Here is a 57671-nt window from a genome sequence, read left to right on the forward strand (position 1 = left end):
CAGCAGCGTCGGCGCGTCCACGCCGAGCGCGTCCGCCGCCGTGGCGGCGGCCTCGCCGCTGCGCCACAGGATCGCCGCGCAGCCCTCCGGGCTGATCACCGAGAACGTGGCGTTCTCGCACACCAGCAGCCGGTCGGCCACCGCGAGCGCCAGGGCGCCGCCGCTGCCGCCCTCCCCGGTGACCACGCTGACCACGGGCACGTCGAGCGAGCCCATCACCCGCAGGCAGTCGGCGATCGCGTGCGCCTGGCCGTGCCGCTCGGCCTCCAGGCCGGGGTGCGCTCCAGGCGTGTCGATGAGCGTGACCACCGGCACCCGCAGCTTCGCGGCCAGCCGCATCAGGCGCACCGCCTTGCGGTAGCCGGCCGGCGACGGCATGCCGAAGTCACGGCGTACCAGTTCCTGGGTGGTGTGGCCCTTCTGGTGGCCGATCACCATCACCGGCAGGCCGTCCAGGTCGGTCAGGCCGCCCACCACGGCGGGGCAGTCGGCGCCCGCCCGGTCGCCGCGCAGCTCCACGAACTCGCCGCCCCAGGCGGCGACGTGGTCGAGCGTGGTCGGCCTGCCCAGGTCGCGGGCCAGCTTGACCACCTGCGCGGCGGGCCGCTCGGGCAGCAGGTCCGGGTAGCGGATCACCGGGTCCTCGACGGCCGCGCCCCAGCCGGGCTCGACCGGCGTGCCCAGGGCGAGCAGCGGCTGCAGCACCTGCGGCAGTTCGGCGCGCGGCACGACACCGTCGAGCAGGCCGTGCTCCAGCAGGAACTCGGCGGTCTGGAAGCCCTCGGGCAGCCGTTGCCTGATGGTCTGCTCGATCACCCGGGGTCCGGCGAAGCCCATCCTGGCGCCGGGCTCGGCGATGATCACGTCGGAGAGCGTCGCGTACGACGCCGCCACGCCGCCGTAGGTGGGGTCGGTCACCAGCGTGATCGTCAGCAGGCCCGCCTCGTCGAGCGCCGCCATCGCGTTGCTCGTCCGCGCCATCTGCAGGAGCGAGAACGCGCCCTCCTGCATGCGCGCGCCGCCCGACGCGGTGACGATCAGCAGCGGCAGCCGGTGCTTCAGCGCCTCCTCGGCGGCGGCCACGACCGCCTCGCCCTCGGCGGTGCCCATGCTGCCGCCGAGGAAGCGGAAGTCCATGACCGCCGCCACGACGCCGCGCCCGCGTACGGTGCCGCGCACCACCCGCACCGCGCAGTCCATCCCGGTGCGCGAGCGGGCGGTGTCCAGCCGGTCGGCGTACGGCAGCAGGTCCTCGAACCGGAGCGGGTCGTGCACCGACGGCGCGGGCTCCACCGTCGTGCCGGAGCGGGGGTCGAGCAGCCGCCCGAGCCGCTGCTCCGCGGTCAGCGGCGCGTGCCTGCCGCAGTCGGGGCACACCCCGCCCATGCGGTCGAACCGCTTGCGGTAGACGAGCATCCCGCAGCCCGCGCAGGACAGCCAGTCGGTCAGATCCATCGTGGTATGCGAAGTCCCATTCGGAACGAGTTTCACGGGCCGGTCTCCTGGCTAGTAGGACGCTGTTACTCGGTAGACGGCGAACGGCCGGCGCATCCTGCCGTCACGGAAGGGGCGTAGCGGCGCCGTCTGCCGCTTGTGGTCCGGCCCCTGCTCCCATTTCTCGAAGTCCTCCATGCTGCGCCACGTGCTCACCACCACGAAGTCGCCCTCGTCGGTGACCGACCGCAGCAGCTCGTTGCCGAGCAGGCCGGGCACCCCGGCCAGCCGGTTGCTCGCCTCGTGGTAGGCCGCCTCGATGCCGCCGGGGTCGTCCGTGGCGTGGTAGAGCAGCACCCGGACGCCGTGCCCGTCGGGCGCCTGAGCCGTCATCGCGCCGCCTCCTCCCACGCCTCGTGCGTGGCCGTCTCCTCCGAGGTGGAGCCGGGCAGGTGCGCGACGATGTGCGCCGTGCTCATCGACCCGCCCGAGCGGTACGGGTGCAGCTTCTTGCGGTGCTCCAGGTGCCGCTCGCTCAGCTCGAACTCGCGGAAGCGCGGCTCGTCCACCCAGTCGCTCATGATGTGGTAGACGCCCTGCTCCTCGCCGTCGCGGGCGAGCCACTGACCGAGGTTGGCCGGGTGCGTGGTGACCGAGTCGCCGACCTCCATCCACACCCGCTCGAACTCGCGCTCCATCCCGGGCTTGATCTGCAGGCGCAGCATGACGCGGAACCGGGCCTGGCTCATGAGATCCCCCCGTCCACCGCCACGACGGAGCCGGTGACGTACCGCGACAGGTCTCCCGCCAGCCACATCACCGCGCCCGCGACCTCGTCGGGGGTGCCGAGCCGGCCCAGGCAGGTCTTGCCGGAGTAGCGCTCGATCATCTGGTTCCGCTGCTCCTCCGGCATCGCGTCGAACGCCTCGGTGTGGATCATGCCGAGCGCCACCACGTTGAATCGGATGCCCTGCGGGCCGAACTCCCTGGCCAGGGTGCGGAACAAGCCGTGCAGCGCGGCCTTGGTCGCGGTGTAGTGGGCGCGCAGCGGGATGCCGACCTCGATCGACTTCGAGCTGACGCCGATGACCGAGGAGCCCGCGCCCAGCAGCGGCAGCGCGTGCTGGATCGTCAGGTGCACGGCGGTGAGGTTGGTGTCCACGATGCGCTGCCACTCGGCGAGGTCGAGCTTGGCGTAGGGGACGTGGCTGATCGCGGCGGCGTTGTTGACCACCAGGTCGAGCCGGCCGTCGAACCGCTCGCCGCACTGCTCCAGCAGGCCGGCGATCTGCCCGGGGTCGGTGAGGTCGGCGCGCAGCACGCCGTGGCGGCCGCCGATCTGCTTGAGCTCGTGCTCCAGCGAGACGACGTTCTCACCCTCCTGCCGGTAGTTGGTGATGACGTCCACGCCCGCCTTGGCGAGCGCGAGCACGATGCCGCGGCCCACGCCGCGGGTGCCGCCGGTGACGAGTGCCCGCTTACCGCTCAGGCCGAGATCCATGGTGTTCCCTTTCCCTTTCACTTCGTGAGCACGAGCGCGGCGGTGAATCCGCCGTGCCCGCGGGCCAGGACGAGCGCGGTCCGCAGCGCGCCGTCGCGCGGCCGGCCGAGGACCAGGTCGATGTCGCAGCCCGGCGCGAGCCGGGAGGTGCCGGCGGTGGCGGGGACGACGCCGTCGCGCAGCGCGAGCAGCGCCGTCGCCACGTCGAGTGCGGCGCCGCCGCCGTAGAGCCGGCCGGTCAGGGTCTTGGGCGCGGTGACCGGGACGCCGCGCGGGCCGAACACCTCGGTGATGGCCCGCGCCTCGGCCAGGTCGTCGTCCGGCGTGCCGCAGGCGTCGGCGAACACGACGTCGATGTCGGACGGAGACGTGCCGGCGTCGGCCAGCGCGCGTTCGATCGTGCGGCGCAGGGCCGGCGGCCGGTCCGAGCCCGGGGCGGGGTCGAAGCCCGCCGCGTAGCCCGCGACCGCGCCGTAGACGGTCGCGTCGCGCCGCGCCGCGCTCTCGGCGCTCTCCACGATGAGCATCGCGCCGCCCTCGCCCGGCAGATAGCCGGAGGCGTCCTCGTCGAACGGCAGATACGCCCGCTCGGGGTCGTCGACGGTGGACATCCTGCCGTTGGACAGCTGCGCGACCAGCCCGTACGGGCACAGCGAGGCGTCGGTGCCGCCGGTCACCACGATGCGCGAGCCCCGCCGGATCAGCCTGCGCGCCTGCCCGACCGCGTCCAGGCCGCCCGCCTGCTCGCAGCAGATCACCCCGCAGGGGCCGCGCATGCCGTGCCTGATCGACACCTGGCCGGTGGTGGCGGCGTAGAACCAGGCGATCGACTGGTACGCGCCCACCCAGGAGGGCCCGTTCTGGTAGAGCCGCTCCATCTCGTGCTGGCCGAACTCGGTGCCGCCCGACGAGCTCGCGGTCACCACCGCCATCTCGTACTCGGGCAGCTCGTCGGGCACCACGCGGGCGTCGGCCAGCGCCGACTCGGCCGCCGCGAGGCCCATGTGCGTCCAGTGGTCGGTCTGCGGGATGAGCCGGTTGGGCAGGCGTTCCGAGGCGACGAACCCGGGCACCTGCCCGGCCAGCCGCACGGGATAGCCGCCGGCGTCGAAGCGGGTGATCCTGCCGATGCCCGACTTGCCGGCCAGCGTGGCCTGCCAGTGCGTCTCGGTGTCCATGCCGGTGGGGGCGATGACGCCGATGCCCGTCACCACCGGCCGGTCGTTGCGTTCGCTCATCGGCTGCCCTCCGTGACGGCGTCGCTCGCCTGGCGCTCCGCCGGTGTCTCCAGGCCCGCCGCCAGCCCGTTGGCGAGGGCCCGCCGGCCGAGCGCGAACGCGAGCCCGACGACGCTCGCCACGCCCCCGAGGCCGAGGTAGTAGATCGGCTCGGGGACGACTTCCGCGAGCCTGACCACGCCGCTGCCCAGCCCGCCGCCGAGCCCGGCGAACAGCCACATCAGGCCGAGCGTGCGTCCCATGTAGCCGGCCGGCAGCACCTCGGCGGCGGCCGAGATGATCACCGCGGCGACGATGACCTCGCCGCAGGCGTGGGTGAGGTAGACGACGACCAGCCACAGCGGCGACACCTTCTCGCCCGACGCGGCGAACACCGTGGTCAGCGACATGATGAGGAAGCCGCCGCCGACGAGGACGAGCCCGATGGCCAGCTTGACCGGCACGTGGGTGCGGCCCGACAGCGCCGGCAGCGTCACCGCGATCAGCGGCGCGAGCATGAGGATGAACAGCGGCGTCGCCGCCTGCAGCCAGCTCGCCGGGATCTCCATGCCGAACACCATGCGGTCGACGTGGTCGCGGGCGAAGAGGTTCAGCAGCGACGCGGCGTGCGCGATGATCATCCAGAACAGCGTGGAGCCGAGGAACACGGCGAGGAACGCGCGCAGCCTGCGCCGGTCGTCCGCGCCGAGCCCGCGGTTGCGGTAGACGACGGTGTAGCCGACGATCGGCACGATCACGCTGAACACGCCGACCAGCCCGATCGCCAGCGACACGCTCAGCATCCCGGCCAGCCCCAGGCCGAGCACCACGGCGAGGACCACCCCGCCGGCCAGCCCGGTACGCCGTGCGGCGGCCGAGCGCTCGCCGGCCGTCAAAGGCCGCACCGGCCGCTGCCCCACGTCACCGAACTGGGCGGCGCTCACCCGGAGCTGCACCCCGGTGATCAGCATGACCAGCGCCGCGACCAGGAACGCCAGGCTCCAGCTGACCCGCTCGCCCAGATAGCCGACCAGCAGCGGCGCGGCCAGGGCGGAGACCTGGGTGGCGACGTACATCAGCGAGATGCCGGCCTCGCGGCCCCGGCTCCCGGCGAACATCATGTTGATCATGGCCTGGTGGTTCGGCTTGTAGACCGCGCCGCCGATCGCCACCAGCGGCAGGCCCACCGCCGCCGCCCAGCCAGCGGGCACCGCCAGGCACAGGTATCCGGCCATGCCCGTCAGGCAGCCCGCGACCAGCGCGCGCCGGTTGCCCAGCACCCGGTCGCCGAGCCAGCCGCCGGCGATGGACAGCATGAACATGAAGCCGATCCAGGCGCCGAACAACGTCGCCGCGTCGGTGACCGGCAGGCCGAGCCCGCCGCTCGCGGCGGGGGCCGAGGCGTACAGCACCAGGATGGCCTGCAGGCCGTAGAAGCCGAAGCGTTCGAGCGCGTCGCTGGTGAACAGGGTGAAGTACCAGCGAGGCATCGCGCGCAGGGTGATGGCTCTGTCGGCGGTGCTCATCGCGGCCCGCCGCCCCGGGGGAGGCCGCCCGCCCGCTCGCCGGCGCGCACCAGAACTGTCAGTCCGTACATGCAGGCCCTTCTTTCGGCTCGACCCAGCAACACCCCTCTTGGGTACGGCAGCCGACTCGAATCTCCCTTGCGGCGCGGGCAGCGGGCGCCGTCCCGTCGGCGTTCGCCGCAACTTATGGGCGCGGAGCGGCATCCAACCTGGCATGAGAACGATCAGCATCCTCGCCGCCCTCACCGCGGCCCCCATCGCCGCCGCGACCTTGACCGCGCTCCCCGCCCACGCCGCTCCCACCTGCCCCGCCCCGTCGAAGGCGGAGCTGAAGGGACGGACCGACAAGCCCGCGAAGGGCAAGCGAGCCCTCAAGGGGGTCCGCGTCGCCCACCTCCCGAAGGGCTTCACCTACGGGGAGCTGGAGGCGTCGAAGCACGACGGCGTCACCGAGTACGCCTACCGCTGGTCGGACGACCGCGACGCCACCGACCGCGCCCACCGGTCCCTGTGGGTGCGGGTGGTCTGCTGGCCGGAGGCGCGCGACCTGAAGGACCTGCGGAAGCTCCCCGTGGACCTCGGCACGTTCACGAGCGCCGGCAAGCCCGCGCGGCTGGGCGGCAGGAAGGTCCTCGGCAAGACCGGTGACGGGGCACTGGGCCACGGCCGGTACGTCGGCTGGGTGGCGCGCAGCGGCGTCGTCGTCACCGTGATGGCCGGCGAGCCCCTGGTCCGCGACCTCCCCGCCATCGTGAAGGGGATCAGGGTCTGATTTTCGTGCCGCTCGTAAAGGAGATATTGACGACGCAACGGAACCGGACCTGGCGGAGGCCGCGGGACGGTTGCTGGAGCGGCTGAGTGCCGCCGCCGCGCCGCTCGAGGCGGTGGCGGCGGCTCGGGACCTCGCGCGGGTGGCCGATCAGGCCATGCGGGCGGCGGTCGCCGGCGCGCGAACGGCCGGGCACACCTGGCAGGAGATCGGCGACGTGCTGGGCTCCAGCCGGCAGGCGGCGTTCCAGCGCTTCGGCCGGCCCCTCGACCCGCGAACAGGAGCTCCCATGACCGGCACGATCCTGCCCGGCGCGACCGACCGTACGACGGCGCTGGTCGCCGACCTGGTCGGCGGCCGGTGGGTGGAGGTGTGCCGCGACTTCGACGAGACGATGGCCGCCGGGCTCTCCCCCGACCAGCTCGCCACGATCTGGGCGCAGGTGGCCGGCGCGATCGGCGGTTACGAACGCATGGGGGAGCCGACGGCTCATCAGGCGGCCGACCACACCGTCGTGAACGCCCCGCTGTTCTTCGAGGCGGGCGAGCTGACCCTGCGCGTCAGCTACGACCACGACGGCAGGATCGCCGGGTTCTACCTCCTGCGCCCCGACGCTCTGTGACGTTCCCCGAGAGATGGAGTGACCCATGCTCGTCCGGCTGACCGGGGTCAGCCACGTGCTCAAGGAGGACCCGAGCAGGACCGCCGAGCACTACGGCGACCCGCTGCCGTACTCCCGGCAGCTCAGGAAGGCGCTCCAGGCGTTCGCCCGGTGACCGGCGCCTTCAGCCGAGTTCCTTACGGCCCTTGTCGGTCAGCGACGCCATGTGCACCGCCACCCCGAACGTGGTGAAGCCCGACCTGGCCGCCTTGGTGAACTCAGCGATCACCCGGTCGGACGGGTAGTCGTCGATGAGGAAGTCGTAGGCCGCGTCTCCGTGGTCGCGGATGGCGGCAAGCACGGTCTTGGTGGTCAGCTCGGGGTTTCCCACGTTCTCCTCCAGCGGGTCGCCATGCCTCTACATTCGCACCGTCCGCCCGAACCCGCCATCCTGGAATTCGCATGATCACGGTTCGGCGTCACGCGAGTCGCCGATCTTGACGCGCGAGCCTCCGTACGGCTTGATTAGAACATACGTTCCCATCGCCATGGAGGTTCTCGTGCGCCATTCCCTCGTCCGCCGATTAGCCGCTCACCTGAGCGCCGTCGGCCTGATCACGGGCCTGCTCACCATCGCCACTCCCGCCGCCGCGGCGGCTACCGCCCCCGCCGACCTCGGGGTGACCACCCAGGCCTACAGCGCCGACCTGGCCGTCGGCGGCGGCCGGGTGTTCGTCGGCGCCGACGACCGGGTCATCGTGGCCGACGCCACCGGTACCCCCACCGGCGACGTCATCACGGGGCTGTCCGGCGTCCGCCAGCTGGCCATGGCCCAGGACGGCGCCCGCCTGTACGCGGCGCTCAACGGCTCCAACGAGGTCGCCGAGATCGACACCGCGACCCTCGCCGTCACCCGCAGGCTCGACCTGTCCTCGCATCCGTGCCCCGTCAGCCTGGCGCTGCTGGGCGAGCGGCTGTGGGTGGGGCACGGCTGCGACACCGGCAAGGGCGGCGTCGTCGGCCTCGACCTGAGCGCGACCGCCCCCGTTCCGGTGGCGGTCGGCGGCGAGCAGATGCGCGCTCCGGTGCTCGCGGCCGCCGGCGACACGCTGGTGGCCGGCCAGCGCAGCGTGCACGAGGGCGACCTGCTGGTCTACGACGTCGGCGGCGACACCCCCGAGCTGCGCGGCACCATCGAAGGCGACGAGGTCTACCTGGACTACCTGCGCGACCTCGCGCTGAGCTCCGACGGCACCGCGCTGTTCGCCGTGGCCAGCGGCCCCGAGGACGTCACCCGGTTCGACACCCGCACGCTGACCGTGACCGGCGAATACGGCGACGGCTGGATCGGCTATGCGTCGGCCGTGGCGCTCAGCGGCGACGGCGCCTACGTCGCCTTGGCCGCCGAATACGGCAACAACGACCTCACCGTCTACGACGCCGCGAGCGGCACGGCGCTGTTCGGGGCCGACCAGTGGGACGCCGAGGCACTCCTGGACGGCGTCGCGTTCTCCGGCTCCGACGTCTTCATGCTGCTGCGCAGCACGACGGACCGGCTGCTGCTGTGGCGGATGACCGGCGCCGAGCTGCCGGCCTCCACGCTGACGGTGACGGCTCCGACGTACGCGTACGTCGGCTCGCCGGCCACCATCGAGGGCCGGCTCACCCGTGCCGACGGCAAGCCGCTCGCGCTCAGGCCGCTCACCGTGGTCCGGCGCTCGGCCTACGGGGGGAAGGAGCCGATCACCGGCGTGCGGACCGGCAAGGACGGCACGTTCAGCTTCGAGGACACCACGCAGGAGCGGGGCGAGTGGATCTACCTGGTGTACTGGGAGGGCGACGATCGCTACCGCCGCGCCGGCGCCTTCGCCGTCCTGAACGCCAGGGACAGGTCCACCCTCACCCTGGACGGCCCCGAGACGGGCACCGCCGGCACGACCGTGCAGCTGACCGGCACCTTGACGGCGAACGGCCGATCGCTCGGTTCGTGGACCACGTTCACCGTGCTGCGCAGCATCAAGGTCGACGGCGCCAGCGACAGCGTGACGCTCCCGCCGGTACGCCTGAACGCCGACGGCACGTTCACGCTCACCGACACCCTCACCACCGCCGGCCGCTACACCTACCTCGCGACATGGGAAGGTGACATCACGGCCGGCCCTGCCAAGGCCATTCACCGCATCACGGTCGAGTGACGTGCGCGAGCCCCGCCGCGCGACCGGCGGGGCTCGCCTCTACAGCATGTGCCTGATCGGCTGGGGCATGGCGGGGACGGGCTGCGCCAGCAGCTCGTCCACCTCCGAGCGGGTCAGCAGGCGGGCCTCCAGGAGCGCGGTGAAGCAGCGGCGCCAGTCCCTGCGCGCCAGGTCCGTCCTGCCCAGGGCGTGCAGGGTCTGGGCGGACCACCAGGCGGCGACGGCGTAGCCGATGCGGTAGCCGCCCTCGTGCAGGAGCGTCAGCGCCACCTGGAAGGTTTCTGCGGCCTCCTCCAGGCGGCCGGCGTGCATGTACGCGCGGGCCAGGGTCTCGCGGGACAGGCCCTCGCCGTACAGGCTGCCGGCCCACGCCGCGGTCGCCTCCTTCGCCTCGGCGACGGCCTCGTCGTAGCGGCCCTGCCGGTAGAGCACGTGCGCGCGGTTGTTGAGTATGGCCCCGCGCTGGTACTCCTCGCCCCCCGCCACGGCGATGGACAGCGCCTCCGACAGGTAGGTGTGGGCGAGGTCGAGCCGGTCCAGCTTGGTGTGGATGATCCCCAGATTGTTGATGGGCCCGGTGCGCCGGTGCCGCAGCCCGGCCTCGTCCCAGCACTCCGCCGCCCGTTTCAGGTACGCGATGGCCTGCTCGTCGCGTCCCTGGTCGCGGTGCACCCAGCCGAGGTACGCCGACGCCTGCGCCTCACCCGCCCGGTCGCCGCACCGCGCGGCCAGCTCGACCGCGCCGGCGTGAATGTCGCCCAGGTGCGTGACCCAGCCCCGGTAGTTGAACGGCATGTGCAGCCCCAGCGCCAGCCCGAGGGCGACGTGCGGGCTCGCGGACTCCATCGCCTGGTGGGTCACGGCGAGGAGGTTGTCCCGCTCCGCCTCGGTCCACCTGCCGGCCTCCTGCGCGTCGGCGAGCGGGACGCCGGGCAGCTCGGCCTCGTAGTACGGCTCCAGGGGCTGGGGGTGCACGAGCAGGGTGGCGGTGTTGAGCGTGGCCAGATAGTGGTGGTAGCCGCGGTCCAGCGCGGCCGCGCGCTCGTCCCCGGGCAGCTCGGCGGCCTGCTCCCTGGCGTACAGGCGGATGAGGTCGTGGAAGCGGTACCGGTCGCGGGCCGCCGGCTCCAGGAGCCGGGCGCCGCGCAGGTGTTCGAGCGCCGCCTGCGCCCGTGGCTCCGGCCAGCCGGCCAGGGCGGCCGTGGCGGCCGGGGTGTGGGTCGGCGTGTCGAGCAGGCCCAGGAGCGGCAGCACGTGCGCGGCGTCGAGGCCGTCCTGCTCCTCGTGGAGCTGCCGGTGGCTGACCGCGATGCCGGCGCGTACCGCGAGGTCGTCGTACTGCAGGGTGTCGAGGCGGCGGGTGGCGTCGGCCAGGCGGTCGGCGAGGTCGGCCACCCGCCGGTCGGGCCGCGCCACCAGGCGGGCGCCGGCGATGCGCACGGCCAGCGGCAGGCCGCCGCAGAGCCGGGCGACCGCCGCGGCGGCCTCGGGCTCGCGCTCGACGCGCTCGGGACCGGCGATCCTGGACAGCAGCGTGACGGCGTCCCGATGACCGAGCCCGGCCAGGTGCAGCCGGCGGACGTCCCCGAGCTCCGCGTCCAGCCTGCCGAGTGCGGTGCGGCTGGTGATGACGGCACGGCAGCGCGGCCCGGCCGGGATGAGCGGCCGCACCTGCCGGGCGTCGAGCGCGTTGTCCAGGATGACGAGCAGCTCGCTCCCCGCGGTGAGCGACCGGTAGCGGGCCACCGCTCCCTCCACGTCGGACGGCACGGCGGACCCGTCGAGGCCCAGCGACCGCAGCACGTGGCCGAGGCCGTCGGGCACGGGCAGGGGCGGCAGGCCGGGCGTGGAGCCGTTCATGTTGAGGTAGACGACGCCGTCGCGGAACCGCCCGGCCATCGTGTGCGCCACGTGGACGGCGAGCGCCGACTTGCCCACGCCGCCCGGCCCGTCGATGACGGCGACGTTCGCGTGCAGCAGCGCCTCGATGAGCCACGTCACCTCCTCCTGCCGGGCGGTGAAGGACCGGGTGTCGGCGGGCAGCTCGGCGGGGACGATCGTGCCCTGCCGCGCCGGCACGGCCAGGTCGAGCGCGGGATCCCTGGCGAGGATGGCGTCCCGCAGCCGGCGCAGCGGGGCGCCCGGCTCCAGGCCGAGCTCCTCGACCATGGCCGCGTGCCCCTCCTCGTAGACCGCGAGCGCCTCGCCCGGCTGCCCCGCCCGGTAGAGCGCCAGCATGAGCTGCGCGCGCGGCCCCTCACGCAGCGGGTACGCCTTGACGTGCGGCACGAGGTCGGCCATCACGGCGAGCTGGTCACCCGCGGCCAGCCGCAGCTCGGTGTGGTCCTCGAAGAGGGCGACGCGTTCCGCCTCCAGGCGCTTGGCCTCCTCCTGCGCCCACGGCTCCTCCAGCCAGGCCAGGGCCGGTCCCCGCCACAGGTCCAGCGCCTGACGGAACCACCTGTCCGCCGTGCCGGACTCGCCCCGGTCGCGGGCCGTGCGCGCCTGGCCGGCCAGCAGCGTGAACTGGTGCGCGTCGATGCGCTCACGGGGCACGTCGAGCAGGTAGCCGCCGGGCACGGTCACGATGGCGTCCGGGCCGATCGTGTCGCGCAGCTTCGACACCACGATGTTGATCTGTTTGCCGGCCGTGGTCGTGGAGGTCTGCCCCCACACGTCGGCGACGAGCCGGCGCGTGGTGACGGGCCGGCCGGCGTCCAGGGCCAGGCGGGTCAGCACGGCGACGCGGCGGCGGCCGGCCACCCGCAGCGGCCGTCCGTCCATCGTGATCTGCCAGGGCCCGAGTAGCCCGATCTCGAGTGTCATCAGGGCTGGACCCTACGCAAGCGCGGTATGCCGCCGGTATGGCAGGTTCTCAGAGCTGGTTCTTGATCGCCTCGGGCAGGTCGGGGACCGGCTGCGCGAGGTAGCGGGCCTCCTCCTCGGGCGTGAGCAGCCTGGCCTCGCGCAGGATCGCCAGCGACACCCGCCACGATTCCCTGGCCTCCTCGTGCCGGCCCAGGTCGTGCAGGGTGTGACCGAGCCACCAGTGGGACACGGCGAGGCCCATGGTGTAGCCGGCCTCGCGCTGGCACTCGATGGCCACGCGGTACTCGCCGACCGCCTCCTCGAGCGAGCCTCGCGCCCGCAGGCAGTCGCCCAGCGTGTCGTGCGCGGTGCCCACCGCGCCGGCGTTGCCCTGTCCCTTCACCGTCAGCACCAGGGCGAGCCGCGCCTCGTCCACGGCTTCGGCGTGCCTCCCCTGCCGGTGATAGACCTGCGCCCGGTTGGAGCGGACCATCCCCTCGTGCAGGGTCCGCCCCTCCTCCTGGGTGATGATGAGGGCGCTGCGCAGCGCGGTGAGCGCGTCGTCGTAGCGCTCCATCTGGGTGTAGGTGATGCCGAGGTCGTTGTAGAGCCCGGCCTTCCTGCGGGATGCCGTCCGGTCGGCGTGCTCCAGCGCCTCCTCCAGGTCGCGCACGGATTCGGGGAGATTCCCGAGCTGCTGGTGAATGCCGGCGAGCCCCTGCAGCAGGGGTGCCTGAGCCTCCCGGTCCGCCCTCTCCCCGGCCTGCCGCAGCACCTCCGCACCCGCCTCGAGTGCCTCGGCGAACCATCCCCGGCGGTCGAACAGCCACACCAGGTGGTCGGCGAGCCCGAGTGCCAAGCCGTCGGCCACCCGCGCCGCCTGGCGTACCGCGGCGACGAGGTCGTCCCGCTCCGCGACCAGCCAGGCGTTGGCGGCCTCAAGCGTCGGCAGCTCCTGACCTGCCTGGTCGATGGCGTACATGCTGGCCTCCGGGTGGTCGTTCAGCAGGGCGGAGGCCCGTTGCGCGGTGGCCAGGTAGTGGTGCAGCACGCGGTGGATCGCGCTCGCGCGTTCGTCGCCGGGGAGGTCCTGCTCGCGCGCGTACAGACCGACCAGGTCGTGGAGCTGGTAGCGGTCGGGCCCCGCGCGTTCGAGCAGGCGAGCGTCGAGGAGGTGTTCCAGGGCGGTCTCGGCGCGGTGCTCCGGCCAGCCGGCCAGCGCGGCCGTGGCGGTGGGCGTGTACGTGGGCAGGTCCGCCGCCCCGAGCAGGCAGAGCAGGTGCGCGGCGTCCTGGCCGGCGGGCTCCTCACGCAGCTGCTGATGGCTGACCGCGAGGCCGGCGCGTACCGCGAGGTCCGCGTACTCCAGCAGGTCGAGCCGCCTGGTGGCGTCGGCGAGACGGACCGCGAGGTGGGAGAGCGGACGGTCGGGACGTGCGGCCAGGCGCGCTCCCACGATGCGCAGCGCGAGCGGGAAACCGCCGCAGAGCCGGACGATCTCCTCCGCCGCCCCCGGCTCGGCTTCCAGGCGGCCGGATCCGACGATCCGGGCGAGCAGGGTGGCCGCATGGGCGTCGTCGAGCCCGCCCAGGTGCAGGTGCCGGGCGTTGCTCAGGGTGGCGAGCGGGTCGCGGCTGGTGATCAGCACCCGGCAGCCGGGCCCGGCCGGGATGAGCGGGCGTACCTGGCGGACGTTGCGGGCGTTGTCGAGAATGACCAGCAGGTCGCTCGCGGCGGTGAGCGATCGGTAGCGGGCGGCGGCCTCCTCGGTGTCGGAGGGGATGGCGGCGCCGTCGAGGCCGAGTGAGCGCAGCAGGTGGCGCAGCGCCTCGATGGGGGCGAGCGGGGCGAGCCTGGCGGTGGAGCCGTGCAGGTTGACGTAGATGACGCCGTCGGTGAAGCGGCCGGCGACGCCGTGCGCGACGTGGACGGCGAGCGCCGACTTCCCGACGCCGCCCGGCCCGTCGATCACGGTCACCGTGGCGTCGCTCAGCAGGTCGGCCCGCAGCCGCTCCACCTCGTCCGTCCGCGCCGTGAACGCCTGGACGTCGGCGGGCAGCTCCGCCGGAGGGACGTGCTCGAGCCGCCGCGTCCTGGGCAGGTCGAGTGCGGGATCCTTGGCGAGGACGGCCTGGTGCAGCCGGCGGAGCTCGGCGTCCGGCTCGATCCCCAGCTCGTCCACCATGGCCCGGCGCAGGCGCCGGTACGTCTCCAGCGCCTCGGGCGCCCGGCCGTCCCGATAGAGCGCGAGCATGAGCTGGCCGGCGAGACGTTCGCGCAGCGGGTGCGCCCGGACGAGCCCGGCGAGCTCGCCGGCCAGGGCCCGCTGGTCGCCGGCGGCCAGCCGCAGCTCGGCGTGGTCCTCGAGGACGCTGAGCCGCTCCGCCTCCAGCCGCTCGGCCTCGATGCCCGCCCAGGGCGCGTCCACCTCGGCCAGCGCCGGCCCCCGCCACAGCTCCAGCGCGCCGCGGAAGAGCGCGTCCGCGGTGGCCGTGGCGCCGTCCGCGCAGGCGGCGCGGGCCTGCCTGGACAGGTGGGCGAAGGCGTGCGCGTCCACGTGGTCGCGTTCGACGGCGAGCCGGTAGCCGCCGGGAACGGTCTCGATGGCGTCGGGGCCGAGCGCGTCGCGCAGCTTCGAGATCACGATGTGCAGCTGCTTGGTGGCGGTGGCGGCGGAGCTGCTCGCCCACACGTCGGCGAGCAGTGTCTCGGTGAGCACGACCTGCCCGGCGTTGAGGGCGAGCCGGATCAGCACGCCGATCCGCCGCCCCCCGCTGATCGTGACCACCCTGCCACCCGCCTCGACCTCCAGCGGACCCAGGAACTTGATCTCCAGGTTCACGCGAACGCTCCCGTCGTCGGCCAAGATCACAAATTCTAGTCACCGTGCCGGTCCGCCCGCTGGCGGCTTGTGACGATCCGTCCCTTACGGCCAGGCTCCGATGCCCCCAGGCCGCGTCCCATAGTCGCGGTCTCCGGCGGCACGCGGAGGCCACGCTGACGGGTGGTCAGACGCGGGTCAGGGCACGATCGGCGGTGCGGGCGAAGGACGGCAGCAGCTCGACGCCCCAGCCGGGTTCCCTCGGCACCGGGACTTCGCCGTCGCGCACCTCGGGCAGCGGCCCGGCCTCGGCCACCGGCGCATCGGCTTCCTCGGCCGGCCGCCCCGCGACCTGGAGTCGGGCCCGCTACGCTAGGAGGGCTACCGCTCCGCCCTGGCCGACGCCGGACTCCCGCTCGACCCCGTCCTCATCCGCGTCGCCGGCTACGACGAGACCGACGCCCGCAACACCACGTCCGCCTCCCCACCCGCCTCGTCCCCCGCTCCTCCTGCGCACCGCCGAAGTAGGGACCATGCCGCCTCAGGACGATCTCCGAAGCCTCGCGCACGCCAGGCTGGTGCGGCACCGCGTCCTCGCCGCACAAGCCGTCCCCTTACCAAGGGACGTCCTGGCCGTGCTGGTGAACGACCCCTCCCGATCCGTCCGGCGCGTGCTGGCGGCCCGTACCGACGTGGACGCCTGGGACCTGCTCCGCCCTTTGGCGAACGACCCCGATCTCAGAACCCGCCAGACCCTGGCCGCCAACCCCTCCTGCCCCGCCGACCTCCTGCTGACCCTGGTCGACGACCCGCACGGATCGGTGCGCTGGGACCTGCCCGCCCACCCGCGGGCCGACCGGCGCGTCCGGCGCAAGATCATCGAATCCCCCGACGAAGACCTCCGCCGCCTCCTCGCCGCGCAGGAGACCCTCGACCGCGACACCACCGAACAGCTGCTCCTCGACCCCTCGGAAGAGGTCCGCGAGTCACTGGCGGCCCACACCCCGTTCCCCGACGTCCTCGCCCGCCTGCTGACCTCGCAGAGCGCCCTCGTCCGCGCCGGCGTCGCCCAGAACCCCCGCACCACTCCCGACCAGCGCCACACCCTCACCCGCGACCGCTCGGCCCGCGTCCGCGCGACCCTGCTGAAATTCGTGGAACTGGACGATGAGGACCTCCGGCTGCTCGCCAAGGACCGGTCGCCGAACGTGCGCTGGTGGCTCGCCACCTGGCCCACCACCCCACGAGAGATCCTGGAGATTCTGCTCCAGGACCCGAACGAGGAAATCTTCAGGCAGGCGAACGCGACCCTGCGCCACCACCACTCGTAAGCGCCCGGCGTCTCCCGGGTGGAACAACGTACGGGCATGATTGCGCAAGGCGGGTTGTCGCCACGGACGGTCTGATCTTGCCGATCTACGCTTCCCGCATGGCTTTTGTGATCCCAGAGATCAAGGTCGGGCTGGCCGAGCTCGGTGGCGGGCCCGATGCCCGGTGCTCGCGGTGCGGCAAGCGGGCGACCCTGTACTTCGTGGAGCCGGTGACGGGAAGGCCCACGTACGTGTGCACGGCCGACGCCGGCGCCGAGGTGGAGGCCATGCTGCTGCGCTCGGCAGACTAGGAGGAACGCACCCAGGTTCGGGGCGGCCGGATCCCGGGTGAGGCGGGCAGAATGGAGCACGAACGCCGGCAAGGGCGCCGGTTCGAGGCCCATCAGTCCCGACGCGGGCGTACCCCGGGGAGCGCGTTCATGTCCACGCTGGTATTGGTTCACGGTTTCTGGCACGGCTCCTGGTGCTGGAGCGAGGTCATCCCCCACCTGGTCGCCGCGGGGCGGACGGCCGTCGCCGTGGACATGGCGGGGCACGGGCTCTATGCGCGCCGTCCCCGATGGTTCACCGAGCGGCCGTACGATCGCGCGGCGGTCGCCGCCGAGGTGTCGCCCGTCGCGGACGTGAGCCTGGACGGCGCGGCCGCGCTGCTGACGGAGCAGGTCAAGCGGATCGGACGGGGTGAGCCCGTCACGGTGGTCGCCCACAGCGCGGCGGGGCCGGTGCTGACGCGGGTGGCCGAGCAGGCGCCCGAGCTGGTGGCGCATGCCCTGTATCTCACGGCGTACATGCCGGCGTCGGACACGCCGGCGGCGGCCTACACGCGGATTCCGGAGGCCGCGGGCGATCAGGTCGCGCCCCTGCTGCGGGGGGACCCGGCCGGGATCGGCGCGCTGCGGCTGGATGTCGCCACCGACGACCCGGCCTACCGGCGGGGGCTGTGGGAGGCGTTCTACGGTGATGTGGATCCGGTGCTCGCCGACGCCGCCACCGGGCTGCTGACCCCGGACGGGCCGTTCGGGATCATGCTGGGCACCACCACGCTGACCCGGGCGGGCTGGGGGTCGGTGCCGCGGACGTACGTCCTCTGCGCCAACGACCAGGCGATCCAGCCGGCCGTGCAGAGGAGGTTCGTCGCCGAGGCGGACGCGGCCTTCCCCGGCAACCCGACGTCCGTGGTCTCGCTCGGCGCCTCCCACTCGCCGTTCCTGTCCATGCCCGGCCGGCTGGCCGAGGCGATCGTACAAAACGGTTGATAGCGGAATTCTGTTATCGTTGATACATGGCTGATCGGGAAGAGGTTCGCCAGCGCATCATCGACGCCACCACCCAGCTGCTGCGCGACAAGGGCCGCGAAGGGGTGACCACGCGTACGGTCAGCGCGGCGGCCGGTGTGCAGGCGCCCACGCTCTACCGCCTCTTCACCGACATGAACGGGCTCCTCGAAGCGGTCGCCGCCGACGGGTTCGCGCGCTACCTCGCCGGCAAGGACAGGCAGGAGCCCTCCGGCGACCCCGTGGACGACCTGCGCCGCGGCTGGGACAACCACGTCGGCTTCGGCCTGGAGAACCCCGAGCAGTACATGCTCATGTTCGGTCGCCAGACCCCCGACGCCCACCGGCGCAGCACCGAGCAGTCGATGGAGAAGCTGCGCCTGCTGGTCGAGCGCATCGCCGCCGCCGGCCGGCTCACCGTCGGCGTCCGCACGGCGATGGACATGATCCACGCTGCCAGCGTCGGCTGCACGCTCAACCTCATCCGCACCCCGTGGGAGCAGCGCGACCCGGCCCTGCCCGGCCGCCTGCGCGAGGCGGTGCTGGCGGCGATCACCACGGAGACGCCGACCGGCCCGCCGAGCGTGGCTCAGCGGGCCGTGGGGTTGATGGCCGTCCTCGGCGACGTGCCGGGTCTTTACACGCCGGGCGAGCGGGCCCTGCTGGACGAGCTGCTCGACAGGGCCGCTCAGAGCAGCTTGTCCTGAGAGAAGGGCACATCCCTGAGCCGCCGGCCGATGGCGTGGTAGATGGCGTTGCCGATGGCCGCGGGCACCCCCGTCCCCGGCGTCTCGCCGAAGCCGCGGATCCCGTTCAGCTCGGCGTCCGGTTCCTCAGGGTCCACGAAGAGCGCCTCCACCGACGGCACGTCCGCGCAGACGGGCACAAGGTACGTGGACAGGTTCGGGTTGACGACCCGGGCGGTGTTCGGGTCCACCATCGTGTGCTCCATCAGCGCGAACCCGAGCCCCCAGGTCACCCCGCCGATGACCTGCCCGCGCGCGGTCCTGCGGTTGAGCACCCGGCCCAGGTCGTACGCCGCCACCACCCGCGACACCCGCAGCCGCCCCAGCCGAGGATGGATGCGCACCTCCAGGAACACCGCGCCGAAGGCGTGCCCGCCGGTGTTCCTCCTGCTCCCCGTGGCCTCGACGGGCCGGCCGTGGCGGCGCATGACGTCGCGGTAGGTGTCCGTGCGCCCGCGTGCGGACAGGCGGCCGTCCCCGGCCACGACCTCGCCGGCGGGCACGCCGTGCAGCGGTGAGCGCGGGTCGGCGACGGCCAGCGCGATCACGGCCTGCCGCGCCTGCGCCGCCGCCTCGGCCGCCGGGCCCGCCACGCTGGGCATCGTGGCCGACCCGGCGGACAGGGAGGCGGCGGGGTAGGCGGTGTCGCCGAGCAGCGTCGTGACGTGCCCGAGCGGCAGGCCGAGCCCCTCTGCGGCGATCTGGGTGAGCACGGTGTAGGTGCCGGTGCCGATCTCCTGGGTCGCGGTGCGCAGGGTCGCCCGCCCGTCGGTGCCGACGGTGAGCCTGACCTGGGACGGGATGGCGGCGTGGGTGTGGGTCTCGGTGGCCATGCCCCAGCCGACGTACTCGTCGCCGTCCCTGGTGGTGCCCGGCTTGGGCCTGCGCCGGGACCAGCCGAACGCCTCGGCCGCCACCCGGTAGCACTCCAGCAGCCGCTTGCCCGGGTAGGGCGCGGGCGGGTCGGCCTGCTGGTCGACGTCGGTGTGGTTGCGTACGCGCAGCTCGACGGGGTCGATGCCGAGCTCGTAGCTCAGCTCGTCCATGGCGGTCTCCAGGCCGAAGTGCGCGGTCGTCTCCGGCGAGCGCATGTAGCTCGACGTCGGCAGGTCGAGGCGGACGCCGAGCTGGCGTACGTGCACGTTCGGGCAGGCGTACAGGCGCACCGCGGACTCGCTGCCGTTGTAGATCGCCTCGTCCACGCGGGTCACCTGGGCCGTCGAGGTGCTCTCGATGGCGGTCAGCCGGCCCTGCCGGTCGGCGCCCAGCCGCAGGTGGTGGCGGTGCTCGGCGCGGTGGCCGTTGGAGGTGTACATCTGCGCGCGCGACAGCACCAGCCGCACGGGCCGGCCGCAGAGCTCCGCCACCGCCGCGGTGAGCAGGGTGTGCGGGTAGGTGGGGCCCTTGGCGCCGAACCCGCCGCCCAGGTAGGGCGAGACGACTCTGACCTTCTCCGCCGGCTGGTCGAACCCGAAGGCGGTGGCCACGGCGTCCCGCGCGAACACCACGCCCTGGGTGCTCTCGTAGAGGGTCAGGGTGCCGTTCTCCCAGACGGCGGTGGTGGTGTGCGGCTCGATCGGGTTGTGGTGCTGCATCGGGCTGCTGTACGTCCGGTCGACGCGTACGGCGGCCTGCTCGAACGCGGCGGCGGCGGCACCCCGGCTGATCTCGTTGGGCCGGTCCCGGAACCGCTCGGGCAGGAACGCCTCGCCGAGCACGTCCGCCATCCGCACGACCGGCTCTTCCACCCGGTAACGCACCTTCACCAGCGCGGCGCCCTCCTGGGCCTGCTCCAGGGTCTCGGCCACCACGTACGCGACCGGCTGCCCCTGCTGGTGCACCCGCGTCTCCTGCATGGGGATGAACCGCCGGTTGAACGGAAAATTCGGCACATTGAGCCGCCGCAGGTCCGCGTGCGTGTAGACCGCGACGACACCTGGATGCGCCAGCGCCGCCCGGCGGTCGATCTCCAGCACCTCGCCACGCGCGATCGTGCTCATCACCAGGGCGCCGTGCAGCACACCGGGCACCTCCTGGTCAGCGGCGTAACGGGCGGCGCCGGTGACCTTCGCCCTGCCGTCCACCCGCGCCACGCCCTTGCCCACCAGCCCGCTCATCGCAGCCCTCCCAGCTCACCGAGGATGCTCACCAGCGCCCGCTGGACAAGCTCGACCTTGAACGCGTTCCCCTCGTACGGCTTGGCGTCCGCGACCAGGAGCCGGCCCGCCTCCTGGATCGCCTGCGGGGTGAGCGGGCGGCCCCGCAGCGCCGCCTCGGCCCGGGTGTCCCGCCACGGGCGGGTGCCCACGCCGCCGAACGCCAGCCGTACGTCCCGCACCACGCCGCCCCTCGTCCGCAGCGCGGCGGCCACCGACACCACCGCGAACTCGAACGTGGCCCGGTCGCGCAGCTTCAGGTAACGCGACCGCCCGGCCAGGTCCGTCCGGGGCACGTCGACCCGGGTGATCAGCTCGCCGGGACGCATCGCCGTCTCCTGGTCAGGGGTGGACCCGGGCAGGAGATAGAAGTCGGCGATGGGGACAGCGCGCTCGCCGCCGGGGCCGAGCAGGTGCACGGTCGCCTCCAGCGCGGTCAGCGCCACCGCCAGGTCGGAGGGGTGGGTGGCGATGCAGTGGTCGCTGCCCCCGAGGACGGCGTGCGACCTGTTCTGGCCGGTGATGGCGGGGCAGCCGCTGCCGGGCACCCGCTTGTTGCAGGCCGAGCCGGCGTCGCGGAAGTATCCGCACCTGGTGCGCTGCAACAGGTTCCCGCCGATCGAGGCCATGTTGCGCACCTGCGGGGACGCCGAGGCCAGCAGCGCCTCCGACAGCACGGGGAACTCTTCACGCACTCCGGCGTGCTCGGCGACCTGCCGCATCCTGGCCGCCGCTCCGATGCGGAGCGTGCCGGAGCAGGCGGTGATGGAGGCGAGGTTCAGCCGGTTGACGTCGATGAGGTGGTCGTGGGCCTCGGCGCCGTCGCGCATGAGGTTGAGCAGGTCCGTGCCGCCCGCCACGTACGTCGCGTTGGGGGTGTTCGTCGCGGTCCGCACCGCGCCGGCCGGATCGCGGGCGACGGTGTAGCCGAAGGCCCTCATCGCCGCACCTCCTTCGCGGCGTCGGCGACGGCGGCCACGATGTTCTGGTAGGCCGCGCACCGGCACAGGTTCCCGCTCATCCACTCGCGGATCTCCGCCTCGGAACCCGCGTGCCCCTCATCGATGCAGGCCACCGCCGACATGATCTGGCCGGGTGTGCAGGCGCCGCACTGGAAGGCGTCGTGCTTGATGAACGCCTCCTGCACCGGGTGCAGCTCGTCGCCCCGCGCCAGCCCCTCGACCGTGGTGATCTCGGCCCCCTGCCGCATCACCGCCAGCGTCAGGCACGACTTGACCCGCTCGCCGTCCACCAGCACCGTGCAGGCCCCGCACTCGCCGCGGTCGCAGCCCTTCTTGGTGCCGGTCAGGCCGAGCCGCTCGCGTAACGCGTCCAGCAACGTCACCCGCGGCTCCAGGACGACCGTGCGCGCCCGGCCGTTGACGGTCATCTCGACCTCCATCGTCGTGCCGGGCGCGGCGGCGGCGTGCGCCGGGGCGGGGAACGCGATGCCGCTCCCCGCCACCGCCGCGGCGGCCGCGGTTACGGCGGCGCCCTTGATCACCGTGCGGCGGGTGTGCAGGGACGGGTCGAGCAGGGCTTCCGTACGTTTCTCCGGTGGCTCGTGCGGGTCGAAGGTGGATCTGCTGCCGTGGTCGTTCATCGCGCTCCCTCCCCAGACATGTAAGCAATGAAAACGCTATTTCGTTATCGCTGCTTACGTCAAGAGGCGCTAACGGCAGCGTGTTAGCAGCGATTCACGTCATGTGGGCCCCGAACCACTCCAGCATCGGCTGCGGCCGCCGCTGGAACTCCAGGTAGCCGTCGAAGCGACGGTTCGTGCCGCGTACCCACTGGAGCTTCTTGTCGGCGACCGGGATGTTGTCGAACATCGCCTGCACGTCACTCGGCTCGGTCAGCGTGTCCTCGTGCACCTGGTACAGGAACGTCGGAACCCGCACCCCCTTCGCCCACTCCCGCGGCTGCCGCGCCGCGAACGGGATGCCGGTCCGCAGGACCACCAGCCGCTCCAGCTCATCGATGCGATCGGCCGGCACCCCCGCCATGACCAGCCGCCGCGCCATGATGACCTCCATGGTGACCGGCTGCGGCCCCACCAGGCAGCGCACGCCCTCGAACGCCCGCGGGTCCCTGCTCATCGCGTGGAACGTCGAACTGCAGCCCAGGCAGCGGCTGAACAGCCCGATCCGCATGCCCTTGGTGTCGCGGCGCTCGCGCGCGTACCGGAGCGAGCCGAGCACGTCACGCGACTCGAAGATCCCGCTGGAGGCGATGCCGCCGTTGGCGGCGCCGCTGAGGCCGGAGTTGCGCAGGTCGTAGGCGAGCACGTGGTAGCCGGCGTCGTGCAGGATCTTGTAGTCGGGTACGAGATCCACCTCGAAGTCGTTGCCACTGGAGCTCCAGATCGACCTCCACGGCTCCAGATGGCCGGGCAGCCCCGACCGGTTGAACCCCATCGGATGGTTGGCGATGATCAGCCGGTCGGAGCCACGGGCGGGGATGAACCAGCCCTCGACGGGCACGCCGTCGATCGCCTGGAAGGTGACGTCCTCGTAGTCGAGGCCCTGCTCCGCCGGCGTGTGCATGATCGGCGAGCGGAGCTGCCGGCCGAACGCGTCGGCCATCTGCCGCAGGATCTCGTCCTCGCCGGGCGCGGCCGCCGCGGTCGTTCCCGCGAGGAGGGGGACGGCCGACAGTCCGGCCGCCGTCCTGAGCACGGCGCGGCGCGTCGTCGGGGACGCGTGGTTCTCGCTTCTTCTCATGGCTCCCATGGTCGGGAGAGCCCGCCCGCGCGGTCCAAAGCCTGTGCGGCATCCTCATACGTCCGAGGCATCACCCGACGTCAGGTTCGGAGTTATGCTGCAGGCATGGCCGAGTCACAGCCGGATCTCGACCTGCGATCAGTGCGCTACTTCACCGTCGTCGCCGAGCACCGGCACTTCGGCCGGGCCGCCCAGGCCCTGCACATCACCCAGCCCTCGCTGAGCCGCCAGATCCGCGCGCTCGAACGCCGGCTCGGCACTCCCCTGCTCGACCGCACCCCGCACGGCACCCGGCTCACCGGGGCGGGCGAGGTGTTCCTGCCGCGTGCCAAGGCGTTGTTGCGGTCATCGGCGCAGGCGGTGTCCGCCACCCGTGCCGCCGCCCGTCCCCGCAGGATCGCGATCGGGCACACCCTGCACGTTCCCGTCCTGCCCGCCGTTGGCGAGCTGCGCCACCGGCACCCCGACGCCGACGTCCGCGTGGTGCGGCTGGCCTGGAACGAACCGCGGGCCGCGCTGCTGGAACGCCGGGTGGACGCGGCGGTGTGCCGCCTCCCGCTCCGCGACGCCGGCCTCCAGGTGACGCTCCTGTACGACGAGCCGCGCGTCGTCCTCGTCGCCCGCGACCACCGCCTGGCCGGCAAGGACCACGTGACGCTCGACGACCTCGACGGCGAACCGATCCCCCGCCTGCCCGACCCGCTGTGGAACGCGCACTGGCGCCTCGTCCCCCGCGCGGACGGCCCGCTCGTGGAGTCGCCCGAGGAGAAGTTCGAGATCGTCGCCGCCGGCCAGGCCGTGGCCATCGTCTCCGCCGGCCTGCGCGCGGACCACCCGGGCGTCACCAGCGTCCCCCTGCAGGACGTGCCGCCGAGCCAGGTGGCGCTCGCGACGCGAGCCGACGACGACAATCCCCTGCTCATCCCGTTCCGCGAGGCCGCCCTGCTCCGCCTCACCGGCTGACACGGTGGGCGGCGAGGAGTGCGGTGGCGCCTGGGCGCGGCGACCGCCCGGTCGCCGCGCCCAGGCGGGGTCAGCCGGCGGCCACGGCGGTCAGTTCGTCCAGGACCAGCGTGCCGGTGTAGCGGGCGTCGGGGTTGATCTCGTTGAAGAAGATGCGGCGCAGGCTCACCGGGTACGCCATGCCGTCCGGCACGTCGTACGTGATCTGCTGCCACCCGGGTTCGGTGATGAAGGCGGGTTCGATCGTGTGCAGGGTGCCGTTGCGGTCGACGACCTCCAGGCGGGTCCGCTGGTCGTGACCTTCCGACCGCACCCACAGCTTGAACGCCGTCGGCTGGCCGGCCACCGGGAGGAGGCTGGCGGACGGCCAGATGCCGACGCCGCGCGTCTGGGTGCTCTGGGTGAAGTCGTAGTCCAGCTTCAGCCCGTTCCCGGCATGACCGTCAGGGGTGGAGGAGGCGGTGCCGGTGGCGCGCAGGCTCCAGAAGTCCCAGTTCGAGGTGTCGTCGAAGGTGTCCACGACGTCCTGGGAGGTTCCGATGCCGACGACCAGCTCGGTCCGCACGCCGCCGGCGGTCACCGTGACGACGTGCTCGCCCTCGGCGGCCCTGGCGGTGACGGTGAACGCGCCGTCGCCGGTCGGGGTCACCTCCAGCGCCGCCTTGTCGTAGGTGAGGCGGACGTCGGCGGGGTCGATGGGGGCGGCGTACCCGGCAGCGTCCGCGCCGTTGACCTCGAAGGTCCCCTGGGCGCCCTTCGTCAGGAGGTTGATGCGGCGGGTGCCGGTCTCCAGGCGGGCCAGCGGGCCCAGCACGGTGAGGTCGATGGCGCCGGCGGCCTTGCCGTGCTTGGCCGTCACGGTCGTCTCACCGGACGCCAGCGCGCGGAAGACGCCGTCGCGGTCCACCCGGCCGACCCGGCCGTTCTCGGCCCGCCACTGCGGCTTGATCTTGCGGGGCATGCCGGCGGGACCGTACGTCTCGTCGTAGGCGGCCGCCGTCAGCCGGCGGGTGAGCCCGGGGAAGACCCGCTCGGTACGCCACGACGCGGCGGCCTCAGGACCGGGGAACCGGTCGCGCTCGGTCGCCGTGCTCACCCAGAAGCCCTTGGCCTTGCCGCTGCCCTTGGGCAGGAACATGGCCAGCCCGGTCGGCACGGGACGGGTGCCCGCCGCGTCCGACGGCCGGTTGACGAGGTCCACCTGCCGCTGGCCCGGTTCGCGGACGACGAGCGTGGTCGAGCCGCCGCCGTCGAGGTTGAGCGCGGTGTGCGCCCCCAGCTTCACCATCATCCCGGCCAGCTCGTCCAGCCCGATGCCGCGGGAGAACTCGGGCTGCCGGCCGTCCACCGCGACCAGCCACATCCTGGTCCCGTCGGCGGAGAACCCGACGGCGGTGCGGGGCTCCGGCGTGTTGTTCTCGGGCGGGAGCCGGAGCGGCTCGCCGTCGGCGACGATGAGCTGGCGTCCGCTCACGGCCGCCTTGACCTTCATGTCGCCGGGAGCGCGTACGGCGTAGTCCACGGAGACCGGGTCGCCGACCCGCAGCGAGGACAGCACGTCGGCGCCGGCCTCCCGTCCCACCAGCACGAACGCGCCTTCGGCGATCGCGCCCTCGCGGGGGACGTCCACCACCTCGGTCACGACGCCGTCGCGCACGACCACCTCGATGGTCCGCGCGACGCCTCTGACCGGATGGCAGCGGCAGTAGGTGCCCCAGACCGGGGTGAACATCCCGATCTGGTCCTTGAGCAGCTCGGCCTTGTTGAGCGCGTCCAGGGGGACGGTCCTGCCGGGCAGCTTGACGGTGCCCTCGAAGACGATCTCGCCGATGGCGCCGATCTGGTCCTCGGAGAACATCACCGCCGTCTGGTTCGTCTGCGTCGCCTTCGTGTTGGGCAGCGGCGACTGCAGCAGCTCGCCGTCCTGGATGGCCACGCCCCACGGCGCGCCGGAGGCGGCGATGTCGAAGTAGTCGGCGTTCGTCGCCGCGATGGCGCCCGCTTCGCGCGCCATGTCGAGCAGCGGCCGCCGCGCGGCGACCTGGCCGGGGAACAGCCGCCCGATCTGCACGCCGGCCTTGAGGTCGACGGACATCTGGTACGTCTGCAGCCAGCCGGGCTCCCCGGTGGCGCCGTCGGGCCCGTACAGCTCGACCGTGCTCAGCTCGACGCCGGGAGCGACCGGCTGGGTTTCGCGGTAGGTCTCGGTGCGGCCCTCGACGACGACCGCCGCGGCGGCGGGCGGCGGCGTCGCCGCCGTCGCCACGTACGCCGGGCCGGTCAGGACGAGAGCGAGAGCCGCAGATAACAGGCTCCAGCGCCGCAAACCACGACGGGACATGACCATCCTCCTCAAACAGCGATACCGGCCGCGCGCCGGAGCATGTACGCGGTCACCGGCGCGAACTCGGCGGGCGTGAAGTTGTCCTCGATCGGCAGGACGGGCTCGTGCCGTCCCCTGGCGTGCGCCAGGAACAGGGCGATGTCGTTGGCGTCGGCGATCGACAGCGTGTGCAGGCCGGCCGCGATCGCCGCGCCCGCCATGCCGTGGTCGGCGATGACGAGATCGATCCGCGCGCCGCCGCCGGCCACCGCGGCGATCATGGACTCCATGTAGTCGGGCCGGTGGGTGTGCAGGATCGCCTCGTCGTGGAAGGCGCACGCGACCCCGCCGAAGAACCGGATCCCGGTCTCGCCGGCGGCGTGGGCCCCGACGGCGCGGTCGAGCCGGTGGTCGTCGAGGACGCGGACGATCCTGTTGCCCGCGTCCCGCAGGGCGCGCGCCAGGTCGGCGTAGTGGTCGAGCAGCCCGGTCGGGTGCCCGGTCGCCAGCAGCACCGTGCCGCCGCCGTCCCGCAGGAAGGGGGCGAGGGCGTCGGCGTGCGCCCTGATGCCGGCCAGCGTGTGCTCGGGCGCGATGTACCCGAGCTCGGGGTCGCCGTCGGTGATGCGGTCGCCGATGCCGGCCTCGACGGCGGCCACGACCTCGTCGATGGAGGCGGTACGCCAGTCCTCCAGGCCGAAGGTGTTGTCCAGGTCTCCCTTGAGCATCTTGTGCGCGTACGCCAGCGACTGCCGGCGGACGGTCCTGATGCCGCCGGACAGGCTGCGCTCGACGAGCAGGTCGCGCAGGTCCGCCTCTTCGTGTGCGATGCCCATGCCGTCAGCTCGCCGCGGCTGCGACGACGGGCCGGGCGGCGGCTTGCGGTGGGCGCCACGCGCCCTCGACCCTGGGGAACGCCCGCGCCGCTCCCTCGCCGATGCTCAGCCGCACCTTCGCCCCCGGCGACCAGCCGCTCTGGGCCGAGTGCACGATCACGACCGAGCCGCCGGCCTCGACGTAGGTGCGGACGACCGGGCCGAGGAACTGCACGTCGCGGACGACGCCGCGCAGCGTCCCCGGGCCGGGGGCGTCCTCCTCGCTGAGCGACACGTCCTCGGGGCGTACCGACACGTCCACCGGCGAGCCGGGCGAGACGGAGGACGACGTGCTCGCGGGCGTCGCGGGGAGCACCGCTCCCGCGACGTTCACCTCCCACGACTCGTCCGAGCCGCCCGCGTACTCCCCCGCCAGCCAGTTCGTGATGCCGACGAAGTCGGCGACGAACCCGTTGGACGGGGCCAGGTAGATCTCGTGCCCGCTGCCGAGCTGTTCCAGCGAGCCGTCCTTCATGACGGCGATCCGGTCGCCCAGGGCCAGCGCCTCCTCCTGGTCGTGGGTGACGTAGACGATCGTCGTCCCGGTGTCGCGCTGGATCTCGCGCAGCTGGGTGCGCAGCTGGATGCGGGTCTTCGCGTCGAGGTTGGACAGCGGCTCGTCCATGAGCAGCACCGACGGCCTGATCGCCAGCGACCGCGCGACGGCGACGCGCTGCTGCTGGCCGCCCGAGAGCTCGTTCGGCCGCCGGCCGCCGAGACCCGTGAGGCCGACCAGCTCCAGCGCCTCCTCGGTACGGCGGGCCCGCTCGTCCTTGGCCAGCTTCTGCGCCTTCAGCCCGAACTCGATGTTCTCCGCGACGGTGAGGTGCGGGAAGATCGCGTAGTCCTGGAACACCATGGACGTCGGCCGCGCGTCGGGCCCGTACCCTGACACGTCCACGCCGTCGATGAGCACGCTCCCGCTGTCCGGCTGGATGAACCCGGCGATCATCCGCAACGTGGTGCTCTTGCCGCACCCGCTGGAGCCGAGGAGGCAGAGGAACTCGCCGCGGCCGACGACGAGGTCGAGGTCGCGTACGGCCGGCACCCCGTCGAACGACTTGCACAACGACTTCAGTTCGATCATGGAATCTCCATCAGCAGGTGTCACAGGTCGTAGAGCCGCAGCCGGGAGCCGAGGGCGAGCTTCGCGACGGCGAGCCCGGCGAAGCTGACCACCATCAGGCCGGCCGCGACACCGGTCGCGGCGCCCCACTGACCGAACTCGGCGAGGTTGACGATGGTGGGCGCGCCCAGGCCGATGCCCGGCGAGGTCAGGAAGATCACGGCACTCAGCGTGTTGATCGCGTGGAGGAACCCGAACACGAGCGACGTGGTGAACGCGCCGCCCAGCAGGGGGAACATGATCTGGACGATGACCCGGGCACGCGAGGCGCCGAGGTCGGTGGCGGCCTCGTCGATCGACGGGCTGATCTGGTTGATGGTGGTCACCGCGGTCCGGTAGCCGACCGGGATGGCCCGCACGACCATGACCAGCACCAGGATCAGCGCGGTGCCGGTCAGCGCGATGGGCGGCTCGTTGAACGTGAGCAGCCACGAGATGCCGATCATCGTCCCGGGGATCGCCGACGGCAGCACCGCGAGCCCGTCCATCACGCCCCGGCCGAAGACCCGCGTGCGGTGCACGACGTACGCGGCGACCAGCGTGCTGATCGTCGTGATGATCGCCGCCGTGGCGGAGAACAGCGCGGAGTTGCGGATGTCGTCACCGCGCAGGAGGGCCGTCTGCCAGTGGTCCAGCGTCAGGCTCCAGTCCGCGCCCCATGCCCGGGTGAACGAGCCGACCAGGATGCTCCCGTAGATGAGGATCATCAGGACGCTCACCAGGCCGAGGACGGTGAGCAGGCCGCGCCGCACGGCCGCGGGCAGCGGCGCGGGCGGCAGGCTGCCCGTCTTCCCCGACACGGTGACGGCGGAGCGCCGCGCGAGCACGCGCCGCTGGATCAGGAAGAGGATCAGCGTCGGTACGAACAGCAGCACGCACAGCACCGCCGCCATCCCGAAGTCCTGCCGGCCCACGGCCTGCACGTACGCCTCGACCGACAGCACCTGGTACCCGGCGCCGATGAGGACGGGGTTGCCGAAGTCGGTGATGACGAACATGCCGACGAGCAGCAGCGCGTTCAGGATCGTGGGGAACGCCAGCGGCAGCGTGACCCGGCGGAACGTCTGGAACCAGGTCCAGCCGAGGTCCCGGCTGGCCCACTCCAGGGTGGAGCCGATGTTCTTCAGCGTCGGCAGCAGGGTCAGCGTGGCCATGGGGAAGAAGGCGAGCGTCTGCACGAGCCAGAGCCCGCCGAGCCCCAGGAGGCTGATGTCCAGGCCGAACAGCTCGTGCGTGATCAGGCCGCGCCGCCCGAACAGCAGCAGCACCGCCAGGCCGACGACGAACGGCGGCGAGATCAGCGGGAGCAGGGCCATCACCCGCAGCACGGCCCGGCCCCTGATGTCGGGCCGGCTGAGGGCGTAGGCGAACAGGAAGCCGACCACGGTGGCGCTCAGCGTCGAGGCCACGCCGATGACGACGGTGTTCTTCGCGGCCGTCGCCACGCGCGGCTCGGCCAGCCTGCTCCACGCCTCGCCGTCGGGCTCGAACAGCATGGCGACCGTCGGCACGAGGACGAGGAGGAGGAGCAGGCCGGCGACGTAGGCGACGAGCGTGCCCACCGTGATCCGGTCGGCCAGCAGGCGCCGGCGACTGCGTCGTTGCCAGTCCGGCGGGGTCCCGGGGGCCCGCTCTGTCCGCTCTTCCGGCCGCTCTTCCGGCACGACGGTCTGCTGGGTCGTCGAAGGCACCTGCATCAGACCCCGTACCGCTTGGCGAACTCCTTGGACACCGCGTCGCGCATCTCACCCGCGCGTACCGGGTCGTAGTCCACCAGGTCGAGCTCGGCGAGACCCTGCGCGCCGTCGGGCAGGTCCACGTCGCCGCGCACGGGGTAGGAGTGGACGAGGTCGACGATCATCTGGGACGCCTTCCTGCCCTGCAGCCACTGGACGAACTTCTCGCCGCCCTGGGGGTTCGGCGAGCCCTGGACGAGCGCGTTGCCGGAGATGACGACGCCGGTGGGCTTGGGGTAGACGAGCTCGATGGGGAACCCGGCCCCGCGCACGTTGAGCAGGTCGTGGGCGAAGGAGACGCCGGCGGCGTACTCGCCGGTGGCGACGAGCTGCGACGGCGCTCCACCGCTGTCGGTGTACTGGCCGATCAGCTTGTGGAACTCGTCGAGGAACTTCCACGCGCCCGCCTCGTCGCCGTGGCGGAAGATCTGCGTCGCCACGAACGTGTACCCGGTGCCGGACAGCGTCGGGTTCGGCATGACGAGCTGGCCCTTCAGGTCGGGGCGCAGCAGCTCGTCCCACGTCGTCGGGAGCGGGGCTCCGCCGGTCTCCTCCTTCCACCGGTCGGCGTTGACGCCGACGGTCATCAGGATGAGCTCGTTGGCGTGCCAGTAGCCCTCGGGGTCGACGAACCGCTTGTCGATGCCCTCGGCCGCGGGCTTGACCGACCGGATCAGCTTCTCCTTGGCGAGCGGTCCGGCGTCCCCGCTGGCCAGGCCGATCACGTCGGCCGCCGGACGGCCCGCCTCGGCCTTCAGCCGCGCCAGGAGCTCGCCGGCGCTCTGCCGCAGCACCTCGACCTCGGTGCCGGTCTCGGCCGTGAACGCCTCGGCCAGGCGCCGGGCGGGCTCTTCCGGCATCGGCGTGTACCAGGTCACCGTGCCGCCGCCGGACGCGGACGCGGCGTCGTCGCCGCCGCCGGACCCGCAGGCCGACCCGAACATGAGGAGTGCGAGAGAGAGCGCGCCTGCGGCGACTCGTAACAGGGACTTGTGCATGAGTGACCGCCTTCGGATCGATGCGCCCACAGGAAGGGGACGCAAGGTCACGATGCACGAAATGGTGTTATCTGCGACGCGAGGTGTCAATACCTCTTGTAGACCACTTGGCCGGTCGTCAGCCCAGAGACGTCACCTTGTGGGTCACTCCGCGGGGGTGTCCGAGGTCCTCCTCAGGGGTCGCCGTCAGGTCCAGCTCCGATGTGATCATGTAGCGGTCGCCGCGGAACAACGTCTGGGTGAACTCGATGGGAACGCCGTCCGACGTGCGGGTCGCCGTCCTGAAGAGGAACGCGGGAGAGTACGGCGGCGCGTCCAGCACGCCCGACTCCTCCTGGCTGAGCACCGTCGGCTCGATGGTCTGCGTACCGGCCGCCACCTTCAGGCCGTACCTCTCCGACAGCAACCGGTAGAGGGACTTCTCCTCCAGCTCGCCGGCGGGCAGGCCGGGCACCAGCGCGTCGGGCAGCGTCGTGGTGGCCAGCGCGATCGGGTCGCCGTCGGCCAGCCGCAGCCGGCGGATCGTCACGACGGTGTCGGACGGCGCGATCTGCAGCCGCCAGCTCATGCGCACGCCCGCGTCGGAGCGCTCCACGCCGACGACGCGGGTCGAGGGCGTGATGCCCCGCCTGCGCAGCCCCATGGAGAACGACGACGCCGTCGGCGACTGCGTGATCGTGGGCCGCGCGACGTAGGTGCCGCTGCCCTGCTTGCGGATGAGATGGCCGTCCCTGACCAGGTCGTCGACGGCGCGCCGCACCGTGAGCCTGGAGACGCCGCAGTCCTCTTCGAGCACCCGCTCGGGCGGAATCGGATCTCCCACGTTGAGGTCTTCGAGCAGGCTCATGATCCGCTCGCGGACCATGTTGTGCTTGCGCCCGCGACGAGCGTCCGCGTCGCTCACGTCCACCCCCTCCTGCCCTCTGAATCCCCTTTACGGTGACACCCGCAGTTCCCCCGCATTTTACGTCACGGCCACGGATTGGTATTGACGACTTGTATACCAACTCTTACAGTCACCGAAGAATCATGACCTTCCGGTGAACCAGGGCGGGGCGTGATGACGCCACCGCCACTCCTCCGTCCCATGGCTGGCCGCGACCGTCAGGCCGGGTCCGATCATCGTCGCATCAGGGCCGACGCATGACCACCCTGCCCCGATCCGCGCCTTCCCCCGACCGGGCTCAGCCCTGAGCAGCATCGTTCCGACAAAGGAGCACCGATGGGCAACCACATGGTCAATCGACGTCATCTCTTCGGGCTCGCGGGCGCCGGCGGCGCCGCCCTCGCGATCCCCGGCCTGTTACCGACGCCGGCGAACGCCGCCGTCCCGCACCCGCCCGCCGCGTGGCCCACCGAGTTCGTCGAGGTGACGCCCCGCGTCGAGGGGGACATCGCCTGGTACGACGTCTCGCACTGGGGCGTCGAGGGCAAGGGCTGGTCCGACACGGTGGCCTTCTACGACCGGCTGCCGGCCAAGGCGGAAGGCGTCGTGACCCCCGAGGTCTGGGTGCGCAGCCGCAACTCCTCGGGGCTCCTGACCCGGTTCGTCACCGACTCGACCATCTTCCGGGCCCGCTACCGGCTCAGCCTGGCCACCGTCTCGATGTACCACATGCCCGCCATCGGCCACAGCGGCGTGGACCTGTACGCGCGCACCCCGGAAGGACACGACGCCTGGCTCGCCAACACGCACCCGGCGGCGCAGAACGTCGACCAGCAGATGGGCATCGCGGTCGACCCGGGTGAGCGCCTCTACACCGCGTACCTGCCGCTGTACAACAGCCCGCAGCGGCTGGAGATCGGCGTCCAGGCCGGCGCCAAGTTCCTCGGGGTCGCGCCGCGCACCACCCCGCCCGCCGTCTTCTACGGCAGCTCGATCATGCAGGGCGGCGTCGCGTCCAGGCCCGGCATGTCCATCACCGCGCTCCTGGGCCGCCGCTTCGACGTCCCGACCATCAACCTCGGCTTCTCCGGCAACGCGCGCATGGAGCCCGAGATCGCCCAGCTCCTCACCGAGCTAGACGCGTCCGTCTACGTGGTCGACAGCTCCCCCAACATGAACCCGCAGCAGATCACCGAGCGCGCCGAACCCTTCGTCCGCATTCTGCGCGCCGCCCGCCCCGACACGCCCATCGTGATGGTCGAGGACCGCCGGTACGGGGACGGCCAGTTCGTCGAGTTCCGCCGCACCCGCAACGCCCAGAACGCGGCCGCCCTGCGCACGGCCTACGAGAACCTGCGCGGCTCCGGCGTCAGAGGTCTGTCCTACCTCTCGGCCGACAAGCTCCCCGGGCCTGAGGAGCTGGTGGACGGCTCGCACCCGAGCGACCTCGGCATGGCGACGTACGCGAAGGCGTACGAGAAGGTGTTGCGCCCGATCCTGAACAGACGAGGCCACTGAGCTTCGCGGGAACCTCCTGCCAAGCTGGAGCGTGCCCCGGGGCTTGCGGCAAGGCCCGGGGCACGGCCCAGACTGGGGCGGGGCGGGAGCCCGACCTACTCGGCGGCGGGTTCGACGATCATGAAGGGGGCGGTGCCGACCGCCATGTTCCCCGCCTTGTCGGTGGCCCTGTAGGACAGGACGTGCGCGCCGGGCTGGTCGACCTTCAGCGGCTTCGTGTAGACCGCGAACGGCTGGCCGTCCAGCGAGTACTCCACCTTGTCCAGCCCTGAGCCGACGTCGCTCGCCGTCAGCGTCACCGTCGCCGAGCCCACGTAGTTCCAGGCCCAGTCCTGGGTGCCGGTGAGCGCGGCCGACACCTGCGGCAGCGTGGTGTCGTCCTCGGGAGAGACCACGGTGAACCGCAGCGTCGCCACCGGCGAGGTGTTGCCGGCCCTGTCGGTGGCCCGGTACGCGAAGGTGTGCGCGCCGGACTCGGTGACCGACACCGGGGACGGATATTCGGCGTAGGGCTCGCCGTCGAGCGAGTACTCCAGTGTGGCGACCCCCGACTCGGTGTCGCTCACCGAGAGCATCACGGTCGCCGAGCCGACGTAGTTGCCCGCCGAGTCCTGCCGGCCCGACAGCTGTGCCGAGACCTGCGGCGGGGTGGTGTCCCCGCCCTGCGAGGCCGCCACGGTGAACGTCACCGAGCCCACCTCCGAGGTGTTGCCCGCCTTGTCGGTCGCCCGGTACGACACCGTGTGCTCGCCGGGCTGATCCACCGGCAGCGGCTCCGTGTACGCCGCGAACGGCTGGCCGTCCAGCGAGTACTCCACGGTGTCCACGCCGGACCCGGTGTCGCTCGCCGTGAGCGTCACCGTCGCCGCGCCTACGTACTGGCCTTCCTCGTTCCTGTCGCCGGTCACCTCCCCGGTGACCTCGGGCGGCGTGGTGTCCTCGCCCTGCGGAGCCACCACGGTGAACGTCACCGAGCCCACCTCCGAGGTGTTGCCCGCCTTGTCGGTCGCCCGGAAGGTCACCGTGTGCTCGCCGGGCTGGCCGACCGAGAACGGGGCCGTGTAGGCGGCGAACTCGCCGCCGTCGAGCGCGTACTCGACGGTGTCCACGCCGGACTCGGTGTCGGCGGCCGAGATCGTGACCGTCGCCGCGCCGACGTAGGCGCCCTCCTCGTTCTGGTCGCCCGCCACCTGCGCGGCGACCTGCGGCGCGGTCGTGTCCTCGCCCCCGCCGTCGGTGACGACGAACTCGCCGACCATCTGGCCGTGTCCTGGGATCACGCAGGAGTAGCGGTACTTGCCCGGAGTGAGGTTCACCTGGGCGACGTGCCGGCCGCCGTCGGCGTCGAAGGGGCTGGCGATGATGTTGAGGTTGACGTCGTGGTTGTAGCCGGGGGTGGAGACGTCGAACGTCAGCGTGTGCGTCATGCCGGTCGTGTTGCCGGTGGCCGTGCTGTTCTCGAAGACGATGGTGGCGGGGCCCGCCGTCGCCGACTCGGGCGCCGTCTTGTACGCGGTCATGCTGTCGTCGGCGGTCCAGGTCAGCACCTGCTCCGCGGCCTTCACGGAGACGGCCTGCGTACGAGGCTGGACCTCGGCCTGGACGGAGGTGAGGAAGAGCGCGGGAAGCGCCACGGCGAGCAGCACCACGGCGAGCCGCGGCGCCGTCACCGCCGCGCGCACTCGACGTAAGAGGGAGACATGCATGGGTCGATGCACCTTTCCGAGCTGGTGGGGGTGCCGGGCGCAGGGGGGGACGGCGCCCGGCACCCGGCCTAGAGTTCGCGCACGCGGATGTTGCGGAAGTCGATCACGTCGCTGTCGCCGTGGTTCTGCAGCCCGATGAACCCGCTGATGAACTGGCGCAGGTCCGTGGGCGGGTCACCGGCGCGCGACGACGCCTTCCCCGGCGTGTTGTCGAACTCGCTGATCACCGTGCCGTTGCGGATGATCGTGTAGTGCTGGCCGACCACCCTGACCTCGTAGTCGTTCCACTGGCCCTTCGGGGTCGCCCCGGCCCGGCTCAGGCTGTTGGGCGAGAAGTTGTAGATGGAGCCGGTCTTCTGCGGCTCGCCCGTGTCGCCGTCGTAGATCTGGATCTCGTGGCCGCAGAAGATCGCGACCCACGCGGGTGACGTGCGCGCCGAGCCGGCCGTGCCGCAGCTTCCCGCGGGACGCTGCTCCAGCGGGGTCCTCAGGTCCGGGAACCGGACGAAGACGCCGCTGTTGGCGCGGGTCGTGCCGGGCGAGCTGTCACGGAACTGCAGCCGGACCGAGAAGTCCGCGTACGCCTTGTCCGCGTACCACAACATGCCCAGGCCGCCCGAGCTGCGGATCGTGCCGTCCGGCTGGAGGGTGAACCGCCCGGACGGCGCCTGGCTCCAGCCCAGCAGCGACGACGCCGTGCCGTCGAAGATGGACTCGTACCCGCTCACCTTGCCGACCTCCGACTGGCGGCCGGCCTCGCGCAGGGCGTCCGCCTCCTGGGCGGTGACGACGCCGTCCGCCAGGAGCTGGTCCACGACGGCTTGCACGTGCTTGACGAACTGGTTGTGGTTCTTCCACTGGCGCTCGTCGTCGATCAGGTCGTTGATCGTGCAGCCGCCCGCGACGACCTTGTTGCGCACGCCGGTGAGCGTGTCGAGGAACTGCACCGTCGGCCTGGCGTCGGGCGCGCCGCAGCCGACCGTGACGACGATCTTCCCGGTGGCCTGCTCGCCGTCGGCGTAGGTGACCTTCAGCGTCGCCTGGTAGACGCCGAAGCCGGGGTAGGTGTGCGTCGGGGCGGCCTGCGTGGAGGGCTCGCTGCCGTCGCCGAAGTTCCACTCCCACGCCACGCCGCCGGCCTGGGCGCTGGAGAACGTCATCGTCCTGGGGTCGGCGTTCTGCCGGGCCGGGCGCACCACGGCCGCGCTCGGGTCCGGCGTCGCGGGGCCGCCCTTGTAGGTGATGCGGATCAGCTTCTGGTTGGGGTGCAGGCTGAAGAAGCCGTTGCCGTAGTCGAGCATGTAGAGCGCGCCGTCGGGGCCGAACTTCGCGTCCATCCACGACTGGACTTGGTTCGCGCCGGTGCCGCCCGGGATGATGTGCCGCAGGTCCTCGGCGAACGCCGGCCGGCCCGCGTCCTTCGCGGTCTCCGGGTCCACGGTCACGGCGATGCGGTTGTTGCTGTTGCCCTCGTCGCCGATGAACCACTTGCCGTCCCAGTACTCCGGCCACGCGACCCCGCTGGCCGTGTCGACCAGGGAGCGGTGGTAGGTCGGGCCGGACATGACCGCCTGGTTGCCGCCCTTGAGGTACGGCATGGTGAAGGTCTCCTCGCCCTGCTGGTACGACGGGAGCCCGCTGCCGTCCTGCCGCTCCGGGTAGACGGGGCCGCCGCCCTGCGGCGAGTACCAGATCATGTTCTTGCGCGCCGGCGGGATGTCCACCAGGCCGGTGTTGCGCGGCGAGGTGTTCTTCAGGTCGTCGCAGTCGTACCAGTCGGCCGGCTGCGTGGCGTCGCTGTTGCTGCGGTCTCGGTAGGGCTGCTTGTCGCCCATGCAGTACGGCCAGCCCTGGTTGCCGGCGGAGGTGAGCACGGTCGCGGTCTCGTACTTCGCCGGGCCCCACGTCTCGCTCGGGCCGAAGGCGTCGGGGCCGACCCAGCCGGCGGTGATCCAGTCGTTCACCTTGTCCCACTGGAGCCGCGCGATGTTGCGCACGCCCATCACCCAGATCTCGGGGCGGGTCTTGCCGCCGCCCTCCTCCTTGCCGGTGAACAGGTTGCCCTCGGGGATCGTGTAGGTGCCGTCGGGCTCGGGGTGGATGCGCAGGACCTTGCCGTTGAGGTCGTTGGTGTTCCCCGCGGTACGCCGGGCGTCCTGGAACGAGGTGCCCTTGTAGTCCTGGGTCCAGTTGTTGCCGGAGTAGCCGCTGGATCCGCCGGAGGAGTTGCTGTCACCGGTGCCGATGTAGAGGTTGCCGTCGTCGTCGAAGGCCATGCCGCCGCCGGCGTGGCAGCAGCTGTGGATCTGGGTGTCCCACGCCAGCAGGTCCTTGCGGCTGTCCAGGTCGATCGTCTGGGTCCGCGACTCGTAGCTGAACCGGGAGACCGTGCGCTTGCCGATGCGCCGGTCGCGGTCGATCGAGGCGTGCGGCATCCAGTAGACGTAGATGTAGCCGTTCTCCGCGAAGTCCGGGTCGAGCGTGATGCCGACCAGGCCCTCCTCGTTCTTGACCAGCTCGTCCCCGCTGCCGCGGTTGCCCATGACGGGCAGCGTGGCGAGCAGTTTGACCTGCTTGGTGCGCGGGTCCCACTGGTGGATGGTGCCGCAGCCGAGGCCCACCTTCGGGTCGTTCCAGTCGGGGACCGCGCCGGTGGCGCAGGCCGCCTTGCCGATGTAGAAGACCTTGCCGTTCGGCGCGACGGTCAGGCCGTGCGGCTCGCCGATCTGGTCCATCTGGCCCTGCGCGTTCTGACCGGTCAGCCGTTCCACGGCGTAGTTGGAGGCGATGGTCGCCTGGCAGTCGCCCCTGACGATGCCGGCCGCCCACCGGATGGCGCCGGTGAGGTGGGTGCGGAAGTGCTTGTCGGCGTAGCTGTCCGCGGTGCCGCCCATGCCGGTGTAGAAGGACCGGCCGCCGTCGTAGTCACGGCACCAGGAGACCGGGTGGAACGCGCCGTTGCCGTCCATCTTCGGGTTGTACGTCCACTCCTCGACCTGCGCGATCGTGTGGACCTTGCCCACCGGGTTCGGGCTCCAGCTCAGCCACTTGTCGGTCCGCGACAGGGTGAGCGGCAGCCCCTCGTTCGCCGGGTGCCGCCGGTCGACGATGTCCACGGTGGCCTTCTGCGCCTTCGGCTCGGGGGGAGGCGCGGCGTCGGGCCCGTACAGCCGCAGCTCGGCGAGCTGGGTCAGCGGCTCGCCGCTGTTCGCGGTGATGTCGAGCCGGTAGTACTGGTACGCCGTGTCGTTCTCGAACTCGTACTCCTTGGTCTCGAATCGCTGGGGGAAGGTCTCCCCGCTGCGCTTGTCGAGATCCGTCCAGGTCGTCCCGTCCTGCGAGCCCTTGAGCGTCCAGTCCTTCGGGTCCCGGCCCGCGAAGTCGTTGGCCGAGGTCAGCGCGTAGTGCGCGATCGCGACGGGCTTCTCCAGCTTGCCCTGCACCCATGCGGTCGGCGTCCTGGCCAGCCACTTGGTGTCGTTGTCGCCGTCGAACACCTTGTCCTTGGTCTCGTTCGGCGGGTTCTCGCCGCTCGCCGCGCTCTCCGTCACCTTCTCGGCGATGGGCAGGGCGCCGACGGGGCGGGTGCCGATCAGCTCGGTGAACCAGGCCGAGTCGACCTGCGCCTTGGCGGCGTCGCGGATGCCGACGAACCCGCCGCCGTTCCTGATGAACGTCTGGAAGGCGGCGAGCTGCGCTTCGTCCAGGGTGACGCCGTTGGCGGACAGGAACACCACGCCGCGGTAGCGGGCCAGGTTGTCGGCGGTGAAGACCGCGGGATCCTGGGCCTCCTCGACGGTGAACCCGTTCTTCTTGCTCAGTTCCCTGATCGCGGTCACGGCCGTCCGCACCGGGTCGTCCTGCTGCGCGGCCAGGCCGCTGAAGACCAGCACGCGGACGGCGGCCTTCTTGGCGTCCGGGGCGGCGGGGGCCTGGGCCAGGGCCGGCGTGACGGCCGGTGGCGCCAGGCCGAGCACCAGGACGGCGATCGACAGCGTTGTCAACACGCGCCGCCAGAAAGATGATCGGGACGGTAAACGGTCTGTTCGACCCATCGTCGCTCCTCGGGATCGAGAGTGGCTCGGGACCTGTCGCGGATGTCGAGGGTTTTTCTAGTGGCCCGTGTGACCGTCGCCGGGCTGACCTGGCACGTTCCCGTTCTCGTCGGTCACCTTGAAGATGCCGGCCATCCCCATGTCGGAGTGGCTCTGGACGTGGCAGTGGTACATCCACGCCCCAGGCCCGACCCGCTCGCCCGCGATCAGCTGGAAGCCGAACGACTCGGCGGGCCCGCAGATCTTGGTGTCGATGATCCGGCTCGGGTCGTCGGGGCTCTCCAGCATGCCGGTGCGGTTGTCGGCCCAGCGGTGCCCGTGGATGTGGAAGGTGTGGTAGAACTCGCCGTGCGTGATCACGATCCACTCCACCCGCTCGCCGGCCTTGGCCACGAACTCGGGCGCGTCGTGCGCGGGGCGGTTGTTGATCATCATGTCGTTGAAGACGACGGTGAACGTCTTGTCCGGCCTGACGTCCTTCTTCCGCCGGACCACCAGCGGGCCGTAGAGCCCCTGCCGGATGCCAACCGTGCCGTGCGGGGTGCCCACCACGTGGTCGTGGTAGTGCCAGTAGCCGGCGCTGCCCGGCTCGATGCCGGCGCCGCCCCCGCGCTTGCCCTGCGCGTGGGTGCGCCAGATGTAGGTACGCCGGCCGCCCGGCTCGACGACGCCGTCGTTCAGCCGGGTGCCGTCGCTGGCCACGTCGTAGTCCACGCCGTGGACGTGCAGGCTGGCCGCGACGTCGAGGGTGTTGACCATCTCGATCTCCAGCGTGTCGCCTTCGACCATCTCGATGAGCGGCCCGGGGATCGTCGCCTTGCCGGGCTCCAGGCCGTAGCCGAGCTGGCCGTCCGCCAGCCGCTCGGCGTACAGGGTGATGCGACGGACCGCGCCCGCGGCCGGGCCGGCCTGGGACGACGCCGCGGTGGGTTGCGTGGTGACCAGGGGTGCGAGGGCGGCGGCCGCCGCCGAGGTGGTGAAGGCACGCCGGGAGAGCAGGTTTTTGGCCATGCCGCTAGGTACTTCGGTCATGGTTCCCCAATCGGTGACGCTTGCGAGGGTGTTGTGCGGGTGCTCGGGGCGGGGTAGTTAGACCGATCTTCGATCGAAGTACGCGCCATTTCCGGCGAAATGTCAAGAAGTAACACCGAAAGCGTCAGAACTTCAGCTCATATCCGGCTAAGGACCGGCAGGTCATCGGCGTTAGGCCGGCGCTCACTCCCCGTGGCCGTCGTACGAGCGAGCGACTCATCAGACAAGTGGCCGGATGCGGCCATCGTGCCCGGCCATGCCGCACCATCTCGGCTGATGACGGCCTCCCGATCGCCCTACGTGACGGATCGTGACGAGAATGGCGGCTGGACAACGAGTGAGCCCGGGTGTTATCGATGGGCACAACGCGATCCCTTTATACGGCCTTTATGTCCAGCACCTCCCCCCTCGCTCTTCTCCCCCTCCCCCAGCGCAAAGTCCTGAGCGCCCTTTGGAGTGGTGATTGTGTTGACGTCCTCCCCGCGCCTGAAGGCGGGGAGCGGGCTGCCACCCTGACGCCCGCTCTGTGTGAGACGGTGAGACCAGGCACGGCTCGTGTCGCCGCCCGTGTCCTGAGCCCCGTCCGACCTTTCAGAGAAACCCATGCACCTTCGACACGCCCTTTCCCTCCTGGACCTTCTCGAACGCACGTGGTCTTCCCTGCTGCGGCCACAAGGAGCTGACCGAGCGCTGGCCCGCCTGCGTGGTGATCGCCCTGTCCTCGGTGGCGGCGGAGGGCTACCGCTCGGGCTCGTTCTGGCCCGCCTGGTGGGCGGCGACAGGACGCAGGGGCCGTCCGGAAGACGCCCGGCAGTTCGGCGAGGCGTTCTCGGCGGCGCTCGACCGCCTGGGCCTGCCCGGGCAGGACGCGCCGAACCGACATCTCGCCCCGATTCTGCTGCACGCGGGCGTGCCGGACTCCTGCCTGGAGGGGTTCCTGCGTTACCTGCTGGAGGGCCGGGCCGACGAGTTGGACGAGCCTGTACGCCGGCTGGTCGAACACGACGACGACCTCGCGGGCGAACTGACCGAGCGATGCCTTGACCTGCTGGAGCGCCTGCGCTCTCCCGCCCAGGAGACCGGCGATCCCGGCCTGCCGCGCAGGATCGCAGACCAGACCATCGCCCTGGTCCGCGCGGATGTCATCGACCCGGTACCGCCCGCAGAACGTCCGGAGATCACTCTTGCGCCGTTCGGCGGCGGTGTGCGGCTGCGCCCTCCCGGTTCGTCGGTCGTCCTGCTCGACGGGGAGCAGGCGCCGGTCGGCCCCAACGGGCACATCCTGATCACCGCCCCGGACGTGTCCCTCTCCATGAACGGCCAACCGGTCAGCCTGATCGATGCGGCGGATCCCTTGCTGATCTTCGCGGAGGACGGTCACCGGCTGCCCGCCAACCGCGCACTGCCCTCTGATGCCTTCTGGGCCGTCTTTCCCGCCGGCCGCGAGCTGACCGGCGATCCTCCGCCGCGTGTGATCGCCGACTCCGTCTGCTGGCCCGGCTGGCGGCTGGCTCGGGCTCGCGCGGCAGATTGGTGGCGATCTCCGACGGCTGCCTGCGCACCCGGCGCAACGAGCCGCATCATGACGAGCTCAGCCGGGCCGCCGCCCTGACCGTTCTGCGCCGCCTGTCCGGGCTTTCGGATGAGAGCGGCCGGTGAGATACGGCATGCTGGGTGAGATGGACGAGAGCTCCGAGAGTGTGGCGTTCGGGATCGACGCATTCACACTCGACGATCGCATGCGGCTGTTCCACTTCGCCGCGGCCGAGAAACGGCACGAATACCTGTGGCTGCTGCGCGCCTTCGACCGTGGCCGCGCCAACTATCAGGTGCTGCTGCACGCCTCGCAGGCCCGCGAGCTGCTGCGGGCGTTGCGCGAGGAGCATCCGTCCTGCCCCCCGGTCGACGACGTGCAGCCGCTGCTCGACTCGCTGGCCGACTGGCGGCTGCTCGACCGCAGCTATGACGGCACCCGCGCGGCCAACCTGGCCGAATACCGCAACCGTCACTACGTCTACCAGTTCACCCAGGCGGGATACCGCGCTTACCGGGCGGTGGAAGAGGTGCTGGGCGCGGGGCTGGAGGACGCGCAGCTGTCCCGGCTCGTCTTCCCCGACATCCTGGCCGACCTCAAGGCCCTGGCCGAGGCGGGCCGCGCCGGCGACGGCGAGGAGGTCTACCGCAAGCTGAGCCGGCTCGACGCCGTCCTGTCCGACATGGCGATGCGGGCCGCCCGCTTCTACCTCATGCTCGGCGACCTGGCCCGCACCAATGACACCAGTCCTGAGGCGTTCCTGGCGCACAAGGACGCGCTGCTGACCCACATGCGCGAGTTCACCGCCGAGCTGGCCCGTTACCAGCCGCTCCTGGCCGCCGCCGTCGAAGAGGTGGCCGGCACCGGCGCGGAGCGGCTGATCGCTCTCGCGGCGGGCGCGGACGAGCGGCTCTTCCGCAGCCCGGCCGAGCGGGAGGAAGACTGGCGGCAGCGCTGGTCCGGCCTGGTTCACTGGTTCGCCGACGGGGCCGCGAGCGAGGCGGAGCGGTTGCAGGGGGCGACCGTGACCGCCATCGCCGGGGTTCTGGCGCTGCTGCGCCGGGTGACCGAGGCCCGACGGGGCGGGGTGAGCCGGGAGAGCCAGTTGCGCCATCTGGCCCAGTGGTTCGTCGCCTGCCCCAGTGACGACGACGCGCACGCGCTGTTCCAGGTCACCTTTGATCTGGGCTCCCCCCGCCATGTGGCGGTCCCCTATGACGAGCCTGAGCTGATCCCCAGCAGGCTGTCGTGGTGGGACGCCGAGCCGGTGCGGGTTGCGCGCACGCTCGTGCAGTCGGGCCGCACGCCGGGTCTGCACGGGGTGGGCCGGATCGAGCGCAACGAGGCGCAGCGCCAGCGGCTGCGGGCGGAGCAGCTCAAGGCGCAGGCGGAGCGCCGCTCCTCCGTCGCCGCGCTGGCCGGTGACGGCGTCTACGACCGGGTGCTCGACGAGCCGGAGACCCAGGCGTTGCTGAGCCTGCTCGACCTGGCGCTGTCGGCCCGGGTTCCGGCGAGCAGGAGCGTCACCGCCAGCGGGGCGGCGCACGGAGTCCGGCTCACCTTGCGCCCGTGTGCCGGCTCGACGACGGTCGCGACCGTACGCGGCCGCCTCCATCTCGACGGTCTGCGCTTGGAGGTGTCCGCGCTGTGAGAGTCGCCGCCGACGTGTCACCGCTGGAGCTGGCCGACTATCAACGGGCCGTGCGGCTGCTGCTGCGCCACCCGCTGATCACGCCCACCTACCCTGACAGGAACGCGCTCCCGCTCATCAGACGGTGGGCGGCGCAGTTGCGCGCGGATCTGTCCGAGGTGCTGGGATACCGACTCCTCACCACCGCCGACACCGCCAGGCTGCTGCGGGCGCATGACCGGCTCGACGCCACCACGCCTGCCCTGACCAGGACCGACCGGCCTTTCAACCGCAGACGCTACGCCTACCTGATGCTGACGCTGGCCGCACTCGGCCGCTCGGGCACGCAGATCGCGCTGAGCGAGCTGGCCGACGCGGTCGCGGCCGACGCCGCCAGGATCGACGGCCTCGGCATGGACACCGAGCGCAAGCCCGACCGCGACGCGTTCGTGGACGCGGTGGCCTGGCTGGAGCGGCGGGGCGCGCTCGCTCTGGCCGACGGCTCGGCGTCCGCCTGGGTCAACGACCCCGACAGGGCCGAGGCGCTCTACGACATCGACAGGGAGATCATCGGCGCCATCTACCGTCCCAGCAGGGTCCTGCAGCACGTCGGCTCGGTCACCGCGTTGCTCGACACCGATCAGAACCTGATGCGCGGGCAGGCCACGACGCGCAGGGCGGCGGCCAGGAAGGCGCGCCGGCTGGTTCTGGAGCAGCCGGTCGTCTACTACGCGGAGGCCGACGAGTCGCTGCACGGCCAGCTCCGCTCACCCAGCCTGATCGAGGACCTGGAGCGGCTGACCGGGCTGAGCGTGGAGCGCCGCGCGGAGGGCGTCGCCATCATCGACACCTCTGGACGGTTGTCGGACGTGCGTTTCCCGGGCGGCGGCACGATCGCGCAGGCGGCGCTGCTCCTGGCCGCGCGCATCGCCGCGTACTGCGGGCCCGGCAACCGGCGCAACCCTCCCGCGCTGCTGCCCGCGCCCAGCGCCGCAGAACGCCTGGCGGAGGCGGCGGCGCGGATCGACGCGGCGCTGCCCCGGGCCAACGTGCTGGCCGAGCTGGCCGTGCCGGACAAGCCCGAGACGGCCACGGCGGACGAGGCCGTCCATCCCTTCCTGCCCGAAACCTGGCTGCGGCGCGTCATGCGTGAGCTCGTCGGCCACTACGGAGCCGCCTTCGGCGCCGTCTGGCGGGCCGACCCCGACCGGCTGCTCGATAAGGCCGTCGCGCTCCTGGCCAAGCTGCGGCTGGTGGCGGTCGTCGAGGGCGGCGTGCTGGCGCTGCCCCTGCTGGCCCGCTATCGCGGCGTCACCGCCGAAGTGAAGCAGCGCGGCGTCACCGCCGAGGTGAAGCAGCGCCCCGAACAATCCGCTCTCTTCGAGGATGTGAAGTGACCAGGTTCGTCCCGACTCGTGCTGGGATCATCAATCTGTGGGACTACCGGGACGAGGAGTTCGTCTTCGCGGGCGGCTGGCTCATCCTGCGCGGCCCCAACGGGTCGGGCAAGACCAAGGCGCTTGAGGTGCTGTTCCCGTTCGTGCTCGACGGGCGGATCGATCCCAAGCGGCTCAACCCGTTCGCCTCAGAAGACCGGACGATGAAGTCCAACCTGCTCTTCCGCGGGCAGGACTCCGCGCTCGGCTACGTGTGGATGGAGTTCCGCGATCCCGGCACCGGCACGTCGGTCACGGCCGGCATCGGCCTGCACGCCCAGCGGCACCGCGACACCCCCGTACGCTGGCATTTCGTCCATGACGGCCGCGTGGGCGAGGACTTCTCCCTCCTCACGCCCGACGACAGGCCGATGACCCGCAAGCAGCTCGCGGCCGAACTGGGCGAGCAGGCGCTGATCGGCTCGGCCTCCGACTACCGGGCGGCCATCGACCGGCGCCTGTTCGGGCTGGGCAGAGAGCGCTACGAGCAGCTCATCACTCTGATCCTCACCTTGCGCAGGCCGCAGCTCGCCAAGAACCTCGATCCGGCCAAGCTGTCCGACACGCTGACCGACGGCCTGCGCCCGATCGACGACGAGCTGATCGCCGAAGCGGCGCGTTCCTTCGACGACATGGAGTCGGTGCAGCGCACCCTGGAGGGGCTGGTGGCCGCCGACGAGGCCACGGCCGCGTTCCTGTCGAGCTACAGCACCTACCTGCGGACCCACGCCCGCTGGGCCGCCGACGCGCTGACCCGCCGGCGCGAAGAGGTGGCCGGGGCCGTCGAGTCCCGCCGGGTGGCGCAGGAGAAACTGGCCGTCGCTGAGCAGGAGCGGTCGCTGGCGGAAGCCCGCACCGCCACCGCCGAGGACGTCCTGGCCGGGTTGCGCGCCCGGCTGGACCAGCTCAAGTCGAGCTCCGCCTACGAGGCTCTGCAGCAACTCGCCGACCTCGAACGCCTGGTGCGCACCTGCGCCGACGCCGCCTCCGGCGCCCAGGCCGAGCTGGAGCGGCGCACCGCGGCCAGGAACAGGGCCGTGGCCGGGCTGGAAGACGCGCGGCGCAATCTGGCCGAGCTGGAGTCGGCCGTCTCCAGGACCGCGGGTGAACTCGCCGACGAGGCCCGCGCCGCCGGCATCCCGTGGAGTTCCGAAGACGCCGGGGAGGACGGCTTCGCCGATCGCGCCGGCGCCCGGGTCGCGGCCCGCGCCGACGACGTACGCGCGGTCCGGTCCGCGCTGACCGTCCTGGGCAAGGCCGAGCAGGCCCGCGACCTGGCCCGAGCTGCGCTCGACCGGGCGCAGTCGGCCCTGGCGCAGGCCGAGGAGGCCGAGGCGGACGCCGAAGCCGAGGTCGAACGGACCAGGGGCGCGGCGCGCGAGGCGCTCGCGGCGTGGGCCGGCCGCCACGACGTCGCGGCGGCCGACGCCACCGCCCTGGCCGAGGCCCTGGACCAGGTGGGCGAGCCCGACGCGCCCACCCTGGACGCGGTCTTCGGCGAGCTGACGGCACGTGCCGTGCAGGACCTGCGCGACGAGCGGGCCCGGCTGCGCGAAACCCGGCGGCGAACCGAGCGCGACCGCCAGAACGTGCGGGATGAGCGGCAGCGCATCGCCGCCGAGCATGATGACGCACCGGCGCTCCACCCGGCACGCACGACGCCGCGCGAGGGGCGCGCGGGAGCGCCGCTGTGGCGGCTGGTCCGCTTCAGGGCCCACGTCGACGAACGGGAGGCGGCCGGAATCGAAGCGGCGCTGGAGGCCGCGGGCCTGCTGGACGCCTGGGTCACGCCCGAGCCAGAGCCGATCAGGGTCGGCGACTCCGACGCCTATCTGTTCGAGGGCGCTCGGGCCGGCGAACCGAACCTGCTCAGGGTCTTGGAACCCGAGGAGGACATCCCGGTCTCCGCCGCCCGGGTCGCGGGCATCCTCGCCGCCGTCGAACTGCAAGACGATGACGACGACGTCTACGACGGCGAGCAGTACGGGGTGTTCTCGGCGCGGCCCATCGTCGAGGACCCGCCGCGCCATCCTGTGATCACCCCGGACGGCCGGTTCTTCCAGGGCGTCCAGGTGGGCTCGCACCACAAGACGCACGCCGAGTACATCGGCGCCACCGCCAGGGCCCGGCGCCGCGCCGCCCGGCTGGCCGAGTGCGACGCCCGGCTGGCCGCACTCGACGACACTCTTGCGGACCTCGCCCGGCAGGACGCGGCGGCGGAGGCGAAGCTGGAATCCATGGCGGAGGCCAGGTCCGCGCTGCCCAAGACCGGTCCCATCGTGACGGCCCTGCGCGCCCGTGAGCAGGCGGCCGGACGGCTGCGCGGTGCCAGAGAGAGCGCCGACGAGGCTCAGCGAGGCTTCGACCAGGCTGTCGCCGAGCATGGCGCCGCCGAGCGGACGCTGCGGCGCACCGGCGCGGAACGCGCCCTGGCCCCGGACGCCGTCGATGAGGTGGCGGGTGCCGTACAACGGTTCGAGCGCGCCGCTGCGGCGCTCACCGGGCGACGGCGGGAGGCGGCCCGGCAGCTTTCGACCGTGCAGGCCGCGGCGGACCGGCTGACGGAGGCCGCCGAGGACGAGGCGAACGCGGCTGAGACCGAGCAGGCCGCGCGCCGGCGGCACACCGAGGAGGCCGCCAAGCTGGAGGCGTTGCGGCAGACGGTCGGCGCGGAGGCGCGGCAGGTGCTGGCGGAGGTCGAGCGGACCGAGCGGGACATCGCCGGCGCCGAGCGGGAGACGCAGGCGGCCAGATCCGCGGAACGCGACGCGCTGACCGCCGAGGTGAGCGCGCGTACCCGGGTGGAGACGTCGGCCGAGACGCTGGCGGTGGCGCGGCGTGAGGAGCGCGAGACCGCACGCGACCTGGCTCCCTTCGCTCGCCGCGAGCTGCTCGACGTGCTCAAATGCCCGCCTGGCCTGGCCTGGCCCGCTCAGGAGGCCGACTGGCAGGCCGAGGAGTTGCCCGCAGGGGTTCGTGAGGTGCACGAGGCCGTCCTCGCCGCCACCCGTGACCTGACCCCGACCGAGGTCTCGCTCAAGCAGTCCACCACCCGGCTGACCAAGGCCCTGGAGGAGCTGCAGGCGCAACTGACCGCCGCGGACCAGAGCTACCGCCCCGAGTGGGACAGCGCCGACGGCGTCATCGTGGTCCGGGTCACCGATGAGGAGGGACTGCTGCCGATCGGCGCCTTCGCCACGAAGATCGCCACCAGCAGGAACGATCAGCAGCAGTTGCTCAGCGACTCCGAGCAGCGCATCTTGGAGGACGCCCTGCTGACCAGGCTGGCCCAGCAGCTCCACGACCGCACGGTTGACGCCCGCGACCTGATCCGCAGGATGAACACCGAGATGCGCTCGCGCCGGATGTCCTCGGGCACCACCGTCGGAGTGGGCTGGCTGCTCGCCGACGCCCTCGACGACGAGCAGCGCGCGATCTGCGGCCTGCTCGACGGCGACGCCGCCCGGCTGCGTCCCGACGACCTGACGAGGATGCGCGGCCACTTCGCCACTCAGATCAAGAACGCGCGGGCTCGTCACCGCGACAGGCCCTACCGCGAGCTGCTGGCCGACGTGCTCGACTACCGCAAGTGGCGGCAGTTCGCCTTCCAGCTCGTACGTCCCGGCGGCGCGGAGGAGCGGCTGACCAGGGCCAGGCACAGCCGCCTGTCGGGCGGCGAGCAGTCGGTCTCCCTGCACCTGCCGCTGTTCGCCGCCGCCCACGCCATGCTCAACTCGGCCCGGCCGGACGCGCCCCGGCTGCTGGCGCTGGACGAGGCGTTCGCCGGAGTGGACGACACCGGGCGCGGCGAGCTCATGTCGCTGGCGGCGCAGTTCGACCTCGACCTGTTCATGACCGGCTACGACCTGTGGGCCACCCACGCTTCCGTGCCCGCCGCCGCGCACTACGACCTGGCGCACTCCCCTGTCGACCACACCGTCAGCCCGCTGCTGCTCGTGTGGGACGGCGGGCAACTCCTGGCAGACGACACCGGCGATCTGACCGCCACTCTCGGCTCGCCGGGCACACGCAAGGTGATCGCGAATCAGGAGGAGGTCATCACGCTTGAGCTTTCTGGATGAGCTGCGCTCGGAGGGCTGGGCCCGCCTGCTGGCCGCCGCCAGGCGCAAGCTCGAGCGCGACGGCGCTCTGTCCGGCTCGGTCAGCGTCGCCGCGCCCTCCGAGGCGGAGCGCCGGGTGATCATCGGACTGACCGGCCGCTACCGGCCGGAGGACGTCAAGCGGCTCACCGTGCCTCTGTCCGACCTGGACCTCTTCCTCACCAACCGGTACGCCCACGGTCTGCGCGAGGTGCTGACCGAGCTGGGCGGTCCGCTACGCGACAGGGCCGCGGAGCGCCGGACGCTCGACGAGGAACGCGATCGCCTTCTCGCCACCGCCTCCCGCGGCAGGCATGCCAGCGAGCACTGGCACTCCGCCTGGCTGGAGGCCATGGCCGCCGACGGCACGGTGACCAGGCTCATCAGACGCGGCGAAGGGCGGTTGCTCACCGCGGCCGCCCACGTTCTGGACCACCTGCCCGCCCAGTCCACGCCCCTTCCCGTGCTCGCCGAGCGGGCCACCGGCGACACCAAGGCCCTGTCTCCCGGCTCGCCGCTGGCGTCCTTGGTGCTGCGGGCGCTGGCGCTCCGCTCCGGCCTGGCCGCCGTCCCGGGCGACCGGGTGGGGCAGCGGACGCTGTGGGAGTCGGCCGGGGTGATCGTGGACGATCTGGCGAGCCAGGTCCTGGTGCTCAATCTGCCCGTACGTGGCCAGGGCCCCGTCGCCGACTGGCTGGTGGAGGCGGCCAGGCAGGGCATTCCCTACCGGTTGACGTTGCACCAGCTCACTCATTTCCCGATCGCCCTCCACGACGACCCCATCTTCGTCTGCGAGAACCCTGCCGTGCTCCGCGCGGCGGCCACCGAACTCGGCGCCCGGTCCGCGCCACTGGTCTGCACCGAAGGGATTCCCTCGGCGGCCTGTCACCGCCTCGTGGAAGCGGCAGGAGACGGGCTGCGGTGGCGGGCCGACTTCGACTGGACCGGCCTGCGGATCGTGGAACGCGCGATCTCCCGCCACCGGGCGGCTCCGTGGCGCATGTCTGCGGCCGACTACGCCGCGGGGCTGGCCGAGAGCGAGTCCACCCCGCTGACGGGAGCGTCCGCACCGAGCCCATGGGACGTGGAGCTCGCGCCTCTCATGGAGCTCCGCGGCCGTACGGTGATGGAGGAACGCCTCATCCCTGCCCTCCTGTCCGACTTGAACCGGCCCGGTCGCTAGCCGGACCGGCCGATCCCGGCGCTCACGCGCGGGTTCAACGCGCTGCTGGAGATGGCCCGTCGTTCAGAAGCGGAACATCTCGGCGAATCGGCCGAGGAGCGCGGGATCGCCTTCGACGCGCACGCCGCCGTCCCGGAGCACCTCATCGGGCGTCTTGGCGCCGCTCATCAGCTCGCGGATGGGCTGTCCGGCCTGCCGTTCAATGATGAGGTCGGGGGCCGGGTGCGGGCCGATGCCGACCGCGAGCTGTCCGTCGGTGATCTGCAGGCGGAGCGTGAAGTCGCCCATGCGGACCTCGTAGCCGGCGATGACGTCGCGGGCCGCTTCCGGCCGGTAGGTGGTGCGGAAGGACATGGCGATGGACTCGGCGGTGACGACCTCGCCGGGGCGGGGCTCGGCCAGGGTCTGCGCGCCCCAGCGGCCCAGCGCGATCAGCGCGGGCTCGAGGTCGCGTCCGTAGTCGGTGAGCTCGTAGACCACGGCGCGCTCGGGGTGCGGCAGCGCGCGGCGGGTGGCCAGGCCCGCCTCTTCCAGCTGTTTGAGACGGGTGGAGAGGATGTTGGTCGGGATGGACGGCAGACCTTCGTCGGCAGCTCGGGCAGCCATCGGGACGAGTCCGACCCGCTATGGCTGGACGGCAAGAACAACCGCCCCTGACGCGTTGGACACCCCACGGGGCGCCGGCCTCTACGCGCGGCGCCCTTGGCGTATGGGCGCGGGGCGGACCCTCGTCGTCGTGAGAGGGCGCGCGTGCGAGACCCGCAGTGATGATGAGCTTGAAGAGCCCGGGGCTCACCGCTGAGCAGGAGCGCCTCTACCGCTACCTGCTGCGCCATCCGCACGCGGACCTGAAGGCGGCCGGGGTCGAGCTGGTCATGCCCGGCGTGCGCCCTGTGCTGGCCGAGCTGCGGGCGCTGGGCCTGGTGAGCGGCACGCTGACCGCGCTTCCCCCGGCCGCCGCGGTCGATGTGCTGGTGCGGCGGCGCATCGAGCAGGGTCACCGTACGGCCCGCCGCACGCCACCGCCGGCCGAAGAGCGGCCGCCACCGACGGACGCTCAGGTTCGCGCCATGTCGGATGGGTCGGGGTCGTTCCGGTCCCAGGTCAGCGGAATATGCGGCAGTTCTTCTTTCCAGTACGCGGCACCGGCACGCAGCCTCAAACGGCAGTATGTCCCGCTCCAGACCCGACCGAATTCGTCCTGCTTGTGCATTTGAATGGTCCCGTAGCTGAGATCCGATGAATCTCGGCTGAAAAATATTCCGTAAAGAAGATTGCCCTGTATCTGCCCTTCGAACCGCCAGGATCTATGCGACTCATCGGCGGGAGAGCGCCGCCGGATGGTGGCCGTGACGGTCTTGCCGCTGTGGCGGCACAGCACTTCGTCGATCTTCGCCGGCTGATCTTCGTACGGTGGGACCACCTGGAACCACTTGCCTCGCAACGGGCCCCGGCTCCCCCTCCAGGAAGATCGAGCGACGTCATATCCCCACGTCACCAGGACACCGGCGATCCCACCTCCGATCCAGGAGCCGATCTGCTCGGCCAACGACATGGGAGGCGCTCCTTGCGCGCTTGAACCGCCCTGACCTGTCAAATCTAGCGCCCGCGCCGCCCTGTCACCACACCTAGGTTGTAGTGTTATCGAAGCGGTTGTGGCGATGACAATCCCAAAGGAGCCATCAGCGATGGACCGGCGCCGGCTGTTTTTGGTACGCCATGCGGAGACCGAGTATTTCTCGGACCCAGAAAAGGTGCACGACGAGCACACTCCTCTGACGGCAAAGGGACAGGCACAAGCTCAAGCCGTTGCGCACGCATTGGCGAATGTCAGATTCGATCGCGTGATCACCAGCGGAGCCACTCGTGCCGTTCAGACGGCTCGTATCATCGCAGAAGGCTCCGAGACGGACTTCGAAGTATGGGGCGACCTGCGTGAGATCGAGAGCGGCTCACCCGCCGACCTGTCCTCCGCCGCCGTGGACGCCACTTTCTCGGGGTTTCTGAAAGGCATCGAGACCGACGACTCCACACTTTTCGGCGGGGAGACCGTCGGACATCTGCTCGAACGTGTCTCTCGTGCGCTGGAACGGCTGCGATCGGACGACGGATGGGACGCGGCGCTCGTCGTTCTGCACGGAGTGGTCAACAGAGCCGTGCTGTCCTGGGCTCTGACCAATGGCGAACAGCGGGTGCTGTTCGGCAATCTGGAACAGGCGTTCGCCTGCGTCAACATCATCGATCTCGGCGCGGATGACGTAGTGGTGCGCATGATGAACTACACCCCCTACGATCCTCTGCACGGCGAGAACCGCAAAACCACGATGGAAGGTCTGCTCGAGCGGTTCTCCGCCCGTTGAAGAACCCGGCCGAAACGGCGCCGGTCACGCGTGATCGGCGCGCGCCCCGGCCTTCCGCACCCACGCCACCGCCCCCTCGCCGAATTCGCCACGGCCGTCGCTTCCGCTGCTTTCCGCGGGCTTGTAGCGTGCGCTTGTGAGCCCGGGACAGGGGAACGTCGCGTCCGCACCGCACCCGCTGGCCGACGGCGATCCCCGCTAAATGATCAGAACCTGGCACATCGACATGAATCTGTGGGCCTCGCCGCGTCCGCATGCCGACAAAGTAATCGCGTTCGTTCGGCTCATCGCACGCACCCGTGCACGGCTTACATGGGAGCGAACGGCAGGCACAGAGCCGGCGTCCGGCGGCTGAGCGTCACCCCGCCGAACCAGGCGGGCTGTCATCGGCGCACCATGACCCAATGCTGGTCACTGCCGGACCGGCCGCACGTCACCGCGGAGATCTCCCACGGACGCCGCACATTATGGTGCAGGCACAGGTTGCGCAGGTGCTTCCATTTGATCTGGATGACCGTGTCCCACACGCCCTCCTTGACCACGGGGAAGGTGAACTGCTGGCGCTTGTCACCGCTGCACCGCCCCACCTGCACCGCGGTGCCCTTGGGCGCGCCCAGGCAGTACGTGCGCCCGCGGTAGGTGACGGCGAGCTGGGAGCGGGCCGTGCGCTTCCACAGATAACCGTCGAACTCCGTGGACGGGCAGTAGTTCGCCTGGGCACGGAAGCCCAGTTTGGCCGCAGTGTGGTCCGCCGCGTAGGTGAGGCAGCGGTCGTCGTTCTTGATCAGGTAGGTCTTCGGGGTCGCCAGGGCGGGGGAAGGGACGAGCGCGGCGGGGATGGCCAGAGCGAGGACGGCCGCGGTCGTTAATCGTCTGCGCATGGCATGGCATGCTACGACCACTGATGAGACCGTGTCGGTGAAATGGCTCGGCGACGCCGATTATGGGAAACGGGTTCTCCCTGGACAGTCGGCGCGGATCGGGGTCGTGTCAGGAGCTTGCCTCCACCTGGGCGCTGACGACGTGATCGTAGCCGACACGGCCAGTGGACGTCGTTTCGCCTTTGGTCCGCCCGCCTGCAAAGGCGGCTAATGGACGCTGCCCGCCCGCTGATCCCCTGACGCCCGCCACCCCCGGATGAGCCTGCACAGGGCCGTGATCTGCCCATGCCGTTCTGGTGGAGACGGCATACTACGGAGGCATGTTCAACGCGAGGCAAAGGTCTGATGCGCGGGAGTTCGTACGGCTTCTCGTCGCTCTGGGTGCGGACGACTTCGACAGCATCGTCGAACAGGGGACGGACTTCCTGGGAGGCGGTCCTGAGGCCGGGTCGCTGCTGCGGGAGCTGGCCGTCGAGGAGTTCTCGACCTACCTGTCCGGCCAGCCGGCCTGGCCGGAGGCGCTGGACAGTGATCGGCTGCTGCGCGCGTTCAGGGATCTCGAGCTCGCGGGCATCGTCGCCAGGGCCGACTTCGCGTGCTGTCAGAGCTGCGGGATCGCCGAGATCGGCGGGGAGGTGCCGGACGACGAGCGGCACGCCTACCGCGGCTATGTCTTCTGCCACCGGCAGGACATGCGAGACGTCGTGGACGGCGGCCGCCTCAGCCTGGCCTACGGGAGGTTCAACGACGCCCTCGTCCCCGTTGACCAGGCCGACATCGGCAGGGAGGTGGCCGAGACGATCCGCCGTCATGGCCTGGAGGTGCGTTGGAACGGCGATCCCGGCATACGGATCGAGGTGCCCCTGACCTGGCGGCGCCGGCGGTTCGGCCGGCTCGCCACCTGGCCGGGCGGCCCGTCGCCGTCCTCCACCGGCCCGTACCACCTGACCGTCTCCTACTGCGACTACCGGCTGGGCCGTTACGAGGACGAGCCGGTGCCGATGTCCCTGGCGCAGGCCAGGAGCCTCCTGCTCGATCTCATCCCCAGGGCGGGCAACTTCGCCGTCTTCGTCGGGCGGTCGGGCGGCGTCATCCAGATGCGCTGGGAGGACGGGCGCCGGCTGTGGCTGGAGGCCCCTGATCAAGAGGCCCGCCATTCCCGCGGCCGGCACGTCACCCCTGACGAGGCCGACGACCTGGTGACGATCCTCGCCCGCGAAGACCGTGTCGCCATCGACCGGCTGGGCGACCTGGAGACCCACCCCTGGGACGCCTGAACGGACGACCGCGCGGAGCATGGCCTGTGGCGCGTTCAACGTCAGCGAGATCTGACGTCGAACGCGCCGTCGACCTGATACAGCACCTCCGCCCGGCTGTCACCGCCGTCCGGATGCCCATGTACCAATTCGGCCGGGCCGGCGTCGAGGCGCTCCACGACCTGATCGCGGGCCGGCCGAACGCGGGCGGCGTCATCACCGACCCCGAACCCGAACTGATGATCCGCGACTCAGCGACCACCCTGACCCGGCTCCACGAGTAGCGTCCGTGTGCGCAACCTTCCCTCGGCCGGTGGCATCCCAGGAAGCATGACATTTCGTACGTCCCTTGTGGCCCTGACCATCACCGGCTCAACGGCGACCGCGCAGCCCGCGAGCGCGCAAGCACCGGCCACCATCGCCTACGCGCAGCGGACGCGGACCTGGGAAGTGGTGCTGACCAGTGGAAAGGTGGTGAAGGTACCGGAGGCGCTCGTCGTAGCCCCCGAAAACGTGGTCAACGAGGGGGAGCCCGCGCCGTTTCTGATCAGCGGGGACGGGCGGCACATCCTCTACTACCGGAAGAAGGACTGGAGGGGACAACCGTCAGACGGGTTTCCCCGCGCGACGATTTCTTCAGCTTATGGGACGTCGCCGAGTATCCCCGCAGAAGTATCGTGTGTTCCTGTGACTCGCCCCCTGACAATCCAGCTGGCAATCGGCCATCCTCGGCCTGCCGCTGCCCGGCCCGTCATCCGACGGAGCCGAGTGGATCTCCGCGTCCGAACACTGGATCAGGTGAGGGCATGAGCGAATACCAGTACTACGAGTTCCTGGCCGTCGACCGGCCGCTCACCGACCAGCAGCAGGCTGAGGTCCGCACCCTGTCCACCCGTGCCCGCATCACCGCCACCAGCTTTACCAACGAGTACCACTGGGGCGACTTCCACGGTGACCCGTCCCGCATGATGGAGCGCTACTACGACGCGCACCTGTACCTGGCCAACTGGGGCACCCACCGCATCATGCTGCGCCTGCCGAAGGTCGCGCTCGACCCCGAGCAGGCCGAACGCTACTGCGTCAACGAGCAGGTCAGCGCCTGGACCAGCGGCGCACACCTCATCCTCGACTTCACCAGTGAGGCGGAGGAGGAGTACTGGGAAGACGACGTCGAACGCTCGCTGTCGGCGATCGTCGGCATCCGCGCCGAACTGGCCGCCGGTGACCTGCGGCCGCTGTATCTGGCCTGGCTGTCGGCGTACGGAGCCTGGGAGCGTGACGAGGACGCCTTCGACTACGAGGAGGAGGACGAACTCGAGCCGCCCATCCCGCCCGGGCTGGGTTCGCTCAGCGCACCGCAACGGGCCCTGGCCGATTTCCTGCGCCTGGACGATGATCTCCTCGCGGCCGCCGCCGAAGCCAGCCCGCCGGCGCAACCCGTACAGCGCGATCAAAAAGCACTGACCACCTGGATCAGCGCTCTGCCCGCCGAGCGTAAGGACGCGCTGCTACTGCGGGTGATCGAGGAAGACGGCGCGAAAGTTCGGTGGGAGCTGCTGCGCGAGTTCGGCGGCGAGACCACCAGCCGAACGGTGGAGACAGGGCGGACGGTCGCCGAGCTGCTGGACGCCGCCGCCACCCGTCGTCACGCCCGCGAGCAGCAGAAGGCGGCCCGGCGCGCCGAGCAGCAAGCCCAGCGTGAACAGCAGCAACGGCAGGCCAGAGAGCTCCGCCTGAACCAGCTCGCCCAGGACGTCGATGCAGCGTGGGACCGGGTGGAAGCCTTCATCGCCACGAAGAAGCCCCGCGAATACGACCAAGCCGTCGAGCTCCTGCGCGACCTGCACGCCCTGGCCCTCCGCGACGACCACGCCGGCGCCTTCACCCAGCGCCTCACCCACCTCCACGAACGGCACCAAGGCAAGCGCAGCCTCATCAAGCGGCTCAACGACGCGGGCCTCGTGGCCGAGTGACCGGCGCTTCCACGCCGGTCACCAGCGGTCGCCACCAGCGAGTTCGCGCAGCCTCACTGCCCGGCCTTCCGGCAGGCGCAGAGCTTGTGGCCTTCGTCATACGTGGCTGTCTCCGGTGTCGGGCCGGCGCTCGTGGAGTTGCCGGCGGCACTCCTCCGCCAGCATCGGGTACGCCTCGGCGATCGCCCCATACACCCGCTGCTGGAGCAGCAGCGACCCCTCCGTCCTGCCGACCTTCCCGAACAGGCCGTCCAGTTCGGCGTCGTAGGCGGTCAGCTCGTGGCGAAGGTAGTTGACCACCCAGCGGCGCAGCGTGGGAGCATCCACACTCTCGACGCGGGCGGGCTCCGGAACATGGTCGAACCGATCCCAGGCTCGTTCGGCATCGCGGCGGTTCCGGTGGTTCACCGCCCTGCGTGCCAGAACGTCCCACTCCAGAACCGGTACCGCGACGCGGACCTTCTCGACCTCGGTCAACGTCTCACCGCGCTTGCGCTCCGCGACGGCCTTCGCCGCCTCCGACCGGTGCGAGGCCGCCGTTCGCAGCGCGGTGAACGACTCCGTCGCCTCGGCGAGCATCACCCGCTCGGTCTCGTACAGTGTCATCGGCGCGGCGGATCGGAAGACAGGATTGGGACGCAGCACATCCGGCGGGTCGAGAAGCTTGCGGATCATCATCGGACTCCAGCCGCGTTCGCGCAGCTCTGTCAGCGTGAAGTGCTCGGACACAGCGCCCTCCCCGATCGGTGACCGAGCCAGCATGGTTGATCGCGCCGCGTCACCGAACGCCCGAACGGGGTTCTGTGGAAAACGTGGGGCCGAGTGCAGGAGCCGGGACGGGAGCAGGCAAGGCGATGGTCCTTGATGGTCGGCCCAGGCCTTTTCGTCCGCCGCGGACACTGGACGTCCCGCTCCCGGCTGGTGCTGGAAGCCGCGCCTTACTCGGCCGGCTTCGCTCGACATCACGCCCGGCGCCGCGCCGATCCCAGGCCATGGGC

At 71.6% G+C, this 57671-nt stretch carries 46 protein-coding genes; 20 read left to right on the top strand and 26 right to left on the bottom strand.

Annotated elements, in window-relative coordinates; genetic code table 11:
• The 6 genes from ABZW11_RS29855 to ABZW11_RS29880 form a co-directional block, all read right to left on the bottom strand.
• Positions 1-1455: acetyl-CoA carboxylase carboxyltransferase subunit alpha/beta (locus ABZW11_RS29855; RefSeq protein WP_355424045.1), on the bottom strand; the 1455-nt coding region annotated here is incomplete at its 3' end.
• A gap of 51 nt (positions 1456-1506) precedes the next feature.
• On the bottom strand, positions 1507-1827 hold the full coding sequence (locus ABZW11_RS29860; RefSeq protein ID WP_355424048.1) for an antibiotic biosynthesis monooxygenase family protein: 321 nt from the start codon (positions 1825-1827) through the stop codon (positions 1507-1509).
• Positions 1824-2183 carry an antibiotic biosynthesis monooxygenase gene (locus tag ABZW11_RS29865; RefSeq protein ID WP_355424051.1) on the bottom strand — a complete coding sequence of 120 codons (360 nt, stop codon included), beginning with the start codon at positions 2181-2183 and terminating at the stop codon, positions 1824-1826. Before ABZW11_RS29865 ends, ABZW11_RS29860 begins: the two co-directional genes overlap by 4 nt.
• Positions 2180-2935: an SDR family oxidoreductase gene (locus ABZW11_RS29870; RefSeq protein ID WP_355424054.1), complete on the bottom strand. Its 756-nt coding sequence runs from the start codon at positions 2933-2935 to the stop codon at positions 2180-2182. Before ABZW11_RS29870 ends, ABZW11_RS29865 begins: the two co-directional genes overlap by 4 nt.
• Before the next feature lie 17 nt (positions 2936-2952).
• Entirely contained in the window at positions 2953-4173 is a 1221-nt protein-coding gene (locus ABZW11_RS29875) for a ketosynthase chain-length factor (RefSeq protein ID WP_355424057.1), read from the bottom strand.
• Positions 4170-5642, bottom strand: coding sequence for an oligopeptide:H+ symporter (locus tag ABZW11_RS29880; RefSeq protein WP_355424060.1), 1473 nt, complete (start codon positions 5640-5642; stop codon positions 4170-4172). The genes ABZW11_RS29875 and ABZW11_RS29880 overlap by 4 nt, the downstream gene beginning before the upstream one ends.
• 250 nt (positions 5643-5892) lie before the next feature.
• Between ABZW11_RS29880 and ABZW11_RS29885 the strand changes: the two genes are divergently transcribed.
• From ABZW11_RS29885 to ABZW11_RS29895, 3 genes are all read left to right on the top strand, one after another.
• Positions 5893-6450: a hypothetical protein gene (locus ABZW11_RS29885; RefSeq protein WP_355424062.1), complete on the top strand. Its 558-nt coding sequence runs from the start codon at positions 5893-5895 to the stop codon at positions 6448-6450.
• A 70-nt stretch (positions 6451-6520) separates the two neighbouring features.
• Positions 6521-7069, top strand: coding sequence for a DUF3887 domain-containing protein (locus ABZW11_RS29890; RefSeq protein ID WP_355424065.1), 549 nt, complete (start codon positions 6521-6523; stop codon positions 7067-7069).
• Positions 7070-7094: 25 nt separating this feature from the next.
• Positions 7095-7223, top strand: coding sequence for a hypothetical protein (locus ABZW11_RS29895; protein ID WP_355424068.1), 129 nt, complete (start codon positions 7095-7097; stop codon positions 7221-7223).
• Between the two features lie 9 nt (positions 7224-7232).
• Here ABZW11_RS29895 and ABZW11_RS29900 read toward each other — a convergent pair whose 3' ends face one another.
• Entirely contained in the window at positions 7233-7439 is a 207-nt protein-coding gene (locus ABZW11_RS29900; RefSeq protein ID WP_355424071.1) for a hypothetical protein, read from the bottom strand.
• Between the two features lie 169 nt (positions 7440-7608).
• Here ABZW11_RS29900 and ABZW11_RS29905 point away from each other — a divergent pair, with 169 nt between their 5' ends.
• Positions 7609-9243 (top strand): hypothetical protein, encoded by a 1635-nt coding sequence (locus ABZW11_RS29905; protein ID WP_355424074.1) that lies wholly within the window; start codon positions 7609-7611, stop codon positions 9241-9243.
• Between the two features lie 39 nt (positions 9244-9282).
• Here ABZW11_RS29905 and ABZW11_RS29910 read toward each other — a convergent pair whose 3' ends face one another.
• From ABZW11_RS29910 to ABZW11_RS29920, 3 genes are all read right to left on the bottom strand, one after another.
• Positions 9283-12069, bottom strand: a complete 2787-nt coding sequence (locus ABZW11_RS29910; protein ID WP_355424077.1) for a BTAD domain-containing putative transcriptional regulator — start codon at positions 12067-12069, stop codon at positions 9283-9285.
• A 49-nt stretch (positions 12070-12118) separates the two neighbouring features.
• Positions 12119-14893 (bottom strand): BTAD domain-containing putative transcriptional regulator, encoded by a 2775-nt coding sequence (locus ABZW11_RS29915; protein WP_355424080.1) that lies wholly within the window; start codon positions 14891-14893, stop codon positions 12119-12121.
• Positions 14894-15059: 166 nt separating this feature from the next.
• Positions 15060-15188, bottom strand: coding sequence for a hypothetical protein (locus ABZW11_RS29920; protein WP_355424083.1), 129 nt, complete (start codon positions 15186-15188; stop codon positions 15060-15062).
• 217 nt (positions 15189-15405) lie between these two features.
• Here ABZW11_RS29920 and ABZW11_RS29925 point away from each other — a divergent pair, with 217 nt between their 5' ends.
• The 4 genes from ABZW11_RS29925 (at position 15406) to ABZW11_RS29940 (ending at position 18184) form a co-directional block, all read left to right on the top strand.
• Positions 15406-16203 carry a hypothetical protein gene (locus ABZW11_RS29925; RefSeq protein WP_355424085.1) on the top strand — a complete coding sequence of 266 codons (798 nt, stop codon included), beginning with the start codon at positions 15406-15408 and terminating at the stop codon, positions 16201-16203.
• Between the two features lie 98 nt (positions 16204-16301).
• Positions 16302-16493 carry a hypothetical protein gene (locus ABZW11_RS29930; protein WP_355424088.1) on the top strand — a complete coding sequence of 64 codons (192 nt, stop codon included), beginning with the start codon at positions 16302-16304 and terminating at the stop codon, positions 16491-16493.
• A 129-nt stretch (positions 16494-16622) separates the two neighbouring features.
• Positions 16623-17459, top strand: a complete 837-nt coding sequence (locus tag ABZW11_RS29935; RefSeq protein WP_355424091.1) for an alpha/beta fold hydrolase — start codon at positions 16623-16625, stop codon at positions 17457-17459.
• 26 nt (positions 17460-17485) lie between these two features.
• Positions 17486-18184 carry a TetR/AcrR family transcriptional regulator gene (locus ABZW11_RS29940; RefSeq protein WP_355424094.1) on the top strand — a complete coding sequence of 233 codons (699 nt, stop codon included), beginning with the start codon at positions 17486-17488 and terminating at the stop codon, positions 18182-18184.
• Here the strand turns inward: ABZW11_RS29940 and ABZW11_RS29945 are convergent.
• The 4 genes from ABZW11_RS29945 to ABZW11_RS29960 all read right to left on the bottom strand — a co-directional run bounded on the left by ABZW11_RS29945 (position 18166) and on the right by ABZW11_RS29960 (position 23102).
• Complete coding sequence (locus tag ABZW11_RS29945) at positions 18166-20340, bottom strand: xanthine dehydrogenase family protein molybdopterin-binding subunit (protein WP_355424097.1); 2175 nt, start codon at positions 20338-20340, stop codon at positions 18166-18168. The genes ABZW11_RS29940 and ABZW11_RS29945 overlap by 19 nt on opposite strands.
• Positions 20337-21320 (bottom strand): xanthine dehydrogenase family protein subunit M, encoded by a 984-nt coding sequence (locus ABZW11_RS29950; RefSeq protein ID WP_355424099.1) that lies wholly within the window; start codon positions 21318-21320, stop codon positions 20337-20339. Before ABZW11_RS29950 ends, ABZW11_RS29945 begins: the two co-directional genes overlap by 4 nt.
• Positions 21317-21781: a (2Fe-2S)-binding protein gene (locus ABZW11_RS29955; protein ID WP_355424216.1), complete on the bottom strand. Its 465-nt coding sequence runs from the start codon at positions 21779-21781 to the stop codon at positions 21317-21319. The genes ABZW11_RS29950 and ABZW11_RS29955 overlap by 4 nt, the downstream gene beginning before the upstream one ends.
• 295 nt (positions 21782-22076) lie before the next feature.
• A complete protein-coding gene (locus ABZW11_RS29960; RefSeq protein WP_355424102.1) occupies positions 22077-23102 on the bottom strand; it encodes a hypothetical protein in 1026 nt (341 codons plus the stop codon).
• Positions 23103-23207: 105 nt separating this feature from the next.
• Here ABZW11_RS29960 and ABZW11_RS29965 point away from each other — a divergent pair, with 105 nt between their 5' ends.
• Positions 23208-24065, top strand: a complete 858-nt coding sequence (locus tag ABZW11_RS29965) for a LysR substrate-binding domain-containing protein (RefSeq protein WP_355424105.1) — start codon at positions 23208-23210, stop codon at positions 24063-24065.
• 70 nt (positions 24066-24135) lie between these two features.
• Here the strand turns inward: ABZW11_RS29965 and ABZW11_RS29970 are convergent, their stop codons facing one another.
• From ABZW11_RS29970 to ABZW11_RS29995, 6 genes are all read right to left on the bottom strand, one after another.
• A complete protein-coding gene (locus tag ABZW11_RS29970; protein ID WP_355424108.1) occupies positions 24136-26406 on the bottom strand; it encodes a phosphodiester glycosidase family protein in 2271 nt (756 codons plus the stop codon).
• A gap of 11 nt (positions 26407-26417) precedes the next feature.
• Positions 26418-27224 (bottom strand): phosphatase, encoded by an 807-nt coding sequence (locus ABZW11_RS29975; protein ID WP_355424111.1) that lies wholly within the window; start codon positions 27222-27224, stop codon positions 26418-26420.
• A 4-nt stretch (positions 27225-27228) separates the two neighbouring features.
• Complete coding sequence (locus tag ABZW11_RS29980; RefSeq protein ID WP_355424114.1) at positions 27229-28350, bottom strand: ABC transporter ATP-binding protein; 1122 nt, start codon at positions 28348-28350, stop codon at positions 27229-27231.
• Between the two features lie 20 nt (positions 28351-28370).
• Positions 28371-30080, bottom strand: a complete 1710-nt coding sequence (locus ABZW11_RS29985) for an iron ABC transporter permease (RefSeq protein WP_355424117.1) — start codon at positions 30078-30080, stop codon at positions 28371-28373.
• Positions 30081-30085: 5 nt separating this feature from the next.
• Entirely contained in the window at positions 30086-31123 is a 1038-nt protein-coding gene (locus ABZW11_RS29990; protein ID WP_355424120.1) for an ABC transporter substrate-binding protein, read from the bottom strand.
• A 118-nt stretch (positions 31124-31241) separates the two neighbouring features.
• Complete coding sequence (locus ABZW11_RS29995) at positions 31242-32027, bottom strand: GntR family transcriptional regulator (protein WP_355424123.1); 786 nt, start codon at positions 32025-32027, stop codon at positions 31242-31244.
• 318 nt (positions 32028-32345) lie between these two features.
• On the opposite strand from ABZW11_RS29995, the gene ABZW11_RS30000 reads away from it, so the two are divergent.
• Positions 32346-33527: an SGNH/GDSL hydrolase family protein gene (locus tag ABZW11_RS30000; RefSeq protein WP_355424126.1), complete on the top strand. Its 1182-nt coding sequence runs from the start codon at positions 32346-32348 to the stop codon at positions 33525-33527.
• A gap of 95 nt (positions 33528-33622) precedes the next feature.
• On the opposite strand, the gene ABZW11_RS30005 is transcribed toward ABZW11_RS30000, so the two are convergent.
• The 3 genes from ABZW11_RS30005 to ABZW11_RS30015 form a co-directional block, all read right to left on the bottom strand.
• A complete protein-coding gene (locus ABZW11_RS30005) occupies positions 33623-35233 on the bottom strand; it encodes a chitobiase/beta-hexosaminidase C-terminal domain-containing protein (RefSeq protein WP_355424129.1) in 1611 nt (536 codons plus the stop codon).
• Between the two features lie 68 nt (positions 35234-35301).
• Positions 35302-39240, bottom strand: a complete 3939-nt coding sequence (locus ABZW11_RS30010) for a ThuA domain-containing protein (RefSeq protein WP_355424132.1) — start codon at positions 39238-39240, stop codon at positions 35302-35304.
• Between the two features lie 105 nt (positions 39241-39345).
• Positions 39346-40320: a multicopper oxidase domain-containing protein gene (locus ABZW11_RS30015; protein WP_355424135.1), complete on the bottom strand. Its 975-nt coding sequence runs from the start codon at positions 40318-40320 to the stop codon at positions 39346-39348.
• A 703-nt stretch (positions 40321-41023) separates the two neighbouring features.
• Between ABZW11_RS30015 and ABZW11_RS30020 the strand changes: the two genes are divergently transcribed.
• The 5 genes from ABZW11_RS30020 (at position 41024) to ABZW11_RS30040 (ending at position 50203) form a co-directional block, all read left to right on the top strand.
• The gene (locus ABZW11_RS30020; RefSeq protein ID WP_355424138.1) at positions 41024-41932 is read left to right on the top strand and encodes a hypothetical protein; all 909 of its coding nucleotides are present in this window, start codon (positions 41024-41026) and stop codon (positions 41930-41932) included.
• Positions 41933-41999: 67 nt separating this feature from the next.
• Positions 42000-43505: a TIGR02677 family protein gene (locus ABZW11_RS30025; RefSeq protein WP_355424141.1), complete on the top strand. Its 1506-nt coding sequence runs from the start codon at positions 42000-42002 to the stop codon at positions 43503-43505.
• A complete protein-coding gene (locus tag ABZW11_RS30030; RefSeq protein ID WP_355424144.1) occupies positions 43502-44881 on the top strand; it encodes a TIGR02678 family protein in 1380 nt (459 codons plus the stop codon). Before ABZW11_RS30025 ends, ABZW11_RS30030 begins: the two co-directional genes overlap by 4 nt.
• Positions 44878-49002, top strand: coding sequence for a TIGR02680 family protein (locus ABZW11_RS30035; RefSeq protein WP_355424146.1), 4125 nt, complete (start codon positions 44878-44880; stop codon positions 49000-49002). The genes ABZW11_RS30030 and ABZW11_RS30035 overlap by 4 nt, the downstream gene beginning before the upstream one ends.
• Positions 48986-50203, top strand: a complete 1218-nt coding sequence (locus ABZW11_RS30040) for a TIGR02679 family protein (RefSeq protein WP_355424149.1) — start codon at positions 48986-48988, stop codon at positions 50201-50203. Before ABZW11_RS30035 ends, ABZW11_RS30040 begins: the two co-directional genes overlap by 17 nt.
• A gap of 63 nt (positions 50204-50266) precedes the next feature.
• On the opposite strand, the gene ABZW11_RS30045 is transcribed toward ABZW11_RS30040, so the two are convergent.
• Positions 50267-50809, bottom strand: a complete 543-nt coding sequence (locus ABZW11_RS30045) for a winged helix-turn-helix transcriptional regulator (RefSeq protein ID WP_355424152.1) — start codon at positions 50807-50809, stop codon at positions 50267-50269.
• A 161-nt stretch (positions 50810-50970) separates the two neighbouring features.
• On the opposite strand from ABZW11_RS30045, the gene ABZW11_RS30050 reads away from it, so the two are divergent.
• Together ABZW11_RS30050 and ABZW11_RS30055 are read left to right on the top strand one after the other, a co-directional pair.
• Entirely contained in the window at positions 50971-51420 is a 450-nt protein-coding gene (locus tag ABZW11_RS30050; protein WP_355424155.1) for a hypothetical protein, read from the top strand.
• 471 nt (positions 51421-51891) lie between these two features.
• Complete coding sequence (locus ABZW11_RS30055; protein WP_355424158.1) at positions 51892-52563, top strand: histidine phosphatase family protein; 672 nt, start codon at positions 51892-51894, stop codon at positions 52561-52563.
• A 383-nt stretch (positions 52564-52946) separates the two neighbouring features.
• Here the strand turns inward: ABZW11_RS30055 and ABZW11_RS30060 are convergent, their stop codons facing one another.
• Positions 52947-53444, bottom strand: a complete 498-nt coding sequence (locus ABZW11_RS30060; RefSeq protein ID WP_355424161.1) for a hypothetical protein — start codon at positions 53442-53444, stop codon at positions 52947-52949.
• A gap of 320 nt (positions 53445-53764) precedes the next feature.
• Here ABZW11_RS30060 and ABZW11_RS30065 point away from each other — a divergent pair, with 320 nt between their 5' ends.
• The 3 genes from ABZW11_RS30065 (at position 53765) to ABZW11_RS30075 (ending at position 56673) form a co-directional block, all read left to right on the top strand.
• Positions 53765-54721 (top strand): hypothetical protein, encoded by a 957-nt coding sequence (locus ABZW11_RS30065; protein WP_355424163.1) that lies wholly within the window; start codon positions 53765-53767, stop codon positions 54719-54721.
• A 26-nt stretch (positions 54722-54747) separates the two neighbouring features.
• The gene (locus ABZW11_RS30070; protein ID WP_355424165.1) at positions 54748-54984 is read left to right on the top strand and encodes a substrate-binding domain-containing protein; all 237 of its coding nucleotides are present in this window, start codon (positions 54748-54750) and stop codon (positions 54982-54984) included.
• 522 nt (positions 54985-55506) lie between these two features.
• On the top strand, positions 55507-56673 hold the full coding sequence (locus tag ABZW11_RS30075; protein WP_355424168.1) for a hypothetical protein: 1167 nt from the start codon (positions 55507-55509) through the stop codon (positions 56671-56673).
• Between the two features lie 96 nt (positions 56674-56769).
• Here ABZW11_RS30075 and ABZW11_RS30080 read toward each other — a convergent pair whose 3' ends face one another.
• Positions 56770-57402, bottom strand: coding sequence for a hypothetical protein (locus ABZW11_RS30080; RefSeq protein WP_355424171.1), 633 nt, complete (start codon positions 57400-57402; stop codon positions 56770-56772).
• Positions 57403-57671: the final 269 nt, after the last annotated feature.

This window comes from Nonomuraea sp. NPDC004580 (assembly GCF_040609855.1).
GTDB classification, from domain to species: domain Bacteria; phylum Actinomycetota; class Actinomycetes; order Streptosporangiales; family Streptosporangiaceae; genus Nonomuraea; species Nonomuraea salmonea.

What these genes read in the sequence shown, in the direction of transcription:
- ABZW11_RS30025 (WP_355424141.1), top strand. Translation starts at nt 42,000, where the DNA reads ATGGACGAGAGCTCCGAGAGTGTGGCGTTCGGGATCGACGCATTCACA.
- ABZW11_RS29960 (WP_355424102.1), bottom strand. Translation starts at nt 23,102, where the DNA reads ATGAGAAGAAGCGAGAACCACGCGTCCCCGACGACGCGCCGCGCCGTG.
- ABZW11_RS29930 (WP_355424088.1), top strand. Translation starts at nt 16,302, where the DNA reads ATGGCTTTTGTGATCCCAGAGATCAAGGTCGGGCTGGCCGAGCTCGGT.
- ABZW11_RS29975 (WP_355424111.1), bottom strand. Translation starts at nt 27,224, where the DNA reads ATGGGCATCGCACACGAAGAGGCGGACCTGCGCGACCTGCTCGTCGAG.
- ABZW11_RS29935 (WP_355424091.1), top strand. Translation starts at nt 16,623, where the DNA reads ATGTCCACGCTGGTATTGGTTCACGGTTTCTGGCACGGCTCCTGGTGC.
- ABZW11_RS29950 (WP_355424099.1), bottom strand. Translation starts at nt 21,320, where the DNA reads ATGAGGGCCTTCGGCTACACCGTCGCCCGCGATCCGGCCGGCGCGGTG.
- ABZW11_RS29965 (WP_355424105.1), top strand. Translation starts at nt 23,208, where the DNA reads ATGGCCGAGTCACAGCCGGATCTCGACCTGCGATCAGTGCGCTACTTC.
- ABZW11_RS30065 (WP_355424163.1), top strand. Translation starts at nt 53,765, where the DNA reads ATGTTCAACGCGAGGCAAAGGTCTGATGCGCGGGAGTTCGTACGGCTT.
- ABZW11_RS29955 (WP_355424216.1), bottom strand. Translation starts at nt 21,781, where the DNA reads ATGGAGGTCGAGATGACCGTCAACGGCCGGGCGCGCACGGTCGTCCTG.
- ABZW11_RS29865 (WP_355424051.1), bottom strand. Translation starts at nt 2,183, where the DNA reads ATGAGCCAGGCCCGGTTCCGCGTCATGCTGCGCCTGCAGATCAAGCCC.
- ABZW11_RS30000 (WP_355424126.1), top strand. Translation starts at nt 32,346, where the DNA reads ATGGGCAACCACATGGTCAATCGACGTCATCTCTTCGGGCTCGCGGGC.
- ABZW11_RS30015 (WP_355424135.1), bottom strand. Translation starts at nt 40,320, where the DNA reads ATGACCGAAGTACCTAGCGGCATGGCCAAAAACCTGCTCTCCCGGCGT.
- ABZW11_RS29980 (WP_355424114.1), bottom strand. Translation starts at nt 28,350, where the DNA reads ATGATCGAACTGAAGTCGTTGTGCAAGTCGTTCGACGGGGTGCCGGCC.
- ABZW11_RS29925 (WP_355424085.1), top strand. Translation starts at nt 15,406, where the DNA reads ATGCCGCCTCAGGACGATCTCCGAAGCCTCGCGCACGCCAGGCTGGTG.
- ABZW11_RS29970 (WP_355424108.1), bottom strand. Translation starts at nt 26,406, where the DNA reads ATGTCCCGTCGTGGTTTGCGGCGCTGGAGCCTGTTATCTGCGGCTCTC.
- ABZW11_RS29875 (WP_355424057.1), bottom strand. Translation starts at nt 4,173, where the DNA reads ATGAGCGAACGCAACGACCGGCCGGTGGTGACGGGCATCGGCGTCATC.
- ABZW11_RS29940 (WP_355424094.1), top strand. Translation starts at nt 17,486, where the DNA reads ATGGCTGATCGGGAAGAGGTTCGCCAGCGCATCATCGACGCCACCACC.
- ABZW11_RS30045 (WP_355424152.1), bottom strand. Translation starts at nt 50,809, where the DNA reads ATGGCTGCCCGAGCTGCCGACGAAGGTCTGCCGTCCATCCCGACCAAC.
- ABZW11_RS29945 (WP_355424097.1), bottom strand. Translation starts at nt 20,340, where the DNA reads ATGAGCGGGCTGGTGGGCAAGGGCGTGGCGCGGGTGGACGGCAGGGCG.
- ABZW11_RS29885 (WP_355424062.1), top strand. Translation starts at nt 5,893, where the DNA reads ATGAGAACGATCAGCATCCTCGCCGCCCTCACCGCGGCCCCCATCGCC.
- ABZW11_RS29990 (WP_355424120.1), bottom strand. Translation starts at nt 31,123, where the DNA reads ATGCACAAGTCCCTGTTACGAGTCGCCGCAGGCGCGCTCTCTCTCGCA.
- ABZW11_RS30050 (WP_355424155.1), top strand. Translation starts at nt 50,971, where the DNA reads ATGATGAGCTTGAAGAGCCCGGGGCTCACCGCTGAGCAGGAGCGCCTC.
- ABZW11_RS30075 (WP_355424168.1), top strand. Translation starts at nt 55,507, where the DNA reads ATGAGCGAATACCAGTACTACGAGTTCCTGGCCGTCGACCGGCCGCTC.
- ABZW11_RS29870 (WP_355424054.1), bottom strand. Translation starts at nt 2,935, where the DNA reads ATGGATCTCGGCCTGAGCGGTAAGCGGGCACTCGTCACCGGCGGCACC.
- ABZW11_RS29910 (WP_355424077.1), bottom strand. Translation starts at nt 12,069, where the DNA reads ATGACACTCGAGATCGGGCTACTCGGGCCCTGGCAGATCACGATGGAC.
- ABZW11_RS30055 (WP_355424158.1), top strand. Translation starts at nt 51,892, where the DNA reads ATGGACCGGCGCCGGCTGTTTTTGGTACGCCATGCGGAGACCGAGTAT.
- ABZW11_RS30060 (WP_355424161.1), bottom strand. Translation starts at nt 53,444, where the DNA reads ATGCGCAGACGATTAACGACCGCGGCCGTCCTCGCTCTGGCCATCCCC.
- ABZW11_RS29860 (WP_355424048.1), bottom strand. Translation starts at nt 1,827, where the DNA reads ATGACGGCTCAGGCGCCCGACGGGCACGGCGTCCGGGTGCTGCTCTAC.
- ABZW11_RS29895 (WP_355424068.1), top strand. Translation starts at nt 7,095, where the DNA reads ATGCTCGTCCGGCTGACCGGGGTCAGCCACGTGCTCAAGGAGGACCCG.
- ABZW11_RS30005 (WP_355424129.1), bottom strand. Translation starts at nt 35,233, where the DNA reads ATGCATGTCTCCCTCTTACGTCGAGTGCGCGCGGCGGTGACGGCGCCG.
- ABZW11_RS29880 (WP_355424060.1), bottom strand. Translation starts at nt 5,642, where the DNA reads ATGCCTCGCTGGTACTTCACCCTGTTCACCAGCGACGCGCTCGAACGC.